Origin of the sequence: Paenibacillus sp. ISL-20 (assembly GCF_018613005.1) — a bacterium.
Taxonomy (GTDB): domain Bacteria; phylum Bacillota; class Bacilli; order Paenibacillales; family Paenibacillaceae; genus Paenibacillus_AQ.
In genome coordinates, this window is the sequence record NZ_JAGGRD010000063.1 from 1 (window position 1) to 57,671 (window position 57,671).

Here is a 57,671-nt window from a genome sequence, read left to right on the forward strand (position 1 = left end):
ACTTTCAACCGTAAATCCGCTCAGCTTGCTTAACTTCTTGGCCAGGATCATGTTCGGTGTTCGGAATACCACACGTTTTGGAGTGTACAGCGAAATATCTTCACCCGCGTTCATCGTGAGCTTCCGGTGACTTGTCAGGATGACGCCTGCTGCATCATCAAAGCTAATCATTAACGGCTCTTTGGAACCACTGACCACATTAATCGCTGTCGGCGTAATTTCTAGCTCGCTGCCATGCTCCGTACCGAAGTAGCGGTTGTTGGGATCCCCGGTTTTGCTGCAATCCTCTCCGTTCGTCCGGACACAGCCGATGACCTTGGCTTTGCTTCCTGCATCATCCGGGAAGTACAGGCTCGCATTCGTTCCCTTCTGAGGCATCGAGTACATGGCACTGCCCGTAGGCGGGGCAAAAGGGAACCAATAGGCCGATGCGGGCGACTGCTCCTGATCGATCTCCAAATGCAGCTTGATCTGCTGACCTTTAACATCTAACACCTTACCGTTCATCGAGATGCCAATTAATTTTTGGTTATGTATCCGATTTTGACGTATGCCATCCCTGCTCGATAAGCGGTAGTTATAGATCAGTTGACCCTGATCCATGGCGGCTTTCATTTCACTAATCACCATCGGTTTATCTCGAAACAGAACCTCATCGCCGATGGCATAACGTGTGCCACTTTGAATTTCGTATGTAAAAAAATCGGTATGATGCACCGAGGCAGATCCTGACCTAGCCTCTTGATAAGCAAGTAGATCTTTACTTGCCGTATACGGCAAATCATCGGGGAACTGGATGCTGTTCCTGGTTGGCACTCCGATGTACATCCGTGGCTTGGCTTCATAAATATCACTGAACACCACACTCTGAAAATGACTGGCCATCCGTCTGAGGAACTCCCAGTCGGTCTCGTCATACTGGATGATCGGTTCGCCAATAGACTCATTTTCGCCAACGAGTTGAATCACATCGTACCCGGCATAAGCTTTCAAAACGCTTTTAACGAGTTCGCCGTACGTCATGTTTTTATTTTGGAAGGATCGGCGCCTCTTCTGAGCATCCAACCGGCTCGAGCCGGAAACGGCTTCTATCTCTATGCTATAAATCCCGTTGTGATGCTTGGTTTGTACGTTGGCAATGAGCCCGCTAAAAATCTTGGTTTCCCCGTCAAACGCCTGAACTTGGTCATCCGTCGACGCTTTGAGTACGGCGTTAACCTGATCCTGATCATCGACAAGGCCGCGAATGAATAGTCGCCCATGCTCATTCGACTTCCATTCTATTTGAATGTCTTTAACTACCTTGAGTCGGTATGGCGATGTTACTCTTATGTTTTCAAACCCTATCATATCAACTAGCCTCCGATCGCATAACTTTTCATGCTGTCCGGTCGCCTCCGCTTATGCTCTTCATATTTGACATGTCATCCTAGTCCTCATCATGCTGACCACTGCTGTTAAAACGGATCACCCCACCTAGTGAACAGCTCAATTCAGACTCGGTAGTCAGAGCCGATTTCCCTTCTACCTTTGCCTGCTCTTTGGTCTTCTCCCATTTGCTGCCGGCCAACAGAGCTAGCACGCAAGGCTTCCCCTGTATTTCTTGGCCATCCATCGAGATTAAATAAACCGTCTCACCGCTCTGATTTTCCGGACTGCTGCAGATCCCAAAATTCGAAATATTTACTTCGGGAATAGAGTCCGATTCGTTCATCAAAGGCTTGCCATTGACATAGGCTCCGTGGCTATTCGGCAAATTCAGTTTCCGTATATGTGATCCACAATCGCAAAAAATATTAGCGCCACGTACAACATACTCATACTTATCCATCAGTTCACGCCCTTCCCCAACTTTCGCTCAATCACTCAACGAGAACTTTCTTCAAGCTAACTCCGATCATATCTCGGCGGAGTATGCTCTCGGCTACATCTAGGCGGACAATGATCAGAGGTTGCTCACTTTCTTGCACGCGGAAAATTCGCTTCTTCGCCACCTTCTCCCCTTGGAGTACCAGCTTCTTGATGACGCTTCGATCCGCATTAAATTCACTGCTCGGACTTAGAGCTTCGACTTCCTCGAAAAAAGGCAGGAAGTAAAGACTTTGCTTACTATTGAATTGATCCATCAGAGGAATATGCTTAAAAATACATTCCGGCTCGTACATGGCGATCAATTTCTTCAATTTATCTGACAGCAAGTAGAGCTGATGGCTTAATAGATCCAAATACTCCGTATTGGTAGAGGCCTTAACCTGAAATATTGTTGTATCTGCAATTTGATGAGCACGTAGGCGATTCATATGGCGTATATCGATTTTTTGCCGAAGATTTTGTAAAACTGGAGTGTCGGTATAGCGTTCATCCTGCTGCATCATAAAGTAATCCATGACATCCCTCCTCCATTCACTGCTCTGCCATGATTCCTTCTTGTCCTGTTTCCGGCTGACCATAGAGAAGCTCGCTGCGATCCCGGTATTCCCCTGCCAGAATACAAATATTCGGTTTTTTCACCAGCAAGTTGTAACCCTCACATTCCAAAATAGAAGGAACCATATTTCTCATAAATTCGATCGCGAACAAATGGTGTCTTATGGCTTCAATTTGTAAGATCCGTTCAATATCCATCGTCGAGATTTTCCGAGCATAACTTGATTTAACAGCTTCCAACTCCCGCATTCTCTGAAATAAAGGATTAAATATAAACTCTGCCTTCCAGTGTGAAGAACACTCTACAGGATCAAGAAACCAACGCTCGTCATGAATATCGATGCGATAACTGGCCTTATACTCCATCAAGCTTGTCCGCAGCAAAGATAGATAGATATATTGAATATCTCCCTTCATCCCTGCGTCTTGAAGCTCGGCCGCCTTTTTACACGCTGAATCCACTGAACTCACAAATTCCGCTATAGTAGCATCTTGATTTTGGATATAGCTTTCAGAAATGATATCCAAGTCACCCTGCCAGCGATCAAACACATGATTTTCCAATAAATGACCCAACGCCTCTTCACGACTCATGACAGCACTCATTCGATATTCACCCTGCCCCCGCTAAGCGTGACCTCATCCTCCACTTTAAGCGAAGCATTCCCTTGAACGAATTCAATGCCTGACTCCCCTTGTATGAGAATCTTGGCACCGCCGTTAATTTCGATATCCTCCATGGCCGACAGGGAAATCTTCTTGTCGCTGTTAATTTCGATCCCACCATCATCGGTGAGTTTCATCAGCAATTGGCCTCCACCAATAATTTCAACTGCGCCGGGTTTAAACACGATTTCTTTGCCATATTTGGTACTGATGCTCTTCACTGACGGGTCGCTTCGTTTCTCAGGATTAGGGGAGTCGGTGTCCACCGAGCTCGCGGCAAAAGCATTTTTCTCTTGTTCGTCGGGAAAATAAAGCCGCACTTCATCCCCTTTCTCCGGCATGCAGTACCAGCCGCTCCCATCCGGGGATGAATAAACCGTGGAATAAGCAAACCACATGGCTTCATTCACAGGTTGATCCTGATCAATGTTCAGCTTTACCCTGACCTTATCCTTTGCCACATCAAGGATCGTTCCAAATAACGACGTTCCCGCTAGCGCATAAGGATATTCCGTTCGGCAGCGCAGCCCTTTGGCATCTTTTAGATCGTAAATACTGCTCAGTATGCCGTTCTCCAGCTTGGTCTCCACGCGGCTGACATACAATGTCCGTCTTTGGAAGGAGACCGCTTGGCCCAACTCAAACACCTTGTGGCTTGTAACTGTGTAACTGATGCTATTTTGCTCTGAAATATCCTTCACACCGTTCTCGGATTTCAGCTTATAGTCTCTTAAATCTTTATTGATAGCGTAGTTGTATTCATCTAACTTCTGGGGATGATCAGCATCAGGCAATCCGACATACAGTTTAATACCGGATTGAGAACTGACAGGAATTAGTGGGGCGTGAAAATGCGAGGCTAATCTCCTCATAAACGCCCAATCGGTTTCTTGATATTGAACCAGTAATCCACCCGTTTTTTTGCCTTGCGATGCTTCGTCAATGACATCGGAATCAGGATAGTTAGCTATAATCCGATGAAACAAACCTTTATAAGATAGCTCTTTATTTTGGATAGACCCTGTCTCCTTACGGATATCCATAAGGATGGATGAGCTATGGGCTTCAATCGCAATACTCCTAACACCACGCGCAGCTTGTACGGAGATATTCGTAATTACACCGTGAAACAGGGGGATTGCCTTGTCCTTATCCTGGACAGCAACCCGAATGGTATCGCTCGCATTTGCTTGTTCAATATACTTATCCTGCATGTCTTCGGAAATAATGCCGCTAATCATCAGCTTGGCATGTTCATTTACTTGTTTATCGATGACCAGTTCCGTAATTCTCTCGAACTTATAATTTGATACCGTAATATTTGCAGACGTATAGATGACCTCGCTCATGCTTGTTCCCCTCCCTCTTCTTCAACATGGACAGTGATGCTGCGTATTGCCTGATACGCCACATCTCTCCAATCTGGATAGTCCTCATATCGACAGCAGAAGGTTCCCATTAAGACCTTGCCTTCAAGTTCGAGGAAATACATGATGTTAAATAAGGAGCCGTCGATCACCATATTTTTAAACTCAAAGTATCCGAGCGTTTTCTCGTTTACAGTCTCTACCCCGCTTTCGTAGAAAACATGAGAAGGATTCGACTTTTGAATCATCGATTTCATGCTGGTAGCCAGTTCCTGTACCATCTCATCCTTTAACTCATGATCTATTCGGTTTAGAGTGAAATTAATTGCTCCCGACTCATCGCTTCTAATAATTTCAGGCCGTTGTTCATAGGGATACTTAATGGATCGAATCTCCTTAGGCATTTCTTCAAAGTCAGCAGGAAGGTAGAGAGAGATTTTGTCCTCATAGAAAGACTGCAAAGTAAATTCATAATACCGCTTCCCAATTTTCACCGGCCCATCCGTAATAGAACGAGATATCATCGATTGCTCTGCTTCATTAATAATCTGCGTAATCTTCTCATCCATAAACGACATAACTTTTCCTCCTCCTTTTATGGGGTAAACCCCTCCCTAGTCCACAATCACCCGCTGGCCGCCGCCCGGGATCATGCCCATCTTACCGCCACCACCCCGGACACCGTCCAGGATACGGCACAAATACTTATGGATCTCCACGTTGGTGTACTCCCTGCTGCTCATGCCAAGACGGTTCGCCATATAGTGCAAAATGACGTCCCGAGCGAGGGTTCCCTCGTTCATGCACATCATCGTAAACATGAAGTCCTGCGGATCGCCGCTTCCCTTGAGTTTCATTTCCTCTGCGAAGCAGCGCAGGATAACCGGGGACAAGGTGCTTTTGCCGTAAGCCGCATAGCGGACATGCAGAACATTCACGGTATTAAATTCAGTCGCCAGGTCCCGGAAGCCCTGGTAGTCCTGCCGCAGCCGGGCGCCTTCCTTCAGCTTAAAGCGGCACAGCTCGAGCTCGGAGGCACCCGCCTCCATCTGTTCGTCGATCACGATCTCACTGCGATACGTCCGCCAGTCGCTGTCTTCTTCGCCTGCATGGAAACGAACCTTCAGCGCGGCCTCCCGCCCTGTAGCGCGGTACTTGGTGCTCACAGCATCTTTCAGCAAATATAAACGCCCTTGGTGCTTGACGATGCCGGGATGAACGGTCAAGGAATCTGCTCCGACCTCAACATGGGCACCTGTAATGATGCCGTCCGTATATTCCTGATAGTAGACATCCACAAATTCGCGTGGGAAATCCCGAAGATTTTCCAGCATCGCCGTCTTTAGGATCCGGCCCTTCTCGAACTTCGGTGTAATATGATTAAACATTGCCTTCCCCTCCTTCCGGCTGTAACGTTCATACGACTCTCCCGGTTAAGTTCTGTGTGATCAGATAGGTTTCAAGCTTGGTACCCCTCCATATGAACTCATGCAGGTGCAGGACAGGATTGGAAGTAAAGATCAGAAGTGCACTCCCCCTACTTCATCCCGTCAAAAAAGTCCAGCTCCGACCGCTCGTTCTCGAACGGGAACAGCTCCTTGCGGCCGAGCAGCAGCCCTTCGTCCTGGCGGGCGATCGGCAGCACGTGAAAGCCCCAGTGATTGTCATCCGCAAAGACGAAATACTTCGTCTCTCCGTTCACGATAGAGTCGGTATCGTCCTGCGGAATTTTATCCTGATAGACCGCCTGGATATCCTCGTATTTCACGGACTCATAGTCCTTGATCCGGTTATGGTACACATAGCTGTGCCGCAGCACGCCGTCCGATCCCCGCAGGAGGAACTCCACCTCCTGTGTGTGGTAAGGCCGAGAGATGAAGCCCAGCACCCGGTTCGTCCGTTCCAGGCTGGAGATTAGCTCCAGCTCGCGGCGGTCATGGGTGTATGCGCTAACCGAATACGGGATGACAGCGGCATGATTCGTAATGCTCGTCTCGATGACGCCGGCCTTCCGGGCGTTCAGATAGCGGATCGCTCCGCGCAGGCAGGCCAGCTTCAACTCGGGAACACGGCCTTCGACGGGTTTTTGCCGGAATTCGATGCTCCGTCCCGGTACAAACTCCTTCAGCGCCTCGCGAAACACCTCGATCCGGCAGGATTGCCCGGTCAGCTTAATAATCGAATACTCGCCCAGCACGCCGTCCTGGTAGAATCCATCCAGAAATTTGCGCAGCACCTCGTAGATATCCCCTTTGATCAGCTGGGTAATTTCCTTGATATTGAACACAACATTCGGAATTTCATATTCATCCTTCAATTCACCGCCCCGCAGCACCGACAGGAACCATCGCTCCATCGTGGTTATCTGCAAATCGTTATCCCGGCTGTCGTCCTCCTCTGCATCGAAGCGGTTCCTCAGGATTCCGGTCTTGCGGAAAAACTGTTCCTTCATGCCCTCGGCAATCTCCCACAAGAAATAAAAATTGCCGCGAACCCGGTAATACTCGTCCCGCGAGCGATTCTCGTACATTGCAAAGGCGGTCGGAATCATCGCCTCCGCCTCACGATAACGTCGCTCCAGTTCGGTATACACCGCGGCTACGCCGTTCTCATCCACTTCGCGGAACAAGTCGTTTGCCGGAATATCGATCAAATCATCGATATCCGTCACTCTGCGCCGCCCGCTTGTGTAATAATCGGCGAATACGATTTTCATAAACTGCATAATGCGATATGTAATGTTGTTGCCGCCAAAATGCGTATCCCCGTTCTCATACGTCGCATCCATCACGATGCGGTAGGACATATGCCCGTCCTCGACGCGGAAGCGGCAGGAGGATAAATCCGTCGTTCCGCCCCCGCAGTCGATCACGAGTGCTTTATACTCCGTCCCCTCCATGAATATATTCCGTTCCAGGCCGTCCGCAATCGTGTTGTACAGTACGGCCATCCCCTCATCCAGCGCCTCCTGCTGTTCAATTCGGTAATCCGGCAAAATCTCGGCGAACATTTTAAGGAACGGGGCCTTCATCTTGACAGGACTCGAGAAATGCAGGTTCTTGAACTTGCATTTGAATTGATGCTCCGCCATCTGGATTACGTATTTCAAATACGCCTGGATGATATCCCGCCGCAATATGGAAGCCGTATTTCCTTCGCTGTCCATAATCTCGACTGGCTGGTTATAGCTGTTCACCCAGCGTTTAAGTCCCTGAAATACCGAGGCGCGGCTGCTGTAGCTGCTGCGGCGGATATTCAACAACGCCTCATGGCCGAACTGGTATTTTACCGCTGCCGGGTCAGAGCAATCGGCTACGCTGACCGCGGTAGGCAGCGCCTCGATCCATTCCGTTCTTCGGTACGTTGGATCGGGGAATCTCACGAAATTCACTTCATTGGAGCGAATATGACCGTTTAACACATCAAGACTGCTCGGAGACTGCGCGTACCCGTGGTACAAAAAAGCGCCGGCTGTTGTATTGGAAGTACCGAAATCGATCGCCAGCACGGCATCCGTATTTTGCAGCTCCCGTATGTCCAGCTCAGCCAGCGGAATTTTATAATATTGGATTTGAACGGGCGGCAGCGCCTGCGCCTGGTAATACGCCTTATACACGTATTCCGAATCACGCTTGCGGAGGAACAACAGGCTGTACTGGCGATTGGACGTGCGCTGCCATTCCATGCTGCTGTCCGCTGCCAAATAAAAGCTGCCCGCCTCGCCCTCCTCTTTGCGCAAATGAAGAATGCCGCAGAGCTCCATCCGGTCGTTGACGAGCAGTACATTGGACTCCGCTAATACCGCAGGGGCCTTCACCTTATAGCCGTCGCTTTTATCGATGGCGATGTTTGGATAAATGACGATGCGGGCCGGAACGCGAATGCCCCCGTCCCCTTGAAGCGAGGCCTGCATGTATTTGCGCATCACCGTCTTTACGCGCTCGAAGCCGCCTTCGCAGAAAGGGCCGATGAACATTTCTTCGTCCGCGCCCAAATACTTCAGGATGACGCGGATCATTTCTTCCCGGTCCAGCCGATGGCTAAGCCCCTCTACGAGCCGTTCCCGGTAGCAAATATTCCGCAGTTGGAAGGTGGTCATCTCCGTAAGCTCTTCCTGCGTATATCGAACCTTCCCGCGCACCCGCTGTTGGCTGGTGGAATCCGTGTACAGTTTATAGCCCTTCATGCTTGATCAATTCCTCCTCCAAAATGGTTAGGGGTGTATTCGTGAACTACCTCTCTCTAATACATGGCGATGCGATCCTGGATCATTGTATCCGCGGCATCGATAATCCCCACATGGCAATCCCAATACACCTCGGTGCGGTAGCGAACCGGGAGGAACAGCTCCATCAGCAGCTCCAGCTTCCGGCCGGCGAGCTCCGTCTTCTTATGGCCGATGTAAAACAGCATCTCATCCTTCTCCTCGCTGTTGACATAAATCGTCGAACGGCGAAAAATTCGGCTTACCGTGCTTCGAAGCAGGTTCAGCGTCTCTCCCGTGTCATACATGCGGAGGATTGCGCAGGCGATCCACTCCCGTTCATCCCGCTCGAACAGACCGATCCGCTCCTTTACCCGCTCACCGAACGCCCCGGCTTCCAAATCTCGCAGTACGAATCGTATGTGATATTCCCGCTTATTCATGCCCTGCATGAAGTCCAGCTCCGCCAGGAAATGAATCAGAATATCAAACAACGTATGGCGGATCTCCTCATCTTCCGTCAAGTTGATGTTCAGCAAATCGCGGAATACATCGGAGAATCGATAGAACGGGTTGACCTCAACCTCGACCTGCTCGCCCGCAACGGCATTTAAATCCTCTAAGCTAAGCTCCATGTATGGCGAATACACCTTGGCCGGAAGGAAAGTAACATCCCGCTTACGAATTCCGGATTCCTGCGCCTGAACGAGCAAATCCCAAATGTAATTCAAGCCCATTCTCCTTCACAGCGATATTCGGGGAATGACATCTGGACTTGGGACACCAAAAAGCTCATCATATCCTCGGCTAAATAGCCCAACTCCTTGCCGGATTCCCGGTAGATGAATTTCAGGCACATCCGCCATTTTCCGTTATCCACCCGAACCTCATCCGTAATGAACCGGTTCAGCTCATAGGTCAGCGCGTTATTGGCGGAAGGGGGCCGAATCTCCACATCCACGAGCTCCAGCCATTCCGATACAGCAAAAGAATGGATAATCCGCACGATCTCGCCCTTGGAGCGAACGACCTGTCCTTGACTGCGGCCATAATTGCTGATGAAATCGTCCCGCTGCCGGTTCGACATCAGTGCGTAACTCAGCTTGCCCATGCCTGTACTAACCGGCTCCACCACCATCAATACCTGCCAGGAATCGGATTTATCACGCGTCGATACAACGGTCAGTTCTTCCGGCGAACGCTTGATGTAACGAATGCTGTCGTCATTGGTGTCGACCAGATAGCCATGCTGCAGCCCGCTTTTGCGCAGCGGCAGCACATGCTCGAAATTCACGCGATCAGCCGCCGGAACCGGAAAGCCTCCCGTCTTCAGTTCCAGGCGCTGAATGTTCCAGAGCGGAACTAGATCCGTTCTTTTATATGCTTCGTATTCCTCCAGATGAACGGTGATCTCCTGAACTTCCTCTTCTACCGCCAGCTGAACGTCCCCCCCGATCAATACGACGTTCACGAATTTGTAAGCGTAAGGATGATTGATCGTTTTCCAAGGCAGGCCATTGCTTAGAAAAACATGATACAGTTTCTCGATTTCTCGTATGTATGCGGTATTTCGCTCCAGCTTGACTTGAATGACATGACGACCTATATTCGTAACCAGCTCTCCGCGAAATGTCCGGTCACTGTAGAGTAGCTCCTGGATCATTGGATATTTGCATTCAAGAAACAAGGAGAATAACGGCTGCTTCTCTCCTTCGTTTAGACGGGCAACCAAATGATGCAGATCAATCCTGCGCGGCTCCGTATCCTCTGTAATCATCGGGAACAAATACTCGTGCAGGGGATCCCATTCCTCACGGCGGCACATCCCCACATACACATCGTATTTGCTGTCCTGATTGCCAACCTCCTCGAATACTCGCCGCTCAATCTGGCGGTTCAGCTCCTCCTGGTATTCGACCAGGCCGAGGAACACGCCGCTCATCAGATTGCGAAGCACCCGGCGCTGCTGCAAATCCTCCATTTTACTAAGCCGATCCATCACGATATCCTTCATGATCCCCCGCCTCCTTCCGGCGTAGCTGACTGATCCTGCCTGTCGCTCGTAGAACTTGCTGGGCTTGCTCCTGCCTCCTCAGATCCAGCGGTTGCACCCTGATTCGCCGAACTCGGCCCTGATGAAGTTGATCCATCAGGCGAAGGACTGCCTGCTGGAGCTTGATCCACGCTTCCTTCATATCTAGTGGCTCCGTCAACGTTTGATTCTGAAGCACCGCTCCGCTCGGAAGCCCCGCCGGATCCATTGCTCCCGTACGATCCGTTATTTCCACTTGAGCCATTCTGTCCGTTCATTCCATTCGAACCGTTCATCTCGAACATACCCGAAACGGGCTCCCCTCCCGCCGAGAGCGAAGCCGAATCCGATGGTCCCTCCGCAGGCATGATGGGATTGCGCTTCTCGTCGGCTTTGGCAATTTTCCGCTCCATCGCCAGCACCCGCTCCAGCTTGTCGATCTCCTGGTAAATTTCCTGAGCCAGCGAATAAGCCTCGATGGCGGCGTTATAATCCAGTGCGGCTAGCGCGCGGTCACCTTTTTTCTCCAAATTGTCGGCCTTAAGCGTTTTGGTCTCCCGATAAATGGTATTGATTTTCCCCTCGGTCTCTTCCATCTTCGTCTCCAACTGCTTCTGACCGCTCGGATAATTCGCTTCAATCGCTGCCCTGTACGCCTTCTTGTATGTCTCCAGCGCGCTGGTGTAATCCTGATTCTGGAAGTGGATATCGCCTTCCTTTATGACTTCCGTCAGCTTGGCGACCGCCTCGCTTCGCTCGATTCGCGCCTGAATATCCTCTACCTTGAACGGCTTGTACTTCTCCGCCTCACCCAGCGCTTTCGCATAGCTGTCCAGTGCCATATCAAAGCTGCCGTCCTTCACGTATTCGTCGCCGTCCGTCATGGCTTGGGCCACGCGCTGCTTGTTGCGAAGCAGTTGAAAATGCAGCTTGTCTTTCAGCTTGCTGGCCGCGTTCTTCGCTTCACTGTAAGCCTTAAGCGCCTTCGGGTAATCGCTGGCGGATGCGTATTCGTCACCCTCCTGCTCAAACTCGGTCATCTGCACGACCGTCTCGGCCAATTTAGCCGCCTGTCTAGCCTTCGCATACCAGATACCTCCCCCGGCGATCACCATGGTGAGCAGCAGTATTGCGATGCGTATGATCCATTTCTTCCGGTTTTTGGGCTTCTCGGTAAACGTCTTGTTAGCGTAAACAGCGGCTGCAGTATAATTGTTCACCGTCTGCTGCTGCTTGCTGAGGACAATGTCCTCCAGCGTATCCGTCAAGCTGTCGGGATCACTCGATTCCGCCAGTGCATCGAGCATTTCCGGCAGCTCGACCTCTTCCCAAATTCCCGGTGTGCACAGAAGAAGCACATCTCCATCCGAAAGCGGAGTTTTATTTGAAATATAGGGTTCAAAGCGATCTGGCCGCCCCATATAACTCAACAAATTCCCTCGCTCCTCATGACCAGAAACCCCCTCCTCGGACACCCTTCCGTCCTCCAGAAGCAACTGCGCCAGGCTCTGATCTCTGGAACGCAGATTCAGCCGTCCGCCGCGAAAATGGTATAATCGCGCATGACCACAGGTCGCCCACACCATCCGCGTATAATTCGTCACAACAACGAGCACGCTGGCTTTAAGCCGGACTCTGCGGCTTTCAAACTTCAACCACTCATGAGCTGTCTCCAAATCCTGCCGGATTTTTCTCCGTGACAAGGAAGGCTTCTCCATAAAATTCTCCAGGATGACACTGATTGCCATTTTCGCGCTATGTGCCTCTCGATCCGTATCGAGACCATCCGCAATGACGTAGCAAGCCATGTCCTCAAGCTCCACGAAGGCAAAATAATCTCTGTTGTCGATAAACGAACCCGCTTCGGAGACAAATGCGGTCTTGAAATCGCTGTTCTCCTTTCTCATGTGTTCCTCCGTTTCCCCCGGCCTGCTGCGAGAATAATGATGTGTTAATCCATTTGCAAAATAATGACCGTTGCATTGTCCTGATGCTTGTAGCTCTTGCGCTCAATCAAGCTGATCATCTCTTCCGCGGCATCCTGCGACGGCAAGCCCTGCATCAATATCTGCTCCATCTCTACCTCGGTCAGCGCATCATAAACCCCGTCACTGCACAGAATGATCGTGTCATTTGCTTGCAAGGATACCGGGTCGCCAACCTCCATGCTTTTAAAACCGCCATATCCCAAATAGTTAACCAACTGGTTGCGATTGGGATTCTCCTTGGCTTCCTCCTTGCTGATTTCGCCGGATAGATACTTTTCCTCCAGCACCGTCTCCAGGGTATGCTTGGAATTGATCGGAATAAATTCGCCATCCCTAAACAGAATAATCATGCTGTCTCCAACCGCACCCCAATGCAGTAATCCTCCGGACACAATGCCCACGACGAGCGTCGTGCCTCCGGTTGCCCCGCCAAGCTGCTCCAGGATTGCCCGATTGCTGATCAGTGCCGTTTTGTGAAAATATTCGGGAATATCCGCCGGATCATCCACCTTCAGATACTCTCTAGAGAACATCGTAACGGCCAGCGTACTGGCCATTCGTCCATGCGACAACCCGCTAATGCCGTCGGCTATCACAGCCATCGTACCGATTTTCGTTGTCGAGCTTGAGAAGTAATCATCCTGCTCTTCCCGCTTGCCAATCGTCTGGGCATTCCCAATTTTGTTCGTTTCAATAATGTCTGGAATATACAGAAGTTCGCTATCCTCGGGCGTAATTTCTACAGCGGGACTCGTACGCAGCTTTTGCCGCATAACAAGCAATACGGCGACGGTGATCAGTGCAGCCGCAACGATTCCGTACGATTCGAAAAAACTCAAATCCTCCATCGTTACCATCCGTTCTTAACTATTATCCCACTCAAAATGTGGTCCGCATAAAGGCACAAATACAAATTTACTGCGCCCGAGCTGGATTAAATCATAGGCGTTAAGCTCAGCCGGCGTGTATACCGCTTCGTTGTTGTGATAAGCAAGCCCTGAGGCATCGCCCGGCAGCAAATAAAAATTTCGCTTCTTCGGATCGTAGACAATCACGGCATGATTGCGTCTGGACACCGCGTTGTCCCCGATAAGTCGAATCTGCATTTCCTCCGCGCGGCCGATGAAATTTTTCTCAGCCATAATACGGTAATCCTGTCCCATCTGCGGGCCCTCGACACATACCAACCAGCCCGTTACCGGCTGAATTCCCGTCGTCTCCCCGAGATAAGGCATCGTCTTCTCTTCCATATCCTCTGCGACCTGGGGTCTGCGTGATTCGTTCCGCGAAGGCTGCTCTAGCGTCGTATTGCAATATGGACAAGTGTTGCCATGCTTTCTCGTACTGAACATGTGTCCATTCAGGCATCTCGTCAAGCTCATCTTCGATTCAATCCCCCATTTGTAGGTAAGTGTGTTCTCCGTTATTTCACTAACAACCGCGTATTAGCAATAAAGATCATATCCCCTGTACCAATCTCTGCAGGCTCTTCGACAACAAGCCGGTTCGCCTCGCTGCGTCCTGCTTTACGGATACCTGTCCCGCTGTGGGAATCCGCATCTTCAATGAACCACTGATCGCCAACGCGATTCAGGACAGCATGCTCGGAGCTGACAAGCGACGCATACTCGCAGTCCGACAAATCTATGTCAACCTCGCCGCGCTGCGTGTTTTTTCCGATCAGGACTGAGGTTTCTCCCTTGACGTACCATTCCTTCACGCGCTCTCCGTCATCATCGAGCAGCACGATCTTCGCGACCGCTTCCCTCGCTACCTGTGGCTTATCATTGGAACGACCACTGGTCCAAATCAACACGCTGGCAATCACGGCCGATACCGCGACGATGGACATTTGCAATGTATAATGCAAAGGACGGAGCAGGGCATACAGCACCATACCGGCTAATATTCCGTATATCAACAGATCAATTAGTGTAATCCATTTGTGGTTCTCCGGCTTCAAGTGGCTCCCCCCGTCAATGTATGTAGGCAATATCAGTTATTTTTTATAGCCAAAAAATTGATTAAACATCGCTGAAGTATCCAGCGGATTCTTATTGTTTGCTTCCTTATCCTGCGAATCTGACCGCCCCTTGGGCGACGACATGCCAAAAAACTGCTCAAATTGCTTGTGTATCTCAGCCGGATCAAAGCCTTCCGACTCCATCTTCGCCGACGATGTGCCAGACGATTTCCGTCCGCCCTGCCCTGCCTGCGACCTTCCACTCCGCTGACCTGAGGATGGATTGGCACTAGCCTGCCTCTCGTCGTAAGCTGCACGAAGCTGCTCATCGCTTAAGGTCTCGTAAGCCTCGACAATCCGCTTGAACTTGACTTCCGCTTCTGCATTCCCGGGATTGACGTCCGGATGATAACGCTTGGCCAGCCTGCGATAAGCTTGCCGAACCTCGGCTGTCGTGGACTGCCTAGAAACTCCGAGCTCTGTGTAGTAATCGGTACCATTCAACGCGATTTCCCCGCTTTCGCTTATGCCTTTATCGGCCTGATCAAAGAGCACCTGACTTGCTTTCGTGCTTTTTCCCACTGTGGGCAGGTTGTCACTCCTGCAGCCTTTCTTATCTCAAGCGGGCGTTCGCACAAGGTATAGTAAATCTCAAGGGGCCTGGCCCCTTGAGATTGCTTGCTACCCTGGTACTATGAGTGCAATGAATTAATTACTTGCGTCGTAACCGCCGTTAAGCTTAGCCAACTCGGTTTTGTCTTTCTTCTGCTTCACGTACAGCTCGAAAGAACCTACACCTTCGGTGTCGCCGAACGTTTCTTTGTAATCCACCACAAAAGCATTAGGAAATGTAATTTCCCGAACCACTTGATCCGCTGCGATCACTTCAAGCGTCAGCTTACGGTAGCAATCCGCCTTTTCTGCAGGAACCAAAGACCACAGCGCCAGCTTCAGCGTGTCATCCGCTTTGTCGCCGTCCGTAGCAGTAATGATTTTACCGCTGATTTTCAATGTGGAACCAACATCAGTTGACCTAGCATTTGAATCATCCGGTGTATCCGTGTCATAAATCACTTTCTGAATGTTGTCCAATCCGAGCTCGATTGTTTCGGCTCCTTCTACCTTCAATCTGAATCCCATACGTAAATCCTCCTTAGCATAAGTGAAATTATTTGTTCGGGCAGATGTTCTTGCCCAAAATTTATGTAACGAGACGAACCGTTGAAGGATCGTCTCCCACATACAGATTAAGTTGATGCTTCGTGATCAAAGTGGCACCGGAAGGCCCGGCTGAATTCAAGATTCGACGCCGAATATTCCCTCAGTTCCCGCTTCGTGATCAAAAGTTACCTTTGAATTTCCTCTAGGCAACTTTTCAGCACCGAGAAGGTTGAATGAAGCTAGGGACTGAGGAGCGGAGCGTAGGCAAACCTACGTGAGCACCGGAAGGCCCGGGTGAATTCAAGATTCGACGCCGAGTATTCCCTCAGTTCCCGCTTCGTGATCAAAAGTTGTCTTAGGCTTTGACTGGACTGGTACCTTTGGTAATCATGACTTCCAAATTCTTCACATTGCCGTTATAGATCAGATCAATGTGACACAGGTTGTTCTTCTCGTCGATCACATAATTCATGTCATCGCCGTCATGAATAATTGAATTTATGAAACCGCGCTTGGCCAGCCACATGCTCTTCTGGCTGCTCGGATTGTTACTGAAAAATTTAATGATGTTCTCATGCTTGAAGTCGGCCGTCTGGAAGCGAAGAATCCGCTCTATGTATGTGCTGACCAGTGTTTTGTAAATGGAGTCGAAACCGTCCTCCGACGCAGCCAGGCTTCTCGCCTTGTACACCGTAATCCGGCGGATATCCTTGCCTTGCAGCTGAGCGTTCTCCGAGGAGAAAATAAAGCCGAAGTTCTTCCGGTTAATCGAATCCTTGATCGTATTCGTAAATCCGGTAATTTCCTTCGCCATCGTCGTGACCGCCCGCAGGCTGTTCTCGCCAGCTTCAATGTCAAAACGAACGCCAGGGAACTCTTTGCTCGTGTTCTTAAAGGATTCCTTCAAGTACTCCGGACATTGATAGGCTGAGACGATACCCGCAGCCACATACGAGGCCCCAACATAAACACCCTCGATCCAGAGCTTGAGAATGTCTTCCTTTTCCTTGGAGAGCTGGGCTCCGTTCTCGGTCTGAACCATGCGGCTATCGATGATTACGCCCGACTTCTCCTTCGGAATGACCGTAAAGTTCGGAATACATGGAATTGCATATTCGCTGTACTCTTTACGGAGGAGCGGCGTGCATTTGTCGATGTATTTATCGATGCCTGCAGTAGCCATATTGTTGAACGTCGTCTCTTCTCCCGATTCGAAGCTGAAGAAAATTTGCACCTTGAAGTCTTTGACAACCTGCATGAGCATCGACAAGGATTCCATGGTGTTGCCGTCCTGCTTGGCAATTTTCTCGTTGCCCTTGAAGCGCTCGCGGGTTACCTTCACCTTGCCGGCACTCTCCAACTCTACGGAAGGGACGATGCCGAACCAGATCGTATCCGAGAAATCATTCTTGGAGTTGACCGTGTTCAAATAAGTCTCCAGGCGAGGGATATTGGCGCTTTTCACGATCATATCCAGCTTCGTATTCGTCACGAGCAGCGAAGGTGCCATCCCTTTGTTCTTGACGGCATATTGATCAAAAAACATTTTGACGCCGAGAATTTTCTCCACCAGCGGCTTCACGGTTTTGACGAAATCATCCTTGGCCGTTTTGTAGAATTCCAGATACGTGTTGTAGTTCTGTACCTCTGTCTCAAGATTCACTTCCGTGCTTACCGCCGGCAGCGGACTAAAGGTTCGTACAACCAAATCCTTAACATAACCGGATGGAGTTTCCGTGATGGAGTTGTAATCGTCTTCGAAGACAACCGCCAAACCATTGGAGCTGTTCTCGTCCAGCAGCACGAGTTCCGTGCTGTCCCCCTTCGGAGCCTCGATGATTTTTAACTCCCCGCTTTCCCCGATCGTCAGCATACCGATTTGCACCGCTTCGGAATCGCTTTCTTCGTTGGAGCTGCCGAGCAGCAGACGCGTCTTAATATCCTCGATCGCCAGTGGAAGCATAGCCATCACGTTGTTGTAATTGGCACTCGCCTCTTCGAACATCGCGTTCAGTTTGTCGCCCATATCCAGCTTTTTCGGATCCTCGTCATCCAGCTTCTCGTATTGTCCGTACATGTAATGGATTTCCTTACGAACCTGACGAATGTCATCCATGACCTTCTTCGGCGAAATCATGTCGAGCAAATGCTCAAACTTGAAATCGACGTTCGTCATTCCTTGGCTGCGTTTCGTGTCGATCAGTGTGAACAACATTTTCAAGAAATCATTGTGTTGATCAATCCGGATTTCGGAAATCGCCTCCTCGGCGATTCCTTCGGGCTTCTTCAGCATGTAGACGACTTTTTGGTTAGCCGCATTGAAAAATGAGTACACCGTCGGCGAGAACTTGTCCAAAAATTCATCGAAGCTTCGCACTAAAAGCTGGCTATTGATCTCCTTGATTTTGTCGTCGCTCAGACTATCAATGCCTTTAACATCGCCCACAATGGTGATCAGGTCCAGCTTCTCGGGATTGATCTCTTCGAACAGCATCGTTCGATTGGTCTGATTGATAATATCCATTGTCGTTATTCCTCCTCCCGTTTCTAAAAAGCGCAGCCGGCCTGATGAAGACCCCGGATTCTTTCCCATGCCGGACGCTTGCACTACTTATTTTCTCGACAGTATCCGACTATTGTATGGGATACCTGGGTCGTATGACCGGGACGAGTTTCACTGTACCCGGGTCTCGAGGGTAATATTAAACATCGCTCCTATCAATTGTCAATATCTTGAATTGATGATGAATATAGGGTCTTAAGAACCTTCCATCCATCATATTGAGGAAAACATATCCAATCAAGGACCTATTTTTTGGAATAATATACAATAAACAAGGGCCAATTCCGATATAAGTTTGAATATACATATTTGAGCGACTATTTCCACTCTATTCCAATACTATATAGTACATAAGGCGGGTATCGGTAAATGAAGAAAAAAAGGCAAAAACAGACTCCAGGCACTTTTTTATTCAGTGGGACTTTTATCCTGATTTTTGTTTTCATGTTTTTTGCGACAAATTTTCACAATCCATCCCCTGTTTCTGCAAATTCCTCACAAAAAAGTCACACCGATGCTTTTGATGCGGTCTTTGTTCTGGATACAAGCTATTCTATGAATCATGCTGATCCAAACAAAATGGCGAACGAAGTGATTCATATGTTCATGGACATGAGCGAAGCGAGCCGGACGAGAATCGGCTTTGTAGCCTACAATCATCAAATTGTGGATTCCAAACCGCTGACCTCCATTTCGGTAGCGGCGAACAAGACAGAGCTCAAACAAAAAATAGCCGGACTCCGCAGAAGCGGATATACCGATTTAGGATTAGGACTAAACACAGGCGGGAACTTGATTTCATCCAAGTCGTCTGAAGGAGAGGGCAGCGGACGTAAGCCGTTCGTCATTCTTCTTTCTGACGGAGAAACAGATTTTGGGCCAGCTTCCCGGTCTCAACGAACTGCTGCCGATTCGGCTAAGGACGTAGACAAAGCTATTTCAAAAGCGCAGAAGGATGGCTACCCGATCTACACGATCGGACTGAACCACGATGGCACCGTCAATCCTGAGGAATTGGAGCGCATCGCGAATGAAACTGGCGGCGCCTCTTATATGACCAGCAGTGCTGACGATTTGCCTGAAATTTTCAACCGGATCTTCGCGGCGCAAATGAGATCCGTGCTGCTTCCGGTAGCTGGCGTTACGGCGACGGGGCAGCTGCAAGAGGTACAAGTCGACATTCCCAATTCAAGTATGGGAGAAGCCAACATTATTTTGCTTTCCGAGCATCCACTCAAGGAGACGCAGCTTTTCTACAGCTCAGAGAATATACGTATGTTCAAGTCAGGGAGCTACACGCTGATCAAGGTATCTCAGCCCAAGAAAGGTACGGCCAAGCTTAAATTTAGGGGCACATCAGGGGATCTTGTAAAAATAAATCTACTCGGAAGCTATGAGCTGGAAGCCAAAGCGGCAATCACGAACAAAGCCGCCATCAAGGGTCAGCCTACGGGTATCGAGGCTTATCTCATCCATCCGGCTACAAATGAGCAATTAATGGAGCAGGAAGTGTATCAGTCTCTGCAAGGCCAGCTTGTCGTGACGAATCTGGAGACGAATAAGGAAGTTCTTGTAGATATGAAGAACGAGGGCACACGCTTTTATGCCGAATACATCTTTTCCACCTCAGGTAAATACAAATGGCAGGTGAAAATGGACGGTCCGAGCTTCTATCGGCACAGTATCGTCCAAGATCAGAATATTGTGAATATAGCGCCCTCCGTCCATGGCAGAGAACAACTTGAGGTTATCAAAGAAGAGGGTCAAGTCGTTCTGGACATGAACGATTTATTCCTTGATGAGAACGGGGATGATTTAACTTACACCATGCAAAGTGGCAACAACCCAAACAAGATACTGACCCCTGAGCTTAAGAATGGGGAACTGCTTTTGTCACCGCTTCAAACGGGACAGACCCAAATTACGGTAACTGCTGCCGATTCGGAAGGCGGCTCAGCTACGGCGATATTAACCGTTAACGTCAAATCGAAATACACGGTGCTTAAATGGTCTATCGCCGGAGGAATTGTTCTTCTTGCCATTGCCGTCGGTTTATTCATGTGGCTGCGTCCGAAGCCGGGCTTTGCTGGCAAGCTGGAAGGATATTTTCTGGCAACGGCCAGCGGCAGTGAAGTGCCGGTCAAATCATGGCCGCTCACCTCTTTTGGGGGACGTAAGGTAAGTCTGCTGGAGCTGTTCGTGAGCCTTGATGTACATGAGCCGCTTCCTGAAGCGCAACAAATTGTCTTCACCCCAGGCAAAGACGGCAAGCTGATCGTAAAGAACACATCACGTTGTTCACTCGTTCGTAACCGTACGCCGCTGCCGATGAATAAAAAAGAAACCCTCGAATATAATGACAAATTGTACATTACATTCGAGGACGGTATAACTGAAATCGAGCTGCGTTATAAGGCCATTAAACCGACTACAAATATTTTTATCCGGAACGACTCCTCCGGGCAGCAGACGGGCTAGTCACATATTCCATCGTAATCGCAGCCTTGAACCATTTTAGAGAAGAACAGCGCTTGTCCGGCGCAACGATCAAGCCGCGCCGGATCGCTCGGGACAGAAATGGCCAACGGCGCTTCAAACCCGTGCCCACCGGCTCCAACTGATCATCGAACAATCGCTTGCGAACATCAATGGGTGCCGTGCCGCGGCAGCAATAATACAACAATGCAGCCAAGCTGTATATATCGCTTACCGGCCCTTGACGAGATTGCTCGGAATAGAGCTCGAGTGGCGAATACCCGGCTGTTGTCAGAATCGGGTGGCCGCCGCTGCCGTCAAAACGTATGGCTGAACCGAAATCGAGCAGCTTCGCGCGCCTCTCGTGATCAATGATAATATTGCCCGGCTTTAAATCACGATGAATGATTCCTTGCTTATGCAGATATTCCAGCGTCTCAATCAAGGGAATCATCGTCTTGTACAGGAAGCCGGGCTCAACTCTATCTGGACGTCCCTCAATCATTTCTGCCAGTGTAACCCCTTCTATAAATTCCATAACAATATAGACGGTCTCATTTTGTTCAAATTGACCCACAAAGCGGACAATACCGGGATGCTCACAGTCCTTCAAAAGCTTTCCTTCATTAATAAATGCATTCCTTAAAGCTTCATACTTATCATCCGGCACTCCCGATAACCGGCGTACAGAGTTGCCATCTTTCCCTCTACGCACTAACGATTTAGGGAAGAACTCCTTGATCACAAACTTCATATCCTTCTCTTCGCATCTGACCGCGTATACGATGGCCAGTTCACTAGCAGAAATCTTACTGCGAACCCGGTAAGTCAGAGACGATCCTGACTCCCTGCTGTACAATCTCGAATTGCGGCGCAGTCCATTCCCCTCGTTTCCCATCATTGCTTTACTCACTGTTAACCTCCACGAACGTTTTAAAGAAGAACCTTGTTGTTATGTTTTTTGCGATTAAAATCAAGACAACCTATGTATGATATCCTCATCTTACCAATTTCTCAACAGATTGACCATGCATGATCTTGAGATATGTTCTCAAAAAATGCCCCTCACCCGCGAGTAACTATATTGAATTCTTCTCGTGCCCTCAAGGGTTTGAGTCAATATTCCAGGTACGAAAGTTGAGTAACAATATACTCATTATTTTTCCTCTTGAAAAACTTATAATTCCAAGTATAATACTTGGTATAACGATGATTAGGAGTTTGCTAAGGGGGCTTTCAACTTGGATCCATGCGATAAAGAACCGACATCTCTGTCCCTCGATGATTATCTGGATCTTCTCAGTTTGGCTATGCGCTTAGAAGATCGGGAGTGGCAAGCAGACATTACTCGTATACTTCATCACATGCAGAAACCACGGGGCGAGAAACAAGTGAAGTCGGAGGAATGCACGGAACATGAGCTGTGGCAATGCGTGAACCAAATCAATGACCGTATGTTTGCCCTGTACAATGAACTGAAAGCAACAGATGATAAAAATAAACAGCGGAAGCTGCTGGACCAAATGTGGGAACTTAAAATTGCCCGGGTTGAGGTTTTCCGCAAAATACGCTCGATATATCAATAACAAACAAAGACGATGACTCCTTCAGGAGTATCGTCTTTGTTTGTTATTAATGACCCTTCGTTATGATAAATCCAAATAATAATACGCAAATTCTTCATCCTGCACATACCCTGAAGATTTATACAAATGCTGAGCAGTCACGTTATGAAGCTGCGTGGACAGAGTCAGCCCTTTGGCTCCGGTCTGAAGGGCGTGCGCTTTGGCTTGATCGAGCAGTTTCCTTCCGATACCAAGCCCGCGATATTCGGAATCCACGTATAGATCATTCAAGATCCACAAACTGGTCATCGATAGCGATGAGAAGGATGGATATAACTGTAGAAAGCCAGCCGTGACATGAGTTTCCCCACTATTGCAGTCCGCTAAATACATAACGGAATCACCTCGGGTCAGCCTCTCCCTGATATATTCCTCGGCCCCGTTTAGATCATCTTCTCGCTTATAGAATTGACGATACTGATTAAACAGAGCGGCTGCCTTGCCCAGATCCTTCAGCTCCGCTTGATATATATGAATCTCTGCTTTCAAATCACGCACATCCTTTACATCCGACGTTACCCCAAGTTTACTGGATATCGGTCAGGGTTTGGAATGCAGAAAACCACGAATGGTTTGCACGCAACTTCATTCTTAGGCAGCCAGGATGCTATTGCCCTTGGTGATACAGCGCCCTGTATTCCTCCTCCAGCATGCTCATCATTATGGAGTCATGGTAACGATGCTGGTAGTACAATGCGTCTCGCTGAACCCCTTCGCGCTTGAAACCCACCTTCTCATAAGCCTTGATGGCACGCTCGTTATAATCAAACACCTGCAGCTCGATCCGGTGAAGATGAAGGATTCCGTAGGCGTATTCGAGCAAGAGCTTGATGGCTTCCGGTCCGTACCCCTTGCCGAGATGCTCACCCTTATCAAGGGCGATGCGAATATTCGCATTCCGGTTAACGTAATCGATATCCTGCAGCGCGATATCGCCAATCATCTGATCGCTATCCGATAAAGCGATCAGCAGCAGGATGGTATCGTGATTACCGGATTTCTCCTCGATATACCGACGTACCCCCTCCAGCGTAAAAGCCTGCTTCGTCCCGGTCAGCCGCCGCATTTCCGGATTAAACAGCATTTGAAAATACTCTGCGGTGTCCTCTTCTCCAAAGGGCCGCAAGTAGATCCGCTCGCCTTCAAGAAACCGTACCGGCTTCGTATTTGTTATAGATGAGTTCATGTCGATTGTAACCTCCCGTTTCCTCTGGAACTAAAAATCCCTTATACTATATCAAGAAATTGACCATATCCAAATATGCAGATTCGAATATTTATAAAGGACAGATGATATGAAACAGGTTCCGGTAAATCAAACAGAAATCACATTATTACTGGATGATTCCAGCGTTCCCCTGTATGTACAGTTGTATCGATACATGAAACAACAGATATCCGCCGGGCATTGGCTTCATCCAAGCCGTCTCCCATCGGTTCGAAGGCTTGCCGAACTGCTTGGCATAAGCACCACCCCCATTGAAATGGCTTATCAGCAGCTGCTTGCTGAAGGCTTCATTGCGAGCAAGCCACGGAGCGGATATTTTGTGCAATGGCTAGCCGATGTTCCTTTTGCGCTTCCCGTGGAACCTGCTTCTCCCAAGGGACCTATACTCAAACGACACCATTACTTTAAATATGACTTTCATATGTCCAAAAATGAATACGAATATTTCCCGATGACCGAGTGGAGAAAAGCCTATAACCGTTGCTTGCAGGAAAACAGCACGGCCGACATGCTGTTCTACGGGGATCCGCAGGGTGAAGAAGGGCTGCGTTGCCAGATTGCCAACTATGCCAAACATTTTCGCGGGGTAGCCTGTACGCCTGAACAGGTGATTATCGGGTCTGATCCTTTCCCTCTACTTGATTTGATCAGCAGACTGCTTCTTCCTTACGGAAAGTCCATCGCTGTTGAGAACCCTTGTTATCCACAGCAGCCGGAGGTTTTCCGGCAGAAGGGGTATGATGTCATTCCAATCCCCGTGCTGGAGGATGGGATCAGTCAGCATGAATTGCAGAGCAGCGGAGCAACATTCGTAACCGTCTCCCCCTCCCACCAGTTCCCCACCGGCGTCATTATGCCCATCTCCCGCAGGTTGGCGCTGCTGCAATGGGCACAAGAAACTGGGGGTTTTATTATTGAAGATGACGCTGACGGTGAGTTCCGATACTATGGAAGACCGATTCCGAGCCTCCAAGGGCTGCTGCCCGACAGCCGTGTAATATACCTGGGCGGATTCTCGCAGGTACTGTCCCCTGCCCTTGGAGTCCAATATATGATATTGCCGAAGGTTCTGCTGCCGGATTATCACCGATTAAAGTTCCAGCTCTTTCTCGACTGCACGGCCTCTAAACTGAATCAGATGACACTGGAGCGCTTTTTGCGGGACGGCTATGTTGAACGACATTTGCGGAAAATGAGGATGATACTCCGTAGGAAACATGATCGCCTGATCGGTTCTATTCAACGTCACTTTGGTGGACGTGCTCAAATATCGGGTACAGGCTCCGGGTTTCACCTCATGCTTCGTTTGAACCATCCATTATCCGAAGAGGAACTGGAAGCGCTAGCCGAAGCAAGGGGAATCCGCGTAAGCTCCGCTGCCTATACACGAATGCTTCCTGCCAATGAGCCCAACGAATCGGATCGTAGATCATTCATTCTTGGCTTCGGCGGATTGAAGGAAGATGAGATTGAAGCAGGCATAAAACGGCTTGCTGACTGTTGGCTGGGAGCGGTCCACCTCTAAATATCATAACAACATGAAAAAAGCTGTCCTCTCATTTACCAAAAGGGACAGCTTTTTGATATGTTAGTCTGTATGCCCTTTAAGGCAAACTATAAATCATCCATTAACGTATCGACACTTAAACTGCACGACCGACAATGACCAAATCCCGCTTGATGCCGTCAAGCTCCGCAACCCCGGGGAGAAGCCCCCATTGATCAAAACCGAACTTCTTCAACAGCTTAAGGCTTGGTTCATTATGGCCGAATACAAATCCGACCAGATTACTGACGCGAAGGCGCGGACACTCCTCGATTGCCTTCTGAATCAATATACTGCCGGCACCACTGCCGCGATATTTCTCGTTTACGTATATGCTGATCTCCGCTGTGCCGTTATAGGCTGGACGACCATAAAAGGATTGAAAGCTCATCCATGCAACCATCCCGTCATCGGACCGCATGACCCACAGCGGACGAAAATCGTTGCTGTGCTCTTCAAACCAGCGTATACGGCTCTCCACCGTGACCGGCTCCAGATCGGCGGTTACTTTTCTGCCTGAGATCGTCGAATTGTAAATGTCCACAATGGCCGGCAAATCCTCTTTGACGGCATAATCGATACGGTATTGTTGCGTCACGATGTCCTACCTCCGAATAGATGCGTAATCTTTTTGTACGAGATCTATTGTACAAGAGGCAGCGGAAAAACGCTTCTTTTTTTTCAAGCGGCATTAATTCACGAAGGTGTTGCGCACACACTTGAAGCGGATGAAATACGGGATCCAGATACAGGCGTACAAACATGCACGGACAATTTCGCGTATAAACTGGCCATTATCTTCTTCCACCAAAATCTCTACCTGATTGACCAAAACATTATATAGGAAGATCAAGCCCATAATAAAGGAAAACTTTACTTACGCGATTGAACGCGATACCCTAACATTAATGGTATGACAACCGTCTTCGGATGAAGAAAGGAATGAACTGGATGAACGAACGATTGCAAAGTTTGCAACAATCCATGAATACACAAGGCTGGGATCATGTCCTTGTGACAGACCCCAAGCATGTTTACTATTTGACCGGATTTGCGAATGATCCCCATGAGCGTTTTCTGGGCCTGCTCCTCTCCTCAGCGAATGAACCGGTGCTGATTGTGCCCGCATTGGATGCAGACGCAGCCGCGGCCGCTTCAACGGTTAAGCATATTGTCACGCATCAGGATACCGATAATCCGTATCTCTTGCTGAAGCAGCAGGTTCAAGGCGCAGCCGGTACGCTGGCCGTTGAGAAGGATCAGCTCACCGTTTCCCGTTATGAACAGCTGCAGCAGCAAGTGAACGCGAACCGGATCGAGGATGTTGGCGCTGTGCTCCGGGAGCTCCGAATTCGAAAGTCGGCCGATGAAGTGAAGATCATCAAACATGCAGTAAGACTGGTTGAAGATGTGCTGACACAAGGCCTGGCCCATGTAAAAATCGGCGTCACCGAGATTGAGGTTGTCGCAGAGCTGGAGTACTTAATGAAAAAGATGGGTGCGGATGCTCCGTCCTTCGCCACAATGGTATTATCCGGCCCCAATACCGCCTTGCCTCACGGTGTTCCCGGTACGCGCCGGATTGAAGCAGGAGATCTGCTCATGTTCGATTTGGGAGTGTATGCAGGTGGTTATGCGTCGGATATTACACGTACCTTTGCCGTAGGCGAGCTGAAGCCCGAAGCCATCAACATCTATGAGACGGTTCTCGCAGCGAACCTGGCCGGCATTCAGGCCGTAAAACCCGGCGTAACTTATGGCTCAATTGACCAAGCGGCTCGCAAAGTGATTGATGACGCAGGGTACGGACATGCTTTTGTACATCGCTTGGGTCATGGGCTTGGCATGGATGTCCACGAATATCCATCCATCCACGGTTTGAACCAGGATATTTTGCAGCCTGGGGCGGTATTCACGATCGAGCCCGGCATTTATCTGCAAGGCGTAGGCGGCGTACGGATTGAGGACGATGTGATCGTAACCGAGGATGGCGTCGAGGTGCTCACCTCCTTCCCGAAAGAACTGACCATTATCGGATAAGCAATTTTCAGCATAAGAAAAAAGCCCGGATTACCGCTTCACTTACGGTATTCGGGCTTTCTCTATGTACCAGAAAAGCCATCCTCCGGCAGAAACAGTGCCTTGAAGATGGCTCCCACAGATATGTTAAGCCTGAACCATATCCAGTTCAATATTATCGTCGTTGTACACGTCTTTGTCCACTTCATTCATGACTTTCCCGGTAATCACACCGGCTGTCATGGAGTCATTTACGTTCAGTGCCGTCCGTCCCATATCGATCAGCGGCTCGACGGAGATTAACAGACCCGCCAAGGCAACCGGGAGGTTCATCGTGGAGAGCACGATGAGCGATGCGAAGGTAGCTCCGCCTCCGACACCCGCCACGCCGAAGGAACTGATCATAACGACCACGATCAGGGTAAGGATGAACGACCATGAGGTCGGGTCCACGCCGGCTGTCGGCGCAATCATAACGGCCAGCATGGCAGGATAAATGCCCGCGCAGCCGTTCTGCCCAATCGTGGCACCAAATGATGCCGAGAGGTTCGCGATACCTTCCGAAACGCCCAGCTTTTTGTTCTGGGTCTGCACGTTAAGCGGGATCGTGGCCGCGCTGGAACGTGACGTAAAGGCAAAGGTCAGCGTCGGGAACACCTTTTTCACATATTTGAGCGGGTTAAACCCGAATATCGCCAGCAGCACCAGATGGATAATGAACATGGCGATCAAAGCCACATACGACGCCAGGACGAAATCGATCAGATTCATGATCACCGCAAGATCGGTCGTGGCGATCGTTTTGGCCATGAGTGCCAGAATCCCGTAAGGCGTCAGACGAAGCACCAGCGTCACGATACGCATCACCACGCCATAGACCGCAGAGATCATGTTGCGGAACGTTTCCGCCTGCTCTTTGTTTTTTCGGTCCAACCCGAGAACGGCGATCCCAACGAATGCCGAGAAAATGACGACCGCAATCGTCGAAGTTCTTCGTGCTCCCGTCATGTCGGCAAACGGATTGCTCGGAATGAAATCCAGGATCTGTTGCGGCAGCGTACGGCCCTCAACATCCCCGAGCCGTTCTTGCAGCAGTGCACCCTGCTGCTCCTCCGCAGCACCGCCTTGGATATTGACGGCGGACAAATCGAACGCCAGCGCGGTCGTAATCCCGACGGCAGCGGCTACGGCTGTCGTCAAAAGCAGCACCGTAATGATAAGCCCGCTCATTTTGCCCAGATTCTTTCCGCCCTTCAGCTTCATGATGGCCGATATGATCGACACCATGATCAGCGGAATGACCATCATTTGCAGCAGCCTAACGTAGCCGTAGCCTATCAAATTAAACCAATCGGTGGATTTCACCACCACATCGGAGGTCGAAGTATAGATGAGCTGCAGTGCCACTCCGAACAACACACCCAGTCCAAGTCCGGCAAACACGCGCTTGGTAAACGAGATATGCTTTTTCTGCATCCAATATAAAATACCGACCAGCAGAATCAGAACAAGGACATTGATGATAACCCAAAGCGTTTCCATCCTAATGATTCCTCCCATTCTTTAGATAAGGATATAGGTGCTCCATCCTCATGTCATAAGTGCGCTAGTATGTATTCATATCCATTACAGCCCACTCTAAACATATCATTACCCGATTGAGAAAATTCCTGCCAAAAATCGTTGTATTCTCATCGATGCGGATTATATCGACTATGTTGATCGGATTACCACTGATATCGCTCCACTATCATATCATGTAAACTTCAAAAGGAGAACCACAAATATTAACACAACCGTTTCAATCAGTTCATTGAGCGCTCCGTAAGTATCCCCCGTCAGTCCTCCAAGTCTTCGGGTCATCCGTTCTGCCGTTAAACTGCCAGCGGCCCAGGCTATGAATGGTATGACAAGAATTCCTCCGATTCCAATCATCCCAAGATTAATCTCGCCTGCCGTGATCCATAGCAAACCTACAATAACTAGCGTTAACAAGACAGCCATTACGCCTGCCAGTGATCTCCTGCCGGCGGTCAATCCATGAAATAGAGCGGCAAGCCCCTCACTTCCCCGTGCCATCGGCCAGCGATACATCGCATGGACCATAAACCAGCGGCTCCAAACCGGAGCGAGCACCAGTAGCCATGCCTCTTGTTTCCATACCCCGGTTGATAAATCCCATATAGACATGATCAAGGAAGCTTTCAAAAGGAGCAACAGCATACACGCCATGACCCCCATTGCACCTACACGGCTATCCTTCATGATTTCCAGCATCTTCTCACGCGACCGATGGCTAAGCAGCGCATCAGCACTATCCATCCAGCCATCGAGGTGCAGCCCTCCCGTCAGCGCAACCCATACAACCAGCAGGATGACGGCAGCGGGAAAGGAAGGCAGCACAAAGCTTACCCCCAGTCCCAATCCGGCAACGATTACACCAATAACCGCCCCCACCAATGGATAAAAAACGACGCTCCGTTGTTGCACGTCCGGCGTAAAAGGAATTTCCCTCCGCACCGGCAGCCTCGATAGAAATTGAAAAGCGGCCGCAGCCGCTTCGATCATCTTGCTCATATGAGATACTCCTTGCTCTTGATTTCCATCGGAATTCCCGCAGTCACCAAAAATACTTCATCACATATCTGAGCCAGTCTCTGATTCATGATCCCTGCCCAGTCGCGATATATTCGGCCTAGCGGATATTCCGGAACGATCCCCGAACCCACTTCATTTGTTACCAAAATGACCATTCCCGGATAACCCTGTACCGCTCTTGCGAGCCTGCCGATTTGAAGTCCCAGCCGTTCTTCCATCGCAGCACTTCCTTCAGGCTCAGCTTGCAGCAGCACATTCGTAAGCCACAGCGTCAGGCAGTCCACTACCACCGCAGGAGCATTGGGTTGCGATTGGCCCAGCGTATCCAGCAGTTCCGGCAGGGCGACAGGCTCCTCGACCGTCTCCCAACCATAGGCTGAATCATGCCGACGGTCTTGATGAATTCGGATCCGTTCCCTCATTTCATCGTCATAGGCTTGCGCAGTCGCCACATACGTTCCGGACTCCGAGCGCTTCATGCACAGCTTCTCCGCGAATGAGCTCTTTCCGCTTCTGGCCCCACCCGTGACTAACACACTTCCACGATGGCTCATACGGCCCCTCCGCTGATTCCGGCGCTCTCAAACGTCGCCATCTCATGCATGATCCGGCACGCCGCCTCGACCAGATGCAGGCACAGTACTCCGCCTGTACCCTCGCCAAGACGCATGTCCATTTGCAGCATCGGATGCAGCCCCAGCTCTTTCAACAGAAGCACATGCGCCTGTTCATGCGAAACATGAGAGGCAATCATATAGGAGAGGGCGTCCGGGCAGATGTATTTGGCAACCAGGGCAGCCGCACTGGATATGAAGCCGTCAATGATAACGGGACAACCGTGGGCAGCCGCACCCAGAATCAGTCCAGCCAATCCACCGATTTCATATCCTCCGACTTTGGCGAGCACGTCAATGGGATCATTGGCATGAGGTCTATTAACTTGTATAGCCTGTTCCACAACTCGAATCTTATGTAGCAGCCGTTCATCGGTTACGCCCGTTCCCCTTCCCACAACTTCAGATGGCTGATTGCCGGACAGAACGGAGAAGATCGCCGCACTCGGTGTCGTGTTCCCAATGCCCATCTCCCCGGTCACGAACATTTGCGTTCCTTGCGATACCAACTTGGCGGCTACCTCTGCACCGGTTACAAGGGACTGCAGTGCCGCTTCCTTTGTCATCGCGGGCCCTTTGGCCATATTGGCGGTTCCTCTGCCAACGTTTTGCGACATCAGCTTCTCATGCTTCAGCTCGATTGCGACCCCGATATCCACACAATGCACGTCTGCCCCCGCCTGACGCGCCAGCACATTCACAGCAGCCCCTCCATTCAGGAAGTTCATGACCATCTGGGGCGTTACCTCAGCCGGAAATGCGCTGACTCCTTCTTCACAGACTCCATGATCACCTGCCATGACAACGACGGATTTTTTGGTGAACGACGGCTTCATATTCCCTGTAATGCCCGCTAATTGGATCGCTAGCGCCTCCAGCTTACCCAGACTGCCCGGAGGCTTCGTCAGCGTGTCCAAATAAGCGGCTGTTTCGTTCTGCACCTCGACATTCAGCGGTTTAATGTTAGCAATGATGTGATTTAAACGATTAACGATTGTATCCGTCAATGAAACGACCTCCTTGTATCTTGTTCCTAAATCTTACATCCTAAAGCGGAACATGCGGCAACATCGGTCAGGACCACGTGCTATTAGCCGTTAACAGCACCTGCGGAGCACCATTCTCGGGATGGGCCACAATCGAGGGCTCCACCCGGAAAATATGACGTATATACGCCGCTGTCAAAACTTCCTCCGGCTTGCCAACCCCGGCGATCTTTCCCTGATCAAGCACCAGCAGTTTATCGCAAAATTGGGCCGCCAGATTCAGATCATGCAGTACGCTGATCACCGTAATCCCAGACGAATTCCGCCACTCCGCCACCATATCCATGAACTGAAGCTGATAGTGGATATCCAGATAGGTCGTCGGTTCATCCAGCATCAGCAGGGAAGGCTCCTGGACCATTACCTTGCCAAGCGCGACACGCTGGCGTTGACCGCCGCTTAACTCGGTAAGCCGCCGTTCTTCCAGACCATTCAGATCCAGCTTTCGGATAATGGCCTCAATGAGCGGTGCTGCATCCTTATCTTCACGGCCAAGCCAGTTCAGGAATGGGAATCTTCCCATCTCCAGCACTTCCCGGACGGTAAAATCGGTAGGATCAAGCCCTTCCTGCTGAAGCACCGCCACGATCCGGGCCAGTGCCTTTCGATTATAGTGTCCAAGTGCCTTGCCCCGAAGCGTCACACTTCCTTGCGTAGGACTCTCCACACCGGATAACAGCTGCATCAGGGTGGATTTACCGCTTCCGTTCGGACCGATGATTCCCCACCATTCCCCTTCGGCAATGTGAAGGTCCACGCCTTCAAGAATCGGCACCTTGCCATATGCTTTGCCAAGTCCTTGAGCTGTAATCATGATAGACCCTCCCTGCGCCGTTTTTTGTTCCGGTATAGCAAATACGCAAAGAATGGAGCGCCTATGAATGCCGTAACCACACCGAGCGGTATTTCCGTTGGTGCCAGCACGGACCGTGCCGCCGTATCGCACCAGACCATGAATATCGCGCCGCCCAGAGCCGACAGTGGAACAATGACGCGGTAATCGGAGCCGGTGATCAGCCGGATCATATGCGGTACCACAAGTCCCACGAATCCAATCACGCCGGAGACCGACACGGCTGCGGCAGCGAGCAGAGTAGCAACGATGAGCACGCTGGTCTTCAACCGATCCACATTCAAGCCCATATGGGCGGCCTGCCGTTCCCCCAGCGACAAAATATTAAGCGCTCGCGACCTGCTCCATAAGTAGATAAAACCTGCGATAAAATACGGGAAAAGGATGGCCGTATACGACCATCCACGCATGCTCAGGCTCCCCATCGTCCAGTACAGGATCTGGTTTACCGTATCTTTGGACATGACCGTCAGAAAGGAAACGACGGCGCCCAGAAACGACTGCATCACCACGCCGGACAGAATGAGCCCGTGGATCGGCAGTTTTCCTTGATCCCTTGCCAACAGCAGAACGGCCCATAGGGTGCCTGCTCCGGTCAGAAACGCTACAAGCGGGAGCGTGTAACCTCCGGCAAAGGAATATTCCATCCCGAAAAAAATCAGGGATGCTGCGCCAAGCGCAGCACCCGAGGATACACCAAGCGTAAACGGATCCGCCAGCGGATTGCGCAACACCCCTTGAAAGGCGGCTCCGGCGACAGCCAGGGAGGCTCCTACGAGCATCCCCAGCAATATGCGCGGCAATCTCACCTTCATTAAGATTTGCTCGGATGGAGCTTCCCAGCCCGGAACGATGGAATCGCCGATTCCCGGCAGCCGGTGCAGCAGCATCGCCCCAATCTCTCTCACAGGCAGGTGCACGGAGCCAATTCCGAGACTGACAACCAAGGTTAACAGTAATAGGATTATGCCGGCCGCACCGAATCCTGCAAGTTTTTTACTCATGGATTCATCAGTTCCGGATAAACGGCCTTCGCCACTTCCACCAACCCTTGCGTCACACGGGGACCCGGACGGCTCAACAGATTCGCATCCACGGATATGACTTGATCGTTCTTGATGGCTTTGATCTGATCCCAGCCGTCGCGCTCCTTAATCAGCTGATCCAATGTTTTCTTGGTTGCTTCATCAACCACATCGTCCGTGTACAGAATGACGTCGGGGTTCGCAGCAATAATATTTTCCTCACTGATTTCGAACCAGCCTTCCGCATCGCCGGCTGCGTTAACGCCGCCAGCTAAGGTGATGATCTCATCCATAAACTCACCCTTGCCGACGGTCCAGCCTGGAGAGAATTCGACATACACTTTCTTCTTGTCTTCATCCTTCACGGATTTCACGGCTTCCGTAACGGTAGCCAATTCCTGCTTCATCTGATCCACGACCGCTTTCGCCTCCGCTTGACGGTCCGTAATTTGTCCGATCAGTTCGATGTTCTCCATCACGGCATCAATGGTTTTCGGATCATTGACGAACAGGGTAACGCCAAGCTCACGCAATTTCTCAGCATTCTGAGCATTCATCGAAGCCGCAAATACCACATCGGCATCGGCTGCAATAATAGCCTCTTCATTCACTTGGAACCCGCCCAATTTAGGCTTGGATTTGGCCGCTTCCGGATAATCGTCATTATCGGACACGCCAACGATTTCCTCATCCAGGCCCAAAGCGAACAGTTTTTCCGTCTCGGACGGTGTCAGGGATGCAATTTTGGCCGGAGCTTTCTCAAACGTCATTTCAACCCCGGTTGAATCCTTAACGGTCAGCGGATACGTCGTTTTAAGCTCTTCGCCGGAATCCGCTGGCACTTCGTTATTCTGCTCTTCCTGTTGTGCAGGCGGCGTTGTATCCTTCGGCGCCGCTTCTTCGCCTCCACAGCTAATCAAGGCCAGAGCCATCAGTATGGCTACCAGAAGTACGGACCATGTTTTGTTTAATGCTTTCATCTCTTGAAATCCCCCTATACATAATTGAGAACCTGGCGCTGTGAGTTTACATTCCTTCGACCGATCCTTACCGGGAGAAAAATATCAATCGTCATACTCCAAAGAAAAGCAAAAATCCCTGACTCCTCGTAAACAAGGACTCAGGGATTACGTTTTAACATAAGGACATCTGGATAACCGTTCACAGATAGCGCCTTAAACTTCCGCCCACACATGCTGCATGGGTCCGGCAAACGTAATCCTCTCCTCGAAGGACCGTCATTCATTCGCCGAGGGCAGGTCTCCTGACTTGCAGGCTGTAACGACTTCTCCGCCTTCCCAAGCGCTATGGCTCAGTGGCATATGAAGAAGTCCCTGCTTCACAGTGGCGGGACCGTGCCGGACTTGCACCGGCTTCCCTATTAACCCGGCAGAAGGCAACAACGCCTTCTGTCCGGGACCCTCGCAAATAATATGAATTTATGTATGTTAGGCCAAGCATGGTTTCTCTGCCCAACATTATAGGCGATAAACCTTCCTCTTACAACCGAAAGATTCGGTCATTTCAAATGCCTTATGATACGGATTTATCCCGTTATCGCCCATTCCGCACCGATATCATACGATTTCATTTATTCGCTTAACCGCACGCCTTGCCAGCGTTTTTCATCCCATGTCAATTGCAGCTTAAGCTCCTCGCCCGGTGACACCTGCGTTTCCCAGAATTCCGTATGCGGAAGGGTAGCTGCCGCGATCTGCCGGATGACGCCCCCATGGGTGACCACAAGCACATCCAACTCGATCCTCTGTGTCCCACAACCATAACCGGCTGCCTCTGCCTCTGCCTCTGCCTGCACAAGGGTATCCGGATCTTCCTCCACATGCAACAGTTCCTTCAAATCCAAATACAATCCGGTCAAGAATGCCTGAATCCGGGAACAGAACGCTTCCCAGCTCTCCCCATTTGGCGGCGTAACTTCTGCGGGGTTATCAATCCAGCACCGATAGGAGATATCCGACTTCAAGTCCTCGTAGGTGTTCCCTTCCCAATCCCCGAAATCGAGCTCACGCAGCCGCAGATCATACTCGACCCCTGGAATGAGCCTGCCCGGATCTTCATCATCAGGAATAGCGGACATTGTTGAGTCCGATAGGATAACATTCAGCGTCTGCCTGCATCGAAGGAGATCACTGCAATAGATCCGGACAAACTGCTTGGTACAAAACCTTTCCCGCAGCGGGAGGAGCTGCTGTCTTCCTTCCACCAGAATCCCCTGATTCTCGTGACCGAGATAACGGTGCTCCTCGTTCCATAACGTGCGGCCATGACGGATCAGATGCAGGGTAATCCTCATATCCATAACCTCCCCCCTGCTGCGGCAACAAGCCCAAGCACCACGGTACCCAGTATCGTAAACAATACCGATACGCCCAGCAGCAGACGATTTGTCACCTGAATATCCTCCGCTTCAAGCGGGCGTTCGGGGTCCCCCATGTAAGCCCGGAACGAGATCACGCCTTGATAGGAATTCTCGCCACCCAGACGAATGCCCAGCGCACCGGCAACGGCCGATTCCGAGAAGCCGCTGTTCGGACTGGGGTGCTTTCGCGCATCCCTTCTGACCATCTTGATCGCTTTTTTCCATTGCAGCGAGAACATCGCAGCCACCACGGTCAACAGTCCTGCCGTCAGACGTGCCGGTATCCAATTGGCGATATCGTCCAGCCTTGCGGATGCCCAGCCGATATGCTGGTATTTGTCATTTTTATAACCGACCATGGAGTCGAGCGTGTTCACGGCCCGGTAGGCCATCGCCAGCGGCGCTCCCCCGATCAGGGCAAAAAACAACGGAGCGATGACCGCATCCACGATATTCTCCGCAACCGTCTCCACTGTTCCCCGCACGATCTCCGGCTCATCCAGATGGCCGGTGTCTCGCCCGACAACCATGCTGAGCGCGCGCCTGGCCTCCCCGATATGGCCGGAACGAAGATGGCCATAGACCTCCAATCCTGCTTCACGCAGCCCCTTGATAGCAATCGTAGTCGCAATAAGCACGATCTCCACTCCCCAAGCAAGCCAAGGATGAATCGCTGCACACAACAACAGCAGCAGCCATGCCAGTATGAAGGAGCCGCCGGCCACGATCACCGGCAGCAGAATGCCCGCCCGCTTCAGGCTCTGGGCGGAAGTCGCCCAATGACGTATCCAGCCTTCAACCCGGCGGATGGCTTTCCCCATGCCAATGACGGGATGGGGGAGCCATCTCGGATCTCCAATCAGCAGGTCCAGCACGACCGCTGCCCAAATGACCCACACGACGGTCATATCCGGTTCTCTCTTTCGGAGACAATGCTTTCCGTAACACTCTCGTAGACAAGGCGGCCGATCATGCCGCCCAGATCAGTTGCGGTTCCGGCATAATGGTGGTTCACGCCATACGCTGCATTGCCGCTGACCCCAAGGACCATCGCGTCCGTCGTCGTTCCGGTCGCGACGGCTCCGGTTTCATGATCCTTCACGCCCAGGTCATGCAGCGCCGCGGCTTTCGCTTCCGTCGCCGTCAGCGTGGCGTTCACCATGCAAGTCGGCGTCATCATCCCGTCCACCATCAGCATGATATTAATCGTGCCCGGCTGGTAAGCCGCAAACGTCGTACGGCTCGACCCGGCGCGGGCTGCATTGCCCACGCCGGCGGTGGTACAGCACAGGATGGAAGCCTGTTCACTCCGCTCTTCCCGGATGGAAGCATATTTCAGTTTTACCGCCGTCATCAATCCAGCTGTAGATTCAGCCGGATAACCGTGAGCAGCTATAAAGTTAGACATATCGTTCACGGGGTCGCTGCAATCGTAATGTTTGTCCACATAACGATTCACGATATGATCCAAGCTTACGAATCCGCCGCCGTAAATAGCGCTGCTTATGGACGCAGCCGGCTCCGGAAGCGATATCCGGATATGCGGATGCTGCAGCTCCGATTCGAGGGACGCCACCACTCCCGGCCACGCATTAGAAAGATATAGATGATTCTTGCCTTCCAGAAAAGGTACTGCCATGTTTCTCTCTCCCTACTCTCTATGATCTAAATCCGCCTGATTCCGACTTCATTGGTATGTGCTGTTTAATACCTTTAAGTCGCGTCTTCAGAAGAAATGCCAAGCACCTCCGCCATAATGGCAAGCAGCCTGTCGTTATCTGCGGCATGTTTAACGGCCAGCCGGATATGACGCTCACCAAGGCCCGGGTACATGGCGCAGCTGCGGACAAGCACGCCGCGTCTGCCCATCTCCGACTGAAACATCTCGGCACGCCATGGCCGCGGAAGCTCCATGAGTAGAAAATTAGCCTCGCCCGGCGTAACCTCCAGCCCCAGCGCTCGTAAACCATGTATAAGCTTCCCGCGCTCTGCGCGAATCAATTGCAGCGTATTCTGCTCATAGTCCCTGCCGCTGCCAAGACAAGCCTCGCCCGCAAGCAGCGCCAGTCCATTAACACTCCACGTGACCTGCTTGCCTGCCATCCTGCGTATCACATCGGGATGTGCGGCCGTATACCCGAGTCGTAGACCCGGAATCGCATAAAACTTGGTCATCGATCTGACAATCACGGTCCGAGGATAGTCATGAAGCTCTGGCATCAGAGTCTGTCTGTCTTCCAGCGGAATAAAGTCGATAAAGGCTTCATCCAGCACCAGCCAGGTCCCTTCTTGCTCTGCGCATGCCGCTATTTCGCGGATATCCTCAAGGCTGTACTGAACTCCGTTCGGATTGTTGGGCTGTCCCAAAAACACGAGATCCGTGCAAGCTATCAGTTCCATCACATCCGCCTTATCTGCACGCCAGTCCCTCTCCGGATGACCGCACACGGAGCGGATGTCCGAACCAAATTTTAAGGACAATTCCCGGTATTCAGAAAAACACGGGTCAACCACGCCCACAGTCCTTGGCGATAGCCCCATCAACAACAGCGCCATGCACTCTGCCGCCCCATTGCCGACAAGGATACCCCGCGGATCGGTGCCTAACTCCGCTGCGAGCAGCTCCTTGAACTTGCGGTGTCCCGGATCCGGATAACGAATGACCGCACTCATTCCCTCTTGTAAGGCCGTAATAACCCCTTGCGGCGGTCCGAGCGGGTTAATATTGGCGCTGTAATCCAGGAAAGCCGAGGCTTTTCTTCCGTATGTGGCAGCGGCCGTCTCCACGTCCCCTCCATGGCCGTACACCTCGATCAAGGGTTGTTTTTTGTCATTCATAAGGGCTCCTCCTGTTCCATGCCCTGGACTCTTGCAAGTCCTGCCGTTATGTAATGCCATCATTATGTCGCTACCGTCCCTGACTCGTCAACATGGAATCCTTTGTCTCTGTCTTAAAATTGGTTTACAATAGTCTGGAAGCACCACATTTTGAATTGTGACGACGGAGGATACTATGCTATTTATCGATAATCAGGGGATCCACGATCCATCCATTAATCTAGCGATTGAAGAATATGCCTTGAAGCACTTGTCCATGGATGAGAGCTACCTTCTCTTTTATATCAACAAGCCTTCCATTATTATCGGAAAGCATCAGAATACGATCGAAGAGATCAACCAGGAATACGTTCGTGACAACAACATTCAGGTTGTACGCCGGTTGTCCGGGGGCGGGGCCGTATACCATGATCTCGGCAACCTGAATTTCAGCTTCATTACGAAGGATGACGGACAGTCCTTCCACAACTTCCTGAAGTTCACCCAGCCGGTCATCGACTTCCTGCAAAAAATGGGTGTACCCGCCGAGCTGAGCGGCCGGAATGACCTGCAGGTCGGCGAGAAGAAAATTTCGGGGAACGCGCAGTTCTCGACGCGGGGACGCATGTTCAGCCACGGCACGCTCATGTTCGATCTGAACCTGGATGATGTACAAGCCTCGCTGAATGCCAATCCGGAAAAATTCAAATCCAAGAGCACCAAATCCGTCCGCAGCCGCGTGGCGAACATTAAGGAGCTGCTTGGTACGGATATGACCATTGAACAGTTCCGCGCCGAGCTGCTTCGCTCGATTTTCGGTATGGAGCCGGATCAAGTACCGCAATATGTCCTTCAAGAGAAGGACTGGGAAATCATCAACCAGATCTCGAAGGAACGCTACCAGAATTGGGATTGGAACTACGGACTTTCCCCTGAAAGCAATGTGAAGCATGCCAAGAAGTTCCCGGTGGGCATTATTGATATCCGCATGGACATCCGTGAAGGACATATCGGAGAGATCAAGATTTACGGCGACTTTTTCGGCGTCGGCGATGTCGCTGATATCGAGAACCTGCTTCGCGGCAAACGGTATGAAGAAACTGCAGTGCGCACGGCGCTATCCGGCATCAACGTCAAGCATTACTTCGGCAACCTTGAGCTCGACGATTTGATCGGCTTGATTTTTCTTGAGGAATAGAGCCTTCTCGAATTAAATAAGCCTCCCGCCCGTATGCTCCATGCATAAGGGTGGGAGGCTTTTTCATTTCAAACAGATATACCTCGGATCAAGAAGAGGCCATAAACACATACCAAACAAGGACCAGTGTTAACACGATACATACATTCTCTACCGTGCGTCCCCATTTGCTTCCGGTGCTCATAATTTTCAGTTTAATTCTCCATTTGAACGGAGGAAGCGGACAGATCCCGCGATTGGTTAATGCATCTGCAAGCAAATGGATGGAGTAGGATAAACCGCCAGCAAACCATAAGCTTTCCCCGCCGATCTTGCCCTGCGATGCAAAATACAGCAGGCCCGTCCATCCGGCAGCGGCATAGACGGTATGGGTTAACCCCCGGTGGGTCACCAAGGAGCCTGCAATGAGCACGCTGCCTGCGATTGTGTTCCATGGGCTGAAGCCCTGCCCGAAGGAGATCAGTCCGAGACCGATCAGGAACATGACGATATGGCGCAGGGTCCGGCTTGGCAGGTACGAAACAACCCCGATCAGCCCGGCCAGGGCGATGTTCCATGGGGCATACTCCTTGCCGTAGAAGACAACGAAGATGGCTGCGCCAATCATCGCTAGCTGGAGGATTCGCAGCAGCCCGGAAGGAATGGCTTTGCGGACCAGCAGGGAGTTGGGCTCGTCGATGTCGGGAAGCAGTGCGCTAACCAAAGCCACTGCGGCAGCCGGCAACGTGACAGGCACTTCGCTCATGCCCATGACGGATAACGTAACCCCTGTGCTAATAATCAAATGAGCTCTGCCCATCATGATGACAATCTTCCTTTCTAAGCTCAATGCTGACTATGGGATCGATGGAGTTGCCGGTCTTCACGTCCGATAGCCCAGGGTCATGAGAATATACGTTCGGTTCATTAGTATAGCAAAATCATCCTCTTTTTGTCTACCCCTTCCACTTGGGTTAGGCTTAAAAATGGTTGTCCGATTCTCTGATATGGGATACAATTTGATCACTTGCCCCAAGGTTACGACCGGGGACGAATGTACGGGAATCTCATCAGGAGTTTCACATCTTCAAGAAAGGATGACGACCGAGTGAATCGCTCACGAATTGCCGATCTCAGCCTGCTTCTGGTGGCCATGATGTGGGGATCTACGTTCCTCATCGTTCAGCATGCGGTCCGCGTGCTCCCGCCGATGGCCTTTAATTCGGTCCGCTTTTTGGGAGCGGCCCTGCTCCTTGCATTGATCATCACCCTCTTTTACCGGAGCCAGTGGAAGCTAATATCCGGCAAAATGCTGCTGCATGCTTGCCTGCTAGGTCTTTTTTTATTTATAGGGTATGCCTTTCAAACCGCGGGCCTTCTGTACACAACCACGTCCAATACAGGCTTTATTACCGGCTTGTCCGTCGTGCTGGTCCCTTTCATATCCTATGCCCAGTTAAAGCACTCCATCTCCAGATTCACCTGGATCAGTGCCTTGCTTGCGGCAGCGGGTCTGTATCTGCTTACCTTCACCGGTTCCGGCATGAGCTTGAATAAGGGGGATTTGCTCGTATTCGTTTGCGCCATCGGTTTTGCGCTCCATATTGGTTATACGGGCGTTTATGCCGGTCGATACCCTGCTTTGCTGCTGGCGGCGCTCCAGATGGCTGTCGTGGGAGTATTTAGCTTAGCGGCATCTGCACTGACCGAACATGTCGACAATATGACCGACCTGACGGAGAAACTGACCCAGCCGAACGTGCTGTGGGCGCTGGCTATATCCATCGGACCTACCAGCGCATTCGCCTTCTGGATCCAAACCGTCTGTCAAAAATACACGACGCCATCCAGGGTGGCCATCATCTATGCAACGGAGCCGGTATTCGCCGCGCTGACCGGAATCCTGTTCGCGGAAGAACTGCTTACGCTCATCGGCGGCATCGGTTGTCTGTGCATTTTGGCGGGAATGGTGATTGCGGAATTGAAGTCTGCGCCACAGAAGGTACAATAGAGTTAAAGACAGAGACAGAATCCAAAGGAGAGATACCCATGACAACTTACAAATTGATGGCCATCGACATTGATGACACCTTGATCAATGACGATAAGGAAGTAACCCCCGGCGTCCAGCAGGCGCTTGAGCAAGCCGTAGCCCACGGTGTCGTTGTGACACTGGCAACCGGACGTGCCTATGCGTCTGCTCAAGCAATTGCGCGTCAAACCGGACTCAATGTTCCCATTATCACCTACCAGGGTGCCTTAATTAAAAATCTGCTCGACGAGAAGGTTCTCTACGAACGCTTCGTACCCGTCGATGCAGCCGTGAAGCTGTATGAATACTGCGTAGAGCACAATCTCCATCTGCAAACCTACATCGATGACAAGCTGTATGCCCGTGAAGAGAATCAGAAGCTGATCGATTACTGCGCCCTGAACCGGACGCCGTATTATATCGAGCCTGATTTTATGAAGATGGTTCAGAAACAGACCCCGAAAATGCTCATCATTGACGATCCCGACTATCTGGATGAACTGATCCCTGTATTCCGTGAGTTGCTGGGCGATGACATGCATATTACCAAATCCAAACCGCATTTTCTGGAGTTCATGCATAAGGAAGGCACTAAGGGACATGCCCTCACCTTCCTTGCGGATCATTTCGGCTGCGATCTCAAGGAAACCATCGCTGTCGGCGACTCCTGGAACGATCACGAGATGCTGGAAGCCGCCGGTCTAGGCGTCGCCATGGGCAATGCGATCGAGCCGCTTAAAGCGATTGCCGATTACGTTACGCTCGGGAATAACGAGGACGGCGTGAAGCATGTCATTGAAAAATTCGTGCTCAACCAAGGTTAATATACGGGACAAATAGATCTACACAAACAAGCCTCCATGATATCCATGGGGGCTTGTTTGTGTCCATAAAAAACGCAGCCATTGCGTTCCCTAACCGGTCACCTGGGGTGTCGCAAAGGCCTTGCGCCTGTCCGTTATTCCCGGTCCGGGTTAAACGTTAGAATCGGCTTCAGAAGTGCCGCATCATTAAACTCCAGCAGGCCTACCTCCATGCACAGCTCCATCAATTTATGAATGCCGTTGAATTGCTGCAGATTCCGCTTATGAATGACGGATAACGCTTCGCGAACCATTTTTTGGGCGTGCTCAATGCTCTGATGCTCCACGGCCAGAATAATCTCCTTGATACTCTCCAAGTAATATACGGTCCGCCTTAGCGAGCGAATCAGTAAAATCTGCCTGACTTGCGACGGGGTGTACAGCCGATATCCATTCTCGGGGTTTCGATCCGGGGTGATCAAACCTTCCTTCTCCCAATGACGGATGGCGGACGACTCCACCTTGGTCAGCTCGGCGACCTCGCCGATCGTCATATGGGCTTTGAGCTTTTTGTCCTTGATGATATTAAGTTCGGGATTCTCAAGCAAGGCAAGCGTCTCATCTGCAATGTTTTTTTCCTGCAACAGTTTGACCTGCTCTCCATTCACGACCCATAGAGCTTCATCCATCTCCCTCTTCTGAATGTGGCCAATCACATCATAAGTCACCGCGTAACCAAAGCCCGGAAACATGGCACGCAGACAACGGAAGTAGGCCATATGCATTTGCGTGTATAAACGATAGCCTTTCTCGTTCCGGGCAGGAGGGGGTACCACTCCCCAAGATTCATAATGCCTTAAAGCGCTCGTGCTGATGTGCAGCTCTTTGGCGATATCTTTCGGCTTGTAGTAATGCATGCCGTTCCCTCCCCAATCACGATTGAGAACCTACTTTACCAGAATCGCAAGCCATTGGCAAACCTTAAATTAAAACATTAAAGTGCTATGAGAAGGCTTGCGGGATAACACCCTCGGCTTGGTTGGATTCGCTGCAAGACATCTTCTCACTTGCATCAATGTTGTATATTGAGTGGTGTAGAGGCAAGTTGAACTTATCTTAACAGTCGGAGGCTGATTATGATGAACGTACACATAACCGAGGATGTTCCACAGAATCAAGAATACATGGACCTAAGAGTAGATGCAGGACTGCCTGAGGTTGAGATTTCGGTCATAGAGACAGCGCTAAACCGCAGTGTGCTGTCCCTTCTGGCCAGAGACGGCCATGACCGGCTGATCGGGATGGGAAGGGTCGTAGGCGACGGCGCTTTCTATTTTCAACTGGTGGATATTATGGTTGCGGCCTCCTATCGGGATCAAGGGCTTGAAGATACGATCGTGTCCGAACTGCTGGCTCGCCTGAAAAAAATAGCACCAAGCGGAGCCGAGGTCACCGTCATCACGGACGTGCCCGGAATCAAGCTGTACCAACACGCCGGCTTCAAGCTGCTGTACCCTGATCGATACGGCATAGCCAGGTCTGTGTAAGAGAGCGGCGCCTTCAAACCTGTGTAAGGCATCCCACTGGGCTGCGAAATCGCTTCCGCTACATTTTTGCACTCCTAGTCACAAGAACTCATAATTTTCTTCACTTGCTCAGCTTTACTGTCATCCCCGCCATCGCCACACGGACTCCCTCTGGAAGAGGCAGCTCATTCCGAACGTCGACGTCGTGCGACATATGGGTATACACCGTTTGGCGAGGCTTCACCTCGGCGAGCAGCTCTGCCGCTTCCTTCATGTCATAAACGGAGCGCGTCTCGAATTTGGCGGTTTCATGAACAAAGCTCGTTCCCAGCACCAGGAGATCCACGCCCTTCAGCGGTTCCTTTTCGGCAGGGCTCAGATTAATCGAGTCTGAATTGTATACCCATGTGTACCCTTCCTTCTGGAACCGGTACGCGTAGGAGTACCCGTTCTGTCCATGGTTTACCTTCCAGCAGGAAATCTCCCAGCCGCCAAGCGTCATCCCATCGTCCACAGCCGTCATCTCCATCTGGCGCGGAAGCCATGGATACTGGCGTACAATCTGCTCCAGCACCTCGGCAGGGGCGTGTAACCGACCTTTTTCCCTCTGCCATCTGCAGGCATCACTCCATTCCGGAAGACCGCCGATATGATCAAAATGGGCGTGCGTAATCAGCATATCACTCATCTTCCGCTTTCCCAGCCCCTCCATCATAGAGCGCCAATCCGGGCCGCAATCGATCATGAAAGTCGTTTCTTCGCACCCCACCATCACGGCAGAGCGCAAACGCCGATTGATTCCCGTTTTCCGAGCTTCCGTGCATACCTCACAATCGCAATATACCCGCGGAACGCCCATGGCATCTCCCGTTCCCAAAAAAGTCAATGTATCCCCGCTCACATGACATCCCCCATTTGTGTTTATCGATTCGTTCTTGGTTACGCAAACCTTGTCCCTATATTGTATAAGCGCACGGAGAAAAAACAAAGACCGCCCGGATCATCCCGAACGGTCTTTCGTCATTCCTGCCTAAAGATACGGTATCATAGCCATTCACTAAGCAAAAGAGGGCTTATTATCGTCAACAGCTCCGCTGATGACCTTGACGTACTTCTTATCTACACCTTCCACGGAAGGACCAACATATACACTATTCTTGCTTGGGCGTCTAACCGAGCGCTTCCGGGATTTCAGCGTACTCATCATCGGTACGGGTCCCCGAACCACCCAGCTGCTGCTATTGGCGGACCCCTGCGGATGACCTGACGTTCTCTTCTTCTCATTCCTGCTCACGACGAATCCCCTCCAACTAAATGCCTGATGGTACGAAGCAGCTCACGATTCTGTTCTACAACCTCCGCGAGATCTTCATCCGTAAGAATCTCATGTCCCGTAAAATGCACGGACAATACATGATTTACACCTAAAGGATAGCAGAACACATACACCTGCGCAACTTCCTCTTCGTGATAAAATGCCCATTTTCCACTATTATAGACATCTATCACGTAAATCGACTGGTTACTTGGCGAATGTTCCTTATTCCCATCGAACGGGAAATACCGTCCTCTACCTACATTACCCCCAATTTGGGCAATGCCTTCATCTCTTCGGCCCCAGAACGCAGCGCCGGTCACCCTGAAATCCCCTGCAGCCGGTGGGAGCAAGGAGTTTCGGACAGCTTCACTCAGTGCATGATATTTTTCCGCTTCATCAATTACATGCACATTTCGGTTATATTCCCAGAAAAAATGCAGCACGCTTTGCTTGCGCCTCAGCTCTGCATCCTTCTGCTCAATCACGGTGCTCGGGTTGTTGTAGAACCCTTCGGTTTCGATCGCACTCAGAATATGCCCGCAAGCGACATCGACCGCTGATTTGTAATCGTCATCGCTTCGCAGTTCGTATTCGAGCAGCGTTAAGCCCTGCAGGTCGGAGAGTAGATGGTAATCCTTAACGATAACGTCTTGAACGGAGCTGCTGTCTGCCTCCACCTGATCCGGGATGATGCAGTACACCCTTCGCCGTCCGAGCCTTCCCCAATACAGCCCCATCTCGAACAACGTGTTGTCGCGGGTAACAAATACATGCTTGCCTCGAATGAGTGCGACATCATCCGGAGAAAAGACGAACACACCAAAATCACTGGACGCCAGCTGTTTCTCCAAAGCTTCCATCGTATACATGTTCGCCCCGAACGTTCCGCCGTACCAAGGTGTCACTTGAGCGGATCGTTTGATCTGTTCGTGGATCGCCCTTGCATACTTGATGGCCTCTCTGGAAGAACCTATGAATAAATTCGGCTTCGGTATGGTCATAGGCACATCCTATTCTCCCTTTGTTATACATTTTAGTCTTATTCGACCATTATAACAAAGTTGCCTATTTTTGGGTGAAAATTATAGCAGGCGCATGTTGGTATAGTATATGCTACGGTTTCAAAACAGACCCCATAAATAACCATGCACCCGTGTCCCGATCTTCAATGGCAAAGAAAAAAGGGCGGTCGACATTCATGACGATCGGCTCGGTAGGTTCGGCGCTTTCCGTTATTCCCACCGCTGTCACAGCTGCAGCCTCTGTCCCTTTTTCGCTGACATCGACAATTGTCCGGTGTGTGACATGATCGATCCAAAATCCATCCCCTTGTTCGGCCATTTCGCTAAAATCAGCCTCGGCGGTATCGAACGCTTTGACCATGCCAAGGCTCTTAAGGGCATCCGGAAGCTCGAAGCTCTGCTCCGCCTTGAACTTGGGGAGAGCGAGCTGAACCGTCTCGTACGAGTAATCGCCTTTCCAGACGGACGCATCCTTCCACAGCTGCCGATGCAGCTTATCCATTGATGAGGATTCCTTCGGCAGGATGACCAGCATATGCATGCGGCCATCTCCATAAGGAATGCGGATGGCCTGCCAGGACTTCCCTTCTTTATAGCTATATCGTCCTTCACGCTTCATCATCGGGACTTTTTGAGTGGTGCCGTCAGATAGCGTGAATTCTTCATCCACGGTATTCGCCGGATCAAATTCATCCGTCCATCCTCCATTGAAATAAATGGCATTGATCAGGACCGCAACACCGCCTGGCGGCTCATTATATATCGAAGGGATCATGCCGCTGGTCTTGTCATTAACCCACTGGTTAATCTCATTCATCGCTTCCTCCTGCTTAAGGTCGGTCTCCCTGACCTCCGCGCCATAACTGTCCTTTACGGCTTCCACATAGGCCTCCTTCAGCTTAAGACCTGGCCGGTGCCACACGGAATTCGCCACATTCAGCACGACGCCTCCTCCGTTCTCCAGCAATGATCGCAGCTGGCGGTTCCCGCCGTTGATATCGGCCACACTCATGCCCTTCCATCCAAGTACGTCGGACATCTCGGCGGCCGTACCGCCTGCTGTCCCGTTATAGGCCAGTGCCAAAGCTTGCGTAATGCTGTACGGAGAAATAATCAGATTACCGTTCGGGTACTCAGGGTTATTCGATAACGCTTGATGCAGTCGTAAGCCAAAATCATTCTGCGCTTCCACCATGCCGGTATCAATCTTGGTCAACACCTCCTTGCGTTCCTGAGCCGACAATTCCTTCACTTTGGGCTGCTTATGCTCAATGCCTTGCGGTTCCCCCGATTGGATCTCGCTGCCCGGAGCGCAAGCGGTAAGCCCAATAAGCAAGCACAGGCCTGTGAGTATCTTTATTTTTCGCATAACCTTGTCCCCCTTCAATGTCAGATTCTTTGTCTATCTGCTATTGACGGAATAACGTCACCTAATGTTTCATATAAAGGATCATTTATCCAAATTTAGTTGGCAATCAACTTCATCACCGTTACAATGTAGAGGAATCAGCACCGTACTTCAGCGTATACAGAATACAGAGCGAAAGGAATTTCTACATATGCAAAAAATCCGCCTTGAAGGAAGCAAAGTGACGCTAAGATCCAGGAAACCCGAGGATACCCCGGTTTTATATAATCTGATCTATGGCACCAAGAATCCGGAATGGAAAAAATACGACGCTCCTTATTTCCCTCTCAAGCCGATTTCCTATGAAATTTTTGAAACGCAGTGGAACGCCGACTTCGAAACCGATCAATTTCCGAATGACCTGCTCATCGAAGCCGAGGGAAAGACGATTGGCATCGTCACGTTTTATTGGGAGCATGAAGCCTCACGCTGGCTGGAAGCCGGAATCCTGATATACGATCCGAGCCATTGGAGCGGTGGCTACGGTACCGAAGCGCTGTCGCTGTGGATTGAATGCCTGTTTCAAAATCTCACCATTGCCCGTGTCGGCATCACCACCTGGTCCGGCAATCCGAGAATGATGCGCTGCGCGGAGAAGGTCGGCATGCAACTCGAAGGCCGCATGCGGAAGTGCAGATATTACGCGGGCGTCTACTACGATTCCATTCGCATGGGCATTCTGCGCGAAGAATGGGAAGCTCGGAAAGCACGCGTATAGAGCAAGATTGCACGGTATAATCCGTATACGTGGCATCCTTGCAGCACACGAGGCGTCATTCAGACGATTGCTAATGTTCTATAAATACCAATAAAGCGAGCCGGCCAGGAGATCCTGGACGGCTCGCTTTCTCTCTTTTTTTGATCGACGGTCATTTACGAAACGCAACCCACACACAACTATCCCTCATGAACCCATCCAATCGCCCCGTTTGCCATCAAGCATCATAGCCCGGCCAGCACCTGATACCAGACTCCACGCTTGGAATACAGCGTCTCGCGCACCTCATCCCATCCACCCAGATACTCGATATCAAATAGCCCCGGCGGGTTGAAAAACCGATCCTTCGTCTGTTCAAACACCGATTCTTCAACCGGACGGAACCCATATTTCACGAAGATGTTCTGCGCCTCCGGTGTGCGCAAGTACTCCACAAAAGCGGTCGACACATCCTGAGTGCCGTGCTTTTCAGCAAAACGTTTGACGACAGCAGCCGGATTCTCGATCAGCATCGTATGCTGCGGCACAACGATATCATACTGGACGCCTTGGGCAATCCGGGCAAGCAGCTCGTTCTCATACGTTACGATCACATCTCCGACCCCGTATTCAAAAGCCGCCATGGAAGCCCGCCCGCTTTTATCGAGCGACTCCACATTGCGGTGAACCGCTTCAAGGAAAGCTTTCGCTTGGGCAGGATCACGCTTTCCGTTCTCTTCGGATTGTTTCAGCCCCGCGCCGTAGATCGCGTTAATGTCCCACTGGGCGCCGCCCGAGGTCTTCGGGTTCGGATACAGCACCTTGACGTCCGATCGGGTCAGATCGTCGAAATCCCGTATCCCTTTCGGATTTCCCTCGCGCGTGCCGAGAACGACAATCGATCGTGTCACCATGCCGTTATACGGCTGGGATTTCCATTCCGGGTCCACAAGACCTGCCCTGACCAGCTTGTCGACATCCCCTTCCATGGCAAGCAGCGTGACGTCGGCCTCAAATCCGCCCGTGATGGCACGAGCTTGAGTTCCGGAAGCCTCGTAGGATTCCTGAAACCGAATCGTTTCTCCCGTCTGTTCCTTCCACTGCGCTTGAAAAGCAGGGATGATCTCGGACAGGGCATCCCTGGCCACGCTATACGCGCCCAGAACGATCGTTCTCTCTCCGGCTGGGGTTATTACTACTTCGCTATCGGGCGGGTCACTCGCGCATCCTGCCATAACAAAACTGAAGAGAAGGGCCATGCCAACCAGCAGGAATGAGGTGCGTTTCATATTCAAGATCCGCATGAATGAATCCACTTCCCTTCGGATATTTAGAACCATCAGATCATAATTGGCATCGGGTCGACCTTCAGTCGATTCTCCTCGATCCAGCTGTGATCCTCATTAAAGAGGTAAGCCCGGTGAACGAGGACGCGGACCTCTTGACCCGGATGCAGCGTTTCCTTCTCCAGTGAACGATAGGTGATCAGCTTATGTCCCTTAACCTCTACCTCCACCAGCCATTCGCTGCCGCGGAAATGCAGATGACGGACGATCCCCGTCTCCGTTGCGGACAGCACGCTGAAATCATGCTTGCTTCCAATCTCGATATATTCCGGGCGAATCAGCGCACGCGTCGCATTCTTGTTAGACGCTGCCTCAAATCCCTTCAGCTCGGCTGCGCTCGAAATCACGGTGGACTCACCTATGAACGAAGCAACGAACGGCGTCTTCGGCTCCTTGTAAATATCCCAAGGCGTTCCCTTCTGCTCAACGCGCCCCTGATTAATAATCATAATTTCGTCCGCGACTTCAATCGCCTCATCCTGGTCATGTGTAACAAAAATCGACGTAATGCCGACCCGTTCGATCAGCTCACGAAGCCAGGAGCGCAGCTCCTGACGGATCTTCGCATCGATGGCAGCGAACGGTTCATCCAATAAGAGCAGCTGCGGTTCGGGCGCCAGCGCTCTGGCAAAGGCTACACGCTGACGCTGTCCACCGGATAACTGGTGCGGATAGCGGCTCTCGAAACCTGTTAAACCGGTCAGCTCCACCAATTCCATCACCCGGTCCTTGATGATGGCTTTGGGAGTCTTCTTCACCTTCAAGCCGAAAGCGATGTTATCAAACACGGTCATATGTTTAAACAAGGCATAGTTCTGGAACACAAAGCCGATTCCGCGCTCCTGCGGCGGCAGATCATTGACCACTTGGCCATGAAAGGAGATTTGCCCGGAGTCCGGATTCTCAAGCCCCGCCAGCATGCGCAGGATAGAGGTTTTACCGCCTCCGCTGGGCCCCAGAAGTCCAATCAGATGTCCCTTCTCAATCTCGAAGCTGACATCCTTGACGGCATGAAACGTACCGAAATGCTTGTTCAGATCGCGAACTTCCACATGCATATCAATGCACATCCTTTCTTTTTTTGGCCCATTCCATCAGCAGCAAGAGTCCTACCGAGAAGGCAGCCAATACCAATGCGACGCCATTCGCCGCAGCCACGTTAAAATTCTCCACATCCTGGTATACAAGCGTCGTCGCCGTCTGAGTTTTGTTCATGATATTGCCGGACACCACCAGCACTGCACCGAACTCGCCCAATGAACGGGCTACCGTGAGCACCAGGCCATATACGACAGCCCATCGGATAGAAGGCCATGTTACCTTTCGGAACGTTGTCCATCCGTAAGCCCCTAGCGTCGCTGCCGCTTGTTCCTGATCATTCCCAATTTCCTGCAGGACAGGCATGACCTCGCGAACCATGAGCGGAAACGTGACGAAGAGTGTCGCGATCACCATGCCTGGGAAAGCATACACCACCTTAAACCCGATCCCTTCAAAAAAACCGCCCATGATGCTGTCAGGTCCGAGCAGCAGGACAATCATCAAACCGCCAATGACCGGCGATACCGCATAAGGCAGATCGACAATGCTGTTCAGAATGCCTTTGATCCTGCGGCTAAGCCAATTCGCCCGTACCAGGTACAACGCCATCATGATGCCAAATAACGTATTAAAGAACGTAACGAATACCACAATAAGCCCCGTCATCATCAGGGCATGCAGGGCTTCCGGCCTGAACAGACCTTCAGCAAACCCATTCAGCCCTTTATCAAACGCACCGATCGCAATTCGGGACAGGGGGATGATTAGCAGAATGATAAATACGGCATACGTAAGTCCGATCCACAAACGTCTCAAACTCGTCTCCCCCTCTGCTGTACGGCATTGATCACCCAGAGGATGATGAAAGAGAGGGTAAGAAGCAGAATAGATACGGCAGCTGCCCCCGCGGGATTATCGCTCTCGACCTCACCAAAAATAAAAACCGATGCAATCAGCGTTCTTCCCGGAATGTTGCCGGCCACCAAGACAACGGCCCCGAATTCGGCCAATGCTCTTGAGAATGCCAGCATGCCTCCGCTTATAATCCCTGGGAGCATCGACGGCAGGATGACTTTAAAAAAGGTTCTCGTCCTGGAAGCTCCCATCGTATATGCCGCTTCTTCCTCCAGCGGGTCGAGCTCCTCCAGCAGCGGCTGAACCGCCCGGATGACAAACGGAAACGTGACAAACATCATCGCTATCACAATCGCGGGCTGGTGGAACACAATTTCAAAACCCAATTTCTCTGCCATGCCACCGAGAAAGCTCCCGGGGCCCAGCAGCAGCAATATCATCAGACCGCCTACGGCTGTCGGCAGCGCAAAGGGCAGGTCGACCAGACTGTTCAGCAGCGTCCTTCCCGGAAACTTATAACGTATGAGCACCCATGCAATCATCGTTCCGATAAGCACGTTGATGAAAGTAGAGATGACGCCCAGCTTGATGGTAAGCAGCACAGCCTTCCACGCTATCGGATCCATAATGCTCTCCGTAAAATGACTCCATCCTGCAGAGAATGATTGCACATATACCCCAAAGATCGGCAGTACGATCAAGGCAAGAAAATAAAGCAGTACGGTACTTCGAAAACCCCAAGTCCAACCTTTATGACGAATCCATGTTGTCATATCGTATCCCTCCCGCCTCCGGATGGCATCCCGGTCGACACTTTCACAAACCATCTTTATATTTCCTATTTGTATACTTGGTTTTCTTTACACATACTTTACCAAAAGCTGAATCCCATCGTCAATCCATCTTTTGCACTTTATCGGGTAAAATAATAGAAATGGTAAGAAAAACGTCTATCGACGTACTTTCTCAGTAGACAGACCGTATTTAGCGGAAGTTTTTCTTGCGAGATAAGGATGCTAAGCCTCGGATGTTTATACTTTCTTATCTCTTAAAAAATGAGGAGGTATTGTACATGCTGTATACCGGTGAATTAGATACGCAAGGCCGCGATGAGATGAGGGATATTACAAGGGAGATCCACTCCTACGTGAAACAAAGCGGGGTCCAGCAGGGAACGGTGCTGATCTATTGCCCGCATACGACGGCGGGGGTTGCCATCAATGAGAATGCGGATCCTGATGTGAAACGGGACGTCCTGATGTCGCTGGATGAAGTCTATCCATGGAATCATCCCAAGTATCGCCATGCGGAGGGCAACACCGCTTCCCACCTGAAATCGATCACCTGCGGCCCTTCCCAGACCGTGATCATTCAGAACGGGCACCTGCTTCTCGGACGTTGGCAGGGCATTTATTTCTGTGAATTTGATGGTCCGAGGCAGCGCCAATATCATGTGAAGATCATGGAAGGATGATCCCTTAAATAAGATTTTATGTTGACGCCAGCACATGTATAACAACACAAAAAGCAGACAGGCACATGCTAGGGGGCGTGGACCTGTCTGTGTTTTATTCATTAGGTGATTGACGTTTCAACGCTAGATCGTTGTAACGGATTGAAGTATCAAACTACACGTCTTGGCAACATTTCAAAATCAGACCCTGCTGTACAGACTCCGGCATAACACTTTGATATGGGTAAGAGCGGCTGGTTTAATCTCATCAAAACCAATTCTGTCCTGAATATAATACGATATAAATCCATGCAGCGACAAAAACAAAGTCAGCGGAACGGTTCGCCGTTCTTCCTCACTGTAATTCTCCTCAAGCAAATACTGACGGACCAGCATAGCAAACATTTCAAAACAGCGTCCCTGCTCAGAGCGACAGTAGGACAGCAGCTCTTCGTCCCGAATCATGAACATGATTTCGTACTGGTAAGGATTATCCAGACCGAAACGAACAAATTCCAGCATCAGCTGCTCCAGCTTCGATACCCCGTCACAGGGAGGCTTTCCCGAGATTTCCAACAGCAAATCATTTAGATCATTAAAGTCCTTCATGACAATGGCGTAGAAAAGCTCCGCCTTTTCCTTAAAATGATAATACAAGGAGCCATGGCTATAACCCAGATGCTGCCCGATGCTTCGCATCGATATGGCCCTGTATCCTTTGGTTATGAACAAATGCCTGGCTGCTTCCAGTATCCGCTCTCTCGACAACTCGCGTTCTACAGCTCTTCTTGCCATATTATTTTATTCCCCTTCAATAAAATAAAGCCGCTCTCCCTCCGTGATCAAGGACTGCCCCTGTGTCAAATCCACCATCCAAGTCATAAAGCTCTCCGCATCACCATCGAGCGGCAAGCAGGTCAAGGTTACCGTGTCGGCAAAGTTTGTCTCTCCCATTCGAACGCCCCGGTTACGAAGCTCGTTCTCCACCTTACCCAGCCAGGTATAATCCAGCTCCACGAAAATCTCCCGATGCAGAACCCTTGTAATCGGTTCGCCTGACTCAATCGCAGCTACGGCTCCGTCGGTGTACGCCCGGATCAATCCGCCCGCACCCAGCATAATGCCGCCAAAATAACGCGTGACCACAATGGCTACATTCTTCCGCCCCTGATTGCGGATCACCTCGAGAATCGGCTTACCCGCCGTTCCGCTCGGTTCCCCGTCATCCGATTGCTTCTGAATCTCATCCCGCTCGCCGATCATATAAGCGGAACAATTATGCGTAGCATTCCAATGTTTTTTCTTGATCTCTTCAATAAAAGCGACGGCTTCCTCTTCCGTTTCAACCGGCATCACATGCCCGATGAAACGCGATTTCTTGATGACAATCTCTTTGGAGCCCGCCTGACGTACCGTTTTGTAACGATCCAGCATGAAACTACAACCACCTCTATATTGCCAAGAAAGCAGTCCACGGCAACGATATGCCAGCGGACTGCTTCCTTCAGCGTCTTACGTCTAATCCAATGAAAGTGTCAGGTTATTCGGAAAGTCTAGCTTCCAATTCGGCCTTCTCTTTCTCATACCCAGGTTTGCCGAGCAATGCGAACATATTTTTCTTGTACGCCTCTACGCCCGGTTGGTCAAACGGGTTGACACCCAACAGATAGCCGCTGATACCGCAGGCCTTTTCGAAAAAGTATACCAGATATCCGAACGAATAGGGAGTGAAATCTGGAATTGTCACAATCAAATTCGGAACTTGTCCGTCTGTATGAGCCAGCATGGTGCCTTGGAAGGCCTTTTTGTTGACAAAATCCAATGTTTTCCCGGTCAGGAAGTTCAATCCGTCCAGATCGTCCGGATCCGATTCAATCGTAATATGCTCGGATACGTTCTCAACCTGAATGACCGTTTCGAAGATGTTGCGGCTGCCTTCCTGGATAAATTGACCCATGGAGTGCAGATCGGTAGAGAAATCGACGGAAGCCGGATAGATGCCCTTGTAATCCTTGCCTTCGCTCTCGCCATATAGCTGCTTCCACCATTCCGATACAAAATGCAGGGAAGGCTCGTAGTTCACGAGGATCTCGATGCCTTTGCCTTTACGGTAAAGCGCATTACGAACCGCCGCATATTGGTAAGCCTCGTTCTCGGCTACGTTCGGGCTGCTGTATTCCTTGGATGCGTCAGCCGCGCCCTGCATCATTTCTTCAATGTTGATGCCTGCCGTAGCAATCGGAAGCAGACCGACCGCAGTCAGCACGGAATAACGTCCGCCCACATCGTCAGGGATGATAAAGGACTCGTAGCCTTCCTCGGTAGCCAGCTTCTTGAGAGCGCCCTTCTCTTGATCCGTTGTAGCGTAAATACGCTTGCGAGCTTCTTCCTTGCCGTATTTCTTCTCTAGCTCCGCACGGAAAATACGGAATGCGATAGCCGGCTCTGTCGTTGTGCCGGATTTGGAGATGACGTTGACAGAGAAGTCTTTGCCTTCAATCAATTGAAGCAGGTGAGTCACATAAGTGGAGCTGATGTTGTTACCCGCAAAGTAGATTTCCGGTGTCTTGCGCTGGTCCTTCGACAGCTCATTATAGAACGAATGCGACAGCATTTCGATGGCAGCGCGTGCCCCGAGGTAGGAACCTCCGATTCCGATAACGATCAGAACGTCCGAATCGCTTTGAATTTTGGCAGCCGCTTTCTGGATGCGCGAGAATTCTTCTTTATCATACTGCGTCGGCAGGTCGATCCAACCCAGATAATCGGAGCCGGCTCCCGTACCGTTATGTAACTGTTCATGAGCTGTGCGGATCGGCTCTGCGAAATAATCAACTTCGTGCTGATTGACAAAAGTCAATGCTTTACTGTAATCAAACTTGATTTTTTTAGACATGCCTTAAACCTCCTGTGAATTTAGAAATAGGATACTTTAATTTAATAAAGACCGCAAGTTTCACGGGCCAACTGTCATCTATTCTTCATGCGCGGATCACCTTACCGCTTCCATTCCTCACAAACGCTGGCTTCGTTTCAGGAACCCATGCTAAGATAGAGTGGATCAGGAATCCATAATCGAAGGTGATATAGCTATGAAAAAAATCGGGTTTATTGGACTGGGCACCATGGGCGCTCCCATGGCCTCCAATCTGCTGAAGCAGGATTACGATGTGACCGTGTATAACCGCACCCATGAAAAATGCCGTCCGCTCGCCGAACAGGGAGCCTCCATTGCGGAGACGCCTCGTGAAGCGGCTGAAGGACAAGATCTTGTTATTACCATGGTAAGCAACGACCAATCCATCCGCGATGTATTCTACGGAGAGAACGGTCTGCTTGGCTCCCTGAAGAGCGGGATGACCGTCATTGACTGCAGTACGATCTCCGAGAGCCTTGTCAAGGAAATTGCTTCCGCCGTATCCGGTCTCGGCGCTTCCTTCCTGGATGCCCCGGTAACCGGCAGCAAGCCTGCAGCGATTGATGGAACCTTGGTCTTCATGGTTGGCGGCGATGCCGCGGTCATCGAAGCCCATGCAGACGTATTTGACACCCTGGGCAAAAAAGTCATCCACATGGGACCTAACGGAAGCGGCGCTGTCGCGAAGCTTGCGCATAATACCATTGTGGGCATTAACAATCTGGCGCTTGCCGAAGGCTTCGCCATCGCCGCGAAGTCAGGCATTCCCGCTGACAACTTCCTGGAGCTCGTGCAGCTGGGATCAGCTGGCAGCAAAGCGGCAGAGCTGAAGGGACGCAAAATCATCGAGGGCGATTTCAGCAACCAGTTCTCGCTTGCGCTCATGCTCAAGGACCTTAAGCTGGCCTCTTCACTCACCGATGGCATCGGAATGCCTTCCCCTATGCTGAATCTGGCGAAGAGCCTGTTTCAAACCGGTGCCAGCGAAGGCTATGGCGAAGAAGATCTTTCCGCTGTAGTGAAATGCTATGAAGCCTGGATCGGCCAGAAAATCGGCGAACAGCAGCCATAATACCAGCTAAGCCATGCTTTACCTTACACTGGCCTCCTTTATACTGGTTCCGGATCAACCGGACCAGGAGAAGGAGCCAGTTTTTTTGGTCTTCTCATGATTTTACTTCCAGAAGAAACTTTTTGCATTTCATTTCGTCTACTATGCGAAGGGAGGAAATACAACATGAAATGGACCAAAGGTTTAAAAGCAGTGACAGCCGCTGCCCTATTAACCACTGTACTATCTTCGGTAACAGCTGTATCACCGGCTTCTGCTGCAGCCAAACCAACCGCTTCGATTAACAATGTGACCGCGAGCGGTGAAGTGCTGATTAAGCAGGGCTCCACCTTTGTTACCCTAACCGATCTCAAGCCTCTGGGTAACTATGTCATGAAGTACGACAACAGCAAGAAACAGGTAACGAT

At 50.7% G+C, this 57,671-nt stretch carries 58 protein-coding genes and 1 riboswitch (1 of these 59 running past the window's edge); of the genes, 12 read left to right on the forward strand and 46 right to left on the reverse strand.

The window, feature by feature from the left end:
• From J7E85_RS28860 to J7E85_RS28940, 17 genes are all read right to left on the reverse strand, one after another.
• A partial coding sequence (locus J7E85_RS28860) for a contractile injection system protein, VgrG/Pvc8 family (protein WP_215163361.1) occupies positions 1–1,350 on the reverse strand: 1,350 nt, incomplete at its 3' end.
• 79 nt (positions 1,351–1,429) lie between these two features.
• Positions 1,430–1,831 (reverse strand): DUF4280 domain-containing protein, encoded by a 402-nt coding sequence (locus J7E85_RS28865; protein WP_215163362.1) that lies wholly within the window; start codon positions 1,829–1,831, stop codon positions 1,430–1,432.
• 31 nt (positions 1,832–1,862) lie between these two features.
• Positions 1,863–2,387 (reverse strand): imm11 family protein, encoded by a 525-nt coding sequence (locus tag J7E85_RS28870; RefSeq protein ID WP_215163363.1) that lies wholly within the window; start codon positions 2,385–2,387, stop codon positions 1,863–1,865.
• 16 nt (positions 2,388–2,403) lie between these two features.
• Positions 2,404–3,033 carry a hypothetical protein gene (locus J7E85_RS28875; RefSeq protein WP_215163364.1) on the reverse strand — a complete coding sequence of 210 codons (630 nt, stop codon included), beginning with the start codon at positions 3,031–3,033 and terminating at the stop codon, positions 2,404–2,406.
• Positions 3,030–4,442, reverse strand: a complete 1,413-nt coding sequence (locus J7E85_RS28880; protein ID WP_215163365.1) for a phage baseplate assembly protein V — start codon at positions 4,440–4,442, stop codon at positions 3,030–3,032. The genes J7E85_RS28875 and J7E85_RS28880 overlap by 4 nt, the downstream gene beginning before the upstream one ends.
• Entirely contained in the window at positions 4,439–5,029 is a 591-nt protein-coding gene (locus J7E85_RS28885; RefSeq protein WP_251036125.1) for a hypothetical protein, read from the reverse strand. Before J7E85_RS28885 ends, J7E85_RS28880 begins: the two co-directional genes overlap by 4 nt.
• 45 nt (positions 5,030–5,074) lie before the next feature.
• Positions 5,075–5,848: a DNA and RNA helicase gene (locus J7E85_RS28890; protein WP_215163367.1), complete on the reverse strand. Its 774-nt coding sequence runs from the start codon at positions 5,846–5,848 to the stop codon at positions 5,075–5,077.
• Between the two features lie 149 nt (positions 5,849–5,997).
• Positions 5,998–8,646 carry a molecular chaperone gene (locus J7E85_RS28895; protein WP_215163368.1) on the reverse strand — a complete coding sequence of 883 codons (2,649 nt, stop codon included), beginning with the start codon at positions 8,644–8,646 and terminating at the stop codon, positions 5,998–6,000.
• A gap of 56 nt (positions 8,647–8,702) precedes the next feature.
• Entirely contained in the window at positions 8,703–9,401 is a 699-nt protein-coding gene (locus J7E85_RS28900) for an iron-dependent peroxidase (protein WP_215163369.1), read from the reverse strand.
• Positions 9,392–10,678 (reverse strand): normocyte-binding protein, encoded by a 1,287-nt coding sequence (locus J7E85_RS28905; RefSeq protein WP_215163370.1) that lies wholly within the window; start codon positions 10,676–10,678, stop codon positions 9,392–9,394. Before J7E85_RS28905 ends, J7E85_RS28900 begins: the two co-directional genes overlap by 10 nt.
• Positions 10,675–12,603 carry a PP2C family protein-serine/threonine phosphatase gene (locus J7E85_RS28910; RefSeq protein WP_215163371.1) on the reverse strand — a complete coding sequence of 643 codons (1,929 nt, stop codon included), beginning with the start codon at positions 12,601–12,603 and terminating at the stop codon, positions 10,675–10,677. Before J7E85_RS28910 ends, J7E85_RS28905 begins: the two co-directional genes overlap by 4 nt.
• Positions 12,604–12,647: 44 nt before the next feature.
• Positions 12,648–13,532 carry a PP2C family protein-serine/threonine phosphatase gene (locus J7E85_RS28915; RefSeq protein ID WP_215163372.1) on the reverse strand — a complete coding sequence of 295 codons (885 nt, stop codon included), beginning with the start codon at positions 13,530–13,532 and terminating at the stop codon, positions 12,648–12,650.
• A gap of 15 nt (positions 13,533–13,547) precedes the next feature.
• Positions 13,548–14,066: an FHA domain-containing protein gene (locus tag J7E85_RS28920; RefSeq protein WP_076324588.1), complete on the reverse strand. Its 519-nt coding sequence runs from the start codon at positions 14,064–14,066 to the stop codon at positions 13,548–13,550.
• 41 nt (positions 14,067–14,107) lie between these two features.
• Entirely contained in the window at positions 14,108–14,647 is a 540-nt protein-coding gene (locus J7E85_RS28925) for an FHA domain-containing protein (protein ID WP_215163373.1), read from the reverse strand.
• 36 nt (positions 14,648–14,683) lie between these two features.
• Positions 14,684–15,229 (reverse strand): J domain-containing protein, encoded by a 546-nt coding sequence (locus J7E85_RS28930; RefSeq protein ID WP_353049573.1) that lies wholly within the window; start codon positions 15,227–15,229, stop codon positions 14,684–14,686.
• Positions 15,230–15,355: 126 nt separating this feature from the next.
• Positions 15,356–15,787 carry a membrane-associated protease 1 gene (locus J7E85_RS28935; RefSeq protein WP_076324590.1) on the reverse strand — a complete coding sequence of 144 codons (432 nt, stop codon included), beginning with the start codon at positions 15,785–15,787 and terminating at the stop codon, positions 15,356–15,358.
• A gap of 376 nt (positions 15,788–16,163) precedes the next feature.
• Positions 16,164–18,332 carry a transcriptional regulator gene (locus J7E85_RS28940; RefSeq protein ID WP_098748623.1) on the reverse strand — a complete coding sequence of 723 codons (2,169 nt, stop codon included), beginning with the start codon at positions 18,330–18,332 and terminating at the stop codon, positions 16,164–16,166.
• 483 nt (positions 18,333–18,815) lie between these two features.
• Between J7E85_RS28940 and J7E85_RS28945 the strand changes: the two genes are divergently transcribed.
• Positions 18,816–20,849: a vWA domain-containing protein gene (locus tag J7E85_RS28945; RefSeq protein WP_483311348.1), complete on the forward strand. Its 2,034-nt coding sequence runs from the start codon at positions 18,816–18,818 to the stop codon at positions 20,847–20,849.
• On the opposite strand, the gene J7E85_RS28950 is transcribed toward J7E85_RS28945, so the two are convergent.
• Entirely contained in the window at positions 20,812–21,759 is a 948-nt protein-coding gene (locus J7E85_RS28950; protein ID WP_353049574.1) for a serine/threonine protein kinase, read from the reverse strand. The two genes, J7E85_RS28945 and J7E85_RS28950, sit on opposite strands and share 38 nt — an antisense overlap.
• A gap of 328 nt (positions 21,760–22,087) precedes the next feature.
• Here J7E85_RS28950 and J7E85_RS28955 point away from each other — a divergent pair, with 328 nt between their 5' ends.
• Positions 22,088–22,432 carry a hypothetical protein gene (locus tag J7E85_RS28955; protein WP_215163375.1) on the forward strand — a complete coding sequence of 115 codons (345 nt, stop codon included), beginning with the start codon at positions 22,088–22,090 and terminating at the stop codon, positions 22,430–22,432.
• 60 nt (positions 22,433–22,492) lie between these two features.
• Here the strand turns inward: J7E85_RS28955 and J7E85_RS28960 are convergent, their stop codons facing one another.
• Together J7E85_RS28960 and J7E85_RS28965 are read right to left on the reverse strand one after the other, a co-directional pair.
• Positions 22,493–22,969: a GNAT family N-acetyltransferase gene (locus J7E85_RS28960; protein ID WP_215163376.1), complete on the reverse strand. Its 477-nt coding sequence runs from the start codon at positions 22,967–22,969 to the stop codon at positions 22,493–22,495.
• A gap of 109 nt (positions 22,970–23,078) precedes the next feature.
• Positions 23,079–23,657 carry a GNAT family N-acetyltransferase gene (locus J7E85_RS28965; RefSeq protein ID WP_215163377.1) on the reverse strand — a complete coding sequence of 193 codons (579 nt, stop codon included), beginning with the start codon at positions 23,655–23,657 and terminating at the stop codon, positions 23,079–23,081.
• A 109-nt stretch (positions 23,658–23,766) separates the two neighbouring features.
• Here J7E85_RS28965 and pdxR point away from each other — a divergent pair, with 109 nt between their 5' ends.
• Positions 23,767–25,224: a MocR-like pyridoxine biosynthesis transcription factor PdxR gene (gene pdxR / locus J7E85_RS28970; protein WP_215163378.1), complete on the forward strand. Its 1,458-nt coding sequence runs from the start codon at positions 23,767–23,769 to the stop codon at positions 25,222–25,224.
• A gap of 118 nt (positions 25,225–25,342) precedes the next feature.
• On the opposite strand, the gene J7E85_RS28975 is transcribed toward pdxR, so the two are convergent.
• Together J7E85_RS28975 and J7E85_RS34975 are read right to left on the reverse strand one after the other, a co-directional pair.
• Positions 25,343–25,843: a GNAT family N-acetyltransferase gene (locus J7E85_RS28975; RefSeq protein ID WP_215163379.1), complete on the reverse strand. Its 501-nt coding sequence runs from the start codon at positions 25,841–25,843 to the stop codon at positions 25,343–25,345.
• 93 nt (positions 25,844–25,936) lie between these two features.
• A complete protein-coding gene (locus tag J7E85_RS34975; protein ID WP_353049576.1) occupies positions 25,937–26,104 on the reverse strand; it encodes a DUF2569 family protein in 168 nt (55 codons plus the stop codon).
• Positions 26,105–26,196: 92 nt separating this feature from the next.
• Between J7E85_RS34975 and J7E85_RS28985 the strand changes: the two genes are divergently transcribed.
• Positions 26,197–27,285 carry a M24 family metallopeptidase gene (locus J7E85_RS28985; RefSeq protein ID WP_215163426.1) on the forward strand — a complete coding sequence of 363 codons (1,089 nt, stop codon included), beginning with the start codon at positions 26,197–26,199 and terminating at the stop codon, positions 27,283–27,285.
• Between the two features lie 126 nt (positions 27,286–27,411).
• Here the strand turns inward: J7E85_RS28985 and J7E85_RS28990 are convergent, their stop codons facing one another.
• The 11 genes from J7E85_RS28990 to cobD all read right to left on the reverse strand — a co-directional run bounded on the left by J7E85_RS28990 (position 27,412) and on the right by cobD (position 38,618).
• Positions 27,412–28,806, reverse strand: coding sequence for an L-cystine transporter (locus J7E85_RS28990; RefSeq protein ID WP_215163381.1), 1,395 nt, complete (start codon positions 28,804–28,806; stop codon positions 27,412–27,414).
• Positions 28,807–29,019: 213 nt separating this feature from the next.
• A complete protein-coding gene (gene cobS, locus J7E85_RS28995) occupies positions 29,020–29,841 on the reverse strand; it encodes an adenosylcobinamide-GDP ribazoletransferase (protein WP_215163382.1) in 822 nt (273 codons plus the stop codon).
• Entirely contained in the window at positions 29,838–30,416 is a 579-nt protein-coding gene (gene cobU, locus J7E85_RS29000; RefSeq protein ID WP_215163383.1) for a bifunctional adenosylcobinamide kinase/adenosylcobinamide-phosphate guanylyltransferase, read from the reverse strand. Before cobU ends, cobS begins: the two co-directional genes overlap by 4 nt.
• The gene (gene cobT, locus J7E85_RS29005; RefSeq protein WP_215163384.1) at positions 30,413–31,483 is read right to left on the reverse strand and encodes a nicotinate-nucleotide--dimethylbenzimidazole phosphoribosyltransferase; all 1,071 of its coding nucleotides are present in this window, start codon (positions 31,481–31,483) and stop codon (positions 30,413–30,415) included. The genes cobU and cobT overlap by 4 nt, the downstream gene beginning before the upstream one ends.
• A gap of 67 nt (positions 31,484–31,550) precedes the next feature.
• Positions 31,551–32,336 carry an ABC transporter ATP-binding protein gene (locus tag J7E85_RS29010; RefSeq protein ID WP_215163385.1) on the reverse strand — a complete coding sequence of 262 codons (786 nt, stop codon included), beginning with the start codon at positions 32,334–32,336 and terminating at the stop codon, positions 31,551–31,553.
• Positions 32,333–33,379 carry a FecCD family ABC transporter permease gene (locus J7E85_RS29015; RefSeq protein WP_215163386.1) on the reverse strand — a complete coding sequence of 349 codons (1,047 nt, stop codon included), beginning with the start codon at positions 33,377–33,379 and terminating at the stop codon, positions 32,333–32,335. The genes J7E85_RS29010 and J7E85_RS29015 overlap by 4 nt, the downstream gene beginning before the upstream one ends.
• Complete coding sequence (locus J7E85_RS29020; RefSeq protein ID WP_215163387.1) at positions 33,376–34,380, reverse strand: ABC transporter substrate-binding protein; 1,005 nt, start codon at positions 34,378–34,380, stop codon at positions 33,376–33,378. Before J7E85_RS29020 ends, J7E85_RS29015 begins: the two co-directional genes overlap by 4 nt.
• 257 nt (positions 34,381–34,637) lie before the next feature.
• Positions 34,638–34,839: riboswitch (cobalamin riboswitch) on the reverse strand.
• Between the two features lie 152 nt (positions 34,840–34,991).
• The gene (locus J7E85_RS29025) at positions 34,992–35,720 is read right to left on the reverse strand and encodes a histidine phosphatase family protein (protein ID WP_215163388.1); all 729 of its coding nucleotides are present in this window, start codon (positions 35,718–35,720) and stop codon (positions 34,992–34,994) included.
• Positions 35,711–36,688, reverse strand: a complete 978-nt coding sequence (cbiB, locus tag J7E85_RS29030) for an adenosylcobinamide-phosphate synthase CbiB (protein ID WP_215163389.1) — start codon at positions 36,686–36,688, stop codon at positions 35,711–35,713. Before cbiB ends, J7E85_RS29025 begins: the two co-directional genes overlap by 10 nt.
• Positions 36,685–37,419, reverse strand: a complete 735-nt coding sequence (locus J7E85_RS29035) for an adenosylcobinamide amidohydrolase (RefSeq protein WP_215163390.1) — start codon at positions 37,417–37,419, stop codon at positions 36,685–36,687. The genes cbiB and J7E85_RS29035 overlap by 4 nt, the downstream gene beginning before the upstream one ends.
• 74 nt (positions 37,420–37,493) lie before the next feature.
• Positions 37,494–38,618, reverse strand: coding sequence for a threonine-phosphate decarboxylase CobD (gene cobD, locus J7E85_RS29040; RefSeq protein WP_215163391.1), 1,125 nt, complete (start codon positions 38,616–38,618; stop codon positions 37,494–37,496).
• A gap of 175 nt (positions 38,619–38,793) precedes the next feature.
• On the opposite strand from cobD, the gene lplA reads away from it, so the two are divergent.
• A complete protein-coding gene (lplA, locus tag J7E85_RS29045) occupies positions 38,794–39,795 on the forward strand; it encodes a lipoate--protein ligase (protein ID WP_215163392.1) in 1,002 nt (333 codons plus the stop codon).
• A gap of 88 nt (positions 39,796–39,883) precedes the next feature.
• Here the strand turns inward: lplA and J7E85_RS29050 are convergent, their stop codons facing one another.
• A complete protein-coding gene (locus tag J7E85_RS29050) occupies positions 39,884–40,597 on the reverse strand; it encodes a metal-dependent hydrolase (protein WP_215163393.1) in 714 nt (237 codons plus the stop codon).
• A 285-nt stretch (positions 40,598–40,882) separates the two neighbouring features.
• On the opposite strand from J7E85_RS29050, the gene J7E85_RS29055 reads away from it, so the two are divergent.
• On the forward strand, positions 40,883–41,785 hold the full coding sequence (locus J7E85_RS29055; RefSeq protein ID WP_215163394.1) for a DMT family transporter: 903 nt from the start codon (positions 40,883–40,885) through the stop codon (positions 41,783–41,785).
• Positions 41,786–41,823: 38 nt separating this feature from the next.
• Positions 41,824–42,630, forward strand: a complete 807-nt coding sequence (locus J7E85_RS29060) for a Cof-type HAD-IIB family hydrolase (protein ID WP_215163395.1) — start codon at positions 41,824–41,826, stop codon at positions 42,628–42,630.
• Positions 42,631–42,764: 134 nt separating this feature from the next.
• On the opposite strand, the gene J7E85_RS29065 is transcribed toward J7E85_RS29060, so the two are convergent.
• On the reverse strand, positions 42,765–43,526 hold the full coding sequence (locus tag J7E85_RS29065) for a TioE family transcriptional regulator (protein ID WP_215163401.1): 762 nt from the start codon (positions 43,524–43,526) through the stop codon (positions 42,765–42,767).
• Between the two features lie 222 nt (positions 43,527–43,748).
• Here J7E85_RS29065 and J7E85_RS29070 point away from each other — a divergent pair, with 222 nt between their 5' ends.
• Positions 43,749–44,156 carry a GNAT family N-acetyltransferase gene (locus J7E85_RS29070; protein ID WP_251036128.1) on the forward strand — a complete coding sequence of 136 codons (408 nt, stop codon included), beginning with the start codon at positions 43,749–43,751 and terminating at the stop codon, positions 44,154–44,156.
• Positions 44,157–44,256: 100 nt separating this feature from the next.
• Here J7E85_RS29070 and J7E85_RS29075 read toward each other — a convergent pair whose 3' ends face one another.
• The 4 genes from J7E85_RS29075 to J7E85_RS29090 form a co-directional block, all read right to left on the reverse strand.
• On the reverse strand, positions 44,257–45,036 hold the full coding sequence (locus J7E85_RS29075; protein WP_215163404.1) for an MBL fold metallo-hydrolase: 780 nt from the start codon (positions 45,034–45,036) through the stop codon (positions 44,257–44,259).
• Positions 45,037–45,192: 156 nt separating this feature from the next.
• Positions 45,193–45,429, reverse strand: coding sequence for a hypothetical protein (locus J7E85_RS29080; RefSeq protein ID WP_215163405.1), 237 nt, complete (start codon positions 45,427–45,429; stop codon positions 45,193–45,195).
• The gene (locus tag J7E85_RS29085; RefSeq protein ID WP_215163427.1) at positions 45,426–46,454 is read right to left on the reverse strand and encodes a TIR domain-containing protein; all 1,029 of its coding nucleotides are present in this window, start codon (positions 46,452–46,454) and stop codon (positions 45,426–45,428) included. The genes J7E85_RS29080 and J7E85_RS29085 overlap by 4 nt, the downstream gene beginning before the upstream one ends.
• A 112-nt stretch (positions 46,455–46,566) precedes the next feature.
• A complete protein-coding gene (locus J7E85_RS29090) occupies positions 46,567–47,844 on the reverse strand; it encodes a serpin family protein (RefSeq protein ID WP_215163408.1) in 1,278 nt (425 codons plus the stop codon).
• 190 nt (positions 47,845–48,034) lie between these two features.
• Between J7E85_RS29090 and J7E85_RS29095 the strand changes: the two genes are divergently transcribed.
• On the forward strand, positions 48,035–48,601 hold the full coding sequence (locus J7E85_RS29095) for a GNAT family N-acetyltransferase (protein ID WP_215163409.1): 567 nt from the start codon (positions 48,035–48,037) through the stop codon (positions 48,599–48,601).
• A 224-nt stretch (positions 48,602–48,825) separates the two neighbouring features.
• On the opposite strand, the gene J7E85_RS29100 is transcribed toward J7E85_RS29095, so the two are convergent.
• Genes J7E85_RS29100 through cysT form a run of 4 tightly spaced genes read right to left on the reverse strand, consistent with a single transcriptional unit; the run spans position 48,826 to position 52,595 of the window.
• On the reverse strand, positions 48,826–49,884 hold the full coding sequence (locus tag J7E85_RS29100) for a sulfate ABC transporter substrate-binding protein (protein WP_215163411.1): 1,059 nt from the start codon (positions 49,882–49,884) through the stop codon (positions 48,826–48,828).
• 35 nt (positions 49,885–49,919) lie between these two features.
• Positions 49,920–50,984: a sulfate/molybdate ABC transporter ATP-binding protein gene (locus tag J7E85_RS29105; protein WP_213643401.1), complete on the reverse strand. Its 1,065-nt coding sequence runs from the start codon at positions 50,982–50,984 to the stop codon at positions 49,920–49,922.
• Position 50,985: 1 nt separating this feature from the next.
• On the reverse strand, positions 50,986–51,783 hold the full coding sequence (locus J7E85_RS29110; protein ID WP_215163413.1) for a sulfate ABC transporter permease subunit: 798 nt from the start codon (positions 51,781–51,783) through the stop codon (positions 50,986–50,988).
• Positions 51,780–52,595: a sulfate ABC transporter permease subunit CysT gene (gene cysT, locus J7E85_RS29115; RefSeq protein WP_215163415.1), complete on the reverse strand. Its 816-nt coding sequence runs from the start codon at positions 52,593–52,595 to the stop codon at positions 51,780–51,782. The genes J7E85_RS29110 and cysT overlap by 4 nt, the downstream gene beginning before the upstream one ends.
• Positions 52,596–52,894: 299 nt before the next feature.
• Between cysT and J7E85_RS29120 the strand changes: the two genes are divergently transcribed.
• The gene (locus J7E85_RS29120) at positions 52,895–53,296 is read left to right on the forward strand and encodes a secondary thiamine-phosphate synthase enzyme YjbQ (protein ID WP_215163418.1); all 402 of its coding nucleotides are present in this window, start codon (positions 52,895–52,897) and stop codon (positions 53,294–53,296) included.
• Between the two features lie 180 nt (positions 53,297–53,476).
• Here J7E85_RS29120 and J7E85_RS29125 read toward each other — a convergent pair whose 3' ends face one another.
• The 3 genes from J7E85_RS29125 to J7E85_RS29135 form a co-directional block, all read right to left on the reverse strand.
• Positions 53,477–54,070, reverse strand: coding sequence for a TetR/AcrR family transcriptional regulator (locus J7E85_RS29125; protein ID WP_076324627.1), 594 nt, complete (start codon positions 54,068–54,070; stop codon positions 53,477–53,479).
• 6 nt (positions 54,071–54,076) lie between these two features.
• The gene (locus tag J7E85_RS29130; protein WP_100539030.1) at positions 54,077–54,709 is read right to left on the reverse strand and encodes a YigZ family protein; all 633 of its coding nucleotides are present in this window, start codon (positions 54,707–54,709) and stop codon (positions 54,077–54,079) included.
• A gap of 106 nt (positions 54,710–54,815) precedes the next feature.
• Positions 54,816–56,171 (reverse strand): glucose-6-phosphate isomerase, encoded by a 1,356-nt coding sequence (locus tag J7E85_RS29135; RefSeq protein WP_006212326.1) that lies wholly within the window; start codon positions 56,169–56,171, stop codon positions 54,816–54,818.
• A gap of 196 nt (positions 56,172–56,367) precedes the next feature.
• Between J7E85_RS29135 and J7E85_RS29140 the strand changes: the two genes are divergently transcribed.
• Together J7E85_RS29140 and J7E85_RS29145 are read left to right on the forward strand one after the other, a co-directional pair.
• Positions 56,368–57,264, forward strand: coding sequence for an NAD(P)-dependent oxidoreductase (locus tag J7E85_RS29140; RefSeq protein ID WP_213643397.1), 897 nt, complete (start codon positions 56,368–56,370; stop codon positions 57,262–57,264).
• Positions 57,265–57,429: 165 nt separating this feature from the next.
• Positions 57,430–57,671, forward strand: the 5' portion of a protein-coding gene (locus tag J7E85_RS29145; RefSeq protein ID WP_215163420.1) for a stalk domain-containing protein. The gene runs 682 nt beyond the window's last position; the window shows 242 of its 924 coding nt (coding positions 1–242); the start codon lies at positions 57,430–57,432; the stop codon falls past the right edge of the window.

Coding starts and splice junctions, on each gene's coding strand:
- J7E85_RS28865 (WP_215163362.1), bottom strand. CDS start 1,831: ATGGATAAGTATGAGTATGTTGTACGTGGCGCTAATATTTTTTGCGAT.
- J7E85_RS28870 (WP_215163363.1), bottom strand. CDS start 2,387: ATGGATTACTTTATGATGCAGCAGGATGAACGCTATACCGACACTCCA.
- J7E85_RS28875 (WP_215163364.1), bottom strand. CDS start 3,033: ATGAGTGCTGTCATGAGTCGTGAAGAGGCGTTGGGTCATTTATTGGAA.
- J7E85_RS28880 (WP_215163365.1), bottom strand. CDS start 4,442: ATGAGCGAGGTCATCTATACGTCTGCAAATATTACGGTATCAAATTAT.
- J7E85_RS28885 (WP_251036125.1), bottom strand. CDS start 5,029: ATGGATGAGAAGATTACGCAGATTATTAATGAAGCAGAGCAATCGATG.
- J7E85_RS28890 (WP_215163367.1), bottom strand. CDS start 5,848: ATGTTTAATCATATTACACCGAAGTTCGAGAAGGGCCGGATCCTAAAG.
- J7E85_RS28895 (WP_215163368.1), bottom strand. CDS start 8,646: ATGAAGGGCTATAAACTGTACACGGATTCCACCAGCCAACAGCGGGTG.
- J7E85_RS28900 (WP_215163369.1), bottom strand. CDS start 9,401: ATGGGCTTGAATTACATTTGGGATTTGCTCGTTCAGGCGCAGGAATCC.
- J7E85_RS28905 (WP_215163370.1), bottom strand. CDS start 10,678: ATGAAGGATATCGTGATGGATCGGCTTAGTAAAATGGAGGATTTGCAG.
- J7E85_RS28910 (WP_215163371.1), bottom strand. CDS start 12,603: ATGAGAAAGGAGAACAGCGATTTCAAGACCGCATTTGTCTCCGAAGCG.
- J7E85_RS28915 (WP_215163372.1), bottom strand. CDS start 13,532: ATGGAGGATTTGAGTTTTTTCGAATCGTACGGAATCGTTGCGGCTGCA.
- J7E85_RS28920 (WP_076324588.1), bottom strand. CDS start 14,066: ATGAGCTTGACGAGATGCCTGAATGGACACATGTTCAGTACGAGAAAG.
- J7E85_RS28935 (WP_076324590.1), bottom strand. CDS start 15,787: ATGGGATTCAGATTGAAGGTAGAAGGAGCCGAAACAATCGAGCTCGGA.
- J7E85_RS28940 (WP_098748623.1), bottom strand. CDS start 18,332: ATGGATATTATCAATCAGACCAATCGAACGATGCTGTTCGAAGAGATC.
- J7E85_RS28945 (WP_483311348.1), top strand. CDS start 18,816: ATGTTTTTTGCGACAAATTTTCACAATCCATCCCCTGTTTCTGCAAAT.
- J7E85_RS28965 (WP_215163377.1), bottom strand. CDS start 23,657: ATGAACTCATCTATAACAAATACGAAGCCGGTACGGTTTCTTGAAGGC.
- pdxR (WP_215163378.1), top strand. CDS start 23,767: ATGAAACAGGTTCCGGTAAATCAAACAGAAATCACATTATTACTGGAT.
- J7E85_RS34975 (WP_353049576.1), bottom strand. CDS start 26,104: ATGGGCTTGATCTTCCTATATAATGTTTTGGTCAATCAGGTAGAGATT.
- J7E85_RS28985 (WP_215163426.1), top strand. CDS start 26,197: ATGAACGAACGATTGCAAAGTTTGCAACAATCCATGAATACACAAGGC.
- J7E85_RS28990 (WP_215163381.1), bottom strand. CDS start 28,806: ATGGAAACGCTTTGGGTTATCATCAATGTCCTTGTTCTGATTCTGCTG.
- cobS (WP_215163382.1), bottom strand. CDS start 29,841: ATGAGCAAGATGATCGAAGCGGCTGCGGCCGCTTTTCAATTTCTATCG.
- cobU (WP_215163383.1), bottom strand. CDS start 30,416: ATGAGCCATCGTGGAAGTGTGTTAGTCACGGGTGGGGCCAGAAGCGGA.
- J7E85_RS29010 (WP_215163385.1), bottom strand. CDS start 32,336: ATGATTACAGCTCAAGGACTTGGCAAAGCATATGGCAAGGTGCCGATT.
- J7E85_RS29015 (WP_215163386.1), bottom strand. CDS start 33,379: ATGAGTAAAAAACTTGCAGGATTCGGTGCGGCCGGCATAATCCTATTA.
- J7E85_RS29020 (WP_215163387.1), bottom strand. CDS start 34,380: ATGAAAGCATTAAACAAAACATGGTCCGTACTTCTGGTAGCCATACTG.
- J7E85_RS29025 (WP_215163388.1), bottom strand. CDS start 35,720: ATGGATATGAGGATTACCCTGCATCTGATCCGTCATGGCCGCACGTTA.
- cbiB (WP_215163389.1), bottom strand. CDS start 36,688: ATGACCGTCGTGTGGGTCATTTGGGCAGCGGTCGTGCTGGACCTGCTG.
- J7E85_RS29035 (WP_215163390.1), bottom strand. CDS start 37,419: ATGGCAGTACCTTTTCTGGAAGGCAAGAATCATCTATATCTTTCTAAT.
- cobD (WP_215163391.1), bottom strand. CDS start 38,618: ATGAATGACAAAAAACAACCCTTGATCGAGGTGTACGGCCATGGAGGG.
- lplA (WP_215163392.1), top strand. CDS start 38,794: ATGCTATTTATCGATAATCAGGGGATCCACGATCCATCCATTAATCTA.
- J7E85_RS29050 (WP_215163393.1), bottom strand. CDS start 40,597: ATGATGGGCAGAGCTCATTTGATTATTAGCACAGGGGTTACGTTATCC.
- J7E85_RS29060 (WP_215163395.1), top strand. CDS start 41,824: ATGACAACTTACAAATTGATGGCCATCGACATTGATGACACCTTGATC.
- J7E85_RS29065 (WP_215163401.1), bottom strand. CDS start 43,526: ATGCATTACTACAAGCCGAAAGATATCGCCAAAGAGCTGCACATCAGC.
- J7E85_RS29070 (WP_251036128.1), top strand. CDS start 43,749: ATGAACGTACACATAACCGAGGATGTTCCACAGAATCAAGAATACATG.
- J7E85_RS29085 (WP_215163427.1), bottom strand. CDS start 46,454: ATGACCATACCGAAGCCGAATTTATTCATAGGTTCTTCCAGAGAGGCC.
- J7E85_RS29090 (WP_215163408.1), bottom strand. CDS start 47,844: ATGCGAAAAATAAAGATACTCACAGGCCTGTGCTTGCTTATTGGGCTT.
- J7E85_RS29095 (WP_215163409.1), top strand. CDS start 48,035: ATGCAAAAAATCCGCCTTGAAGGAAGCAAAGTGACGCTAAGATCCAGG.
- J7E85_RS29100 (WP_215163411.1), bottom strand. CDS start 49,884: ATGCGGATCTTGAATATGAAACGCACCTCATTCCTGCTGGTTGGCATG.
- J7E85_RS29105 (WP_213643401.1), bottom strand. CDS start 50,984: ATGCATGTGGAAGTTCGCGATCTGAACAAGCATTTCGGTACGTTTCAT.
- cysT (WP_215163415.1), bottom strand. CDS start 52,595: ATGACAACATGGATTCGTCATAAAGGTTGGACTTGGGGTTTTCGAAGT.
- J7E85_RS29120 (WP_215163418.1), top strand. CDS start 52,895: ATGCTGTATACCGGTGAATTAGATACGCAAGGCCGCGATGAGATGAGG.
- J7E85_RS29125 (WP_076324627.1), bottom strand. CDS start 54,070: ATGGCAAGAAGAGCTGTAGAACGCGAGTTGTCGAGAGAGCGGATACTG.
- J7E85_RS29130 (WP_100539030.1), bottom strand. CDS start 54,709: ATGCTGGATCGTTACAAAACGGTACGTCAGGCGGGCTCCAAAGAGATT.
- J7E85_RS29135 (WP_006212326.1), bottom strand. CDS start 56,171: ATGTCTAAAAAAATCAAGTTTGATTACAGTAAAGCATTGACTTTTGTC.
- J7E85_RS29140 (WP_213643397.1), top strand. CDS start 56,368: ATGAAAAAAATCGGGTTTATTGGACTGGGCACCATGGGCGCTCCCATG.